The sequence below is a fragment of the Luteibacter sp. HA06 genome (genome assembly GCF_054061215.1).
Window position 1 is genome coordinate 1,193,039 of sequence record NZ_JBSSDZ010000001.1, and the last position, 56,540, is coordinate 1,249,578.

The 56,540-nt window shown below is 65.3% G+C and carries 48 protein-coding genes and 1 riboswitch (2 of these 49 running past the window's edge); of the genes, 18 read left to right on the forward strand and 30 right to left on the reverse strand.

Annotated elements, in window-relative coordinates; genetic code table 11:
- Positions 1-286 carry the beginning of a YeiH family protein gene (locus ACVWWJ_RS05270; protein ID WP_159889215.1) on the reverse strand. The gene continues 728 nt to the left of window position 1, outside the view, so the window shows 286 of its 1,014 coding nt (coding positions 1-286); it begins with the start codon at positions 284-286; its stop codon lies off the left edge, out of view.
- 93 nt (positions 287-379) lie between these two features.
- Between ACVWWJ_RS05270 and ACVWWJ_RS05275 the strand changes: the two genes are divergently transcribed.
- Entirely contained in the window at positions 380-1,255 is an 876-nt protein-coding gene (locus tag ACVWWJ_RS05275; protein ID WP_456967015.1) for a LysR substrate-binding domain-containing protein, read from the forward strand.
- A 1-nt stretch (position 1,256) separates the two neighbouring features.
- Here ACVWWJ_RS05275 and ACVWWJ_RS05280 read toward each other — a convergent pair whose 3' ends face one another.
- The 5 genes from ACVWWJ_RS05280 to ACVWWJ_RS05300 form a co-directional block, all read right to left on the reverse strand.
- Entirely contained in the window at positions 1,257-2,246 is a 990-nt protein-coding gene (locus ACVWWJ_RS05280; protein ID WP_456967016.1) for a diguanylate cyclase domain-containing protein, read from the reverse strand.
- Complete coding sequence (locus ACVWWJ_RS05285) at positions 2,243-2,812, reverse strand: chemotaxis protein CheB (RefSeq protein ID WP_159889209.1); 570 nt, start codon at positions 2,810-2,812, stop codon at positions 2,243-2,245. The genes ACVWWJ_RS05280 and ACVWWJ_RS05285 overlap by 4 nt, the downstream gene beginning before the upstream one ends.
- Entirely contained in the window at positions 2,809-3,648 is an 840-nt protein-coding gene (locus ACVWWJ_RS05290) for a CheR family methyltransferase (protein WP_456967017.1), read from the reverse strand. Before ACVWWJ_RS05290 ends, ACVWWJ_RS05285 begins: the two co-directional genes overlap by 4 nt.
- A 1-nt stretch (position 3,649) precedes the next feature.
- The gene (locus ACVWWJ_RS05295) at positions 3,650-7,303 is read right to left on the reverse strand and encodes a response regulator (RefSeq protein ID WP_456967018.1); all 3,654 of its coding nucleotides are present in this window, start codon (positions 7,301-7,303) and stop codon (positions 3,650-3,652) included.
- A gap of 74 nt (positions 7,304-7,377) precedes the next feature.
- A complete protein-coding gene (locus tag ACVWWJ_RS05300) occupies positions 7,378-8,283 on the reverse strand; it encodes a CPBP family intramembrane glutamic endopeptidase (protein ID WP_456967019.1) in 906 nt (301 codons plus the stop codon).
- 133 nt (positions 8,284-8,416) lie between these two features.
- Between ACVWWJ_RS05300 and ACVWWJ_RS05305 the strand changes: the two genes are divergently transcribed.
- On the forward strand, positions 8,417-10,075 hold the full coding sequence (locus ACVWWJ_RS05305; RefSeq protein ID WP_159889203.1) for an FAD-dependent oxidoreductase: 1,659 nt from the start codon (positions 8,417-8,419) through the stop codon (positions 10,073-10,075).
- Positions 10,076-10,204: 129 nt separating this feature from the next.
- Here the strand turns inward: ACVWWJ_RS05305 and ACVWWJ_RS05310 are convergent, their stop codons facing one another.
- Together ACVWWJ_RS05310 and ACVWWJ_RS05315 are read right to left on the reverse strand one after the other, a co-directional pair.
- Positions 10,205-11,806, reverse strand: a complete 1,602-nt coding sequence (locus tag ACVWWJ_RS05310; RefSeq protein ID WP_159889201.1) for a peptide chain release factor 3 — start codon at positions 11,804-11,806, stop codon at positions 10,205-10,207.
- 208 nt (positions 11,807-12,014) lie between these two features.
- On the reverse strand, positions 12,015-13,031 hold the full coding sequence (locus ACVWWJ_RS05315) for a cysteine synthase A (protein WP_456967020.1): 1,017 nt from the start codon (positions 13,029-13,031) through the stop codon (positions 12,015-12,017).
- A 184-nt stretch (positions 13,032-13,215) separates the two neighbouring features.
- Positions 13,216-13,329: riboswitch (SAM riboswitch) on the forward strand.
- A 93-nt stretch (positions 13,330-13,422) separates the two neighbouring features.
- Here ACVWWJ_RS05315 and metX point away from each other — a divergent pair.
- From metX to ACVWWJ_RS05330, 3 genes are read left to right on the forward strand one after another with little or no spacing between them, the layout of a single operon-like run.
- Positions 13,423-14,460, forward strand: a complete 1,038-nt coding sequence (gene metX / locus ACVWWJ_RS05320; RefSeq protein WP_456967021.1) for a homoserine O-succinyltransferase MetX — start codon at positions 13,423-13,425, stop codon at positions 14,458-14,460.
- Positions 14,461-14,463: 3 nt separating this feature from the next.
- Complete coding sequence (metB, locus tag ACVWWJ_RS05325) at positions 14,464-15,657, forward strand: cystathionine gamma-synthase (protein ID WP_456967022.1); 1,194 nt, start codon at positions 14,464-14,466, stop codon at positions 15,655-15,657.
- Positions 15,654-16,721 carry a homoserine dehydrogenase family protein gene (locus ACVWWJ_RS05330; protein WP_159889193.1) on the forward strand — a complete coding sequence of 356 codons (1,068 nt, stop codon included), beginning with the start codon at positions 15,654-15,656 and terminating at the stop codon, positions 16,719-16,721. Before metB ends, ACVWWJ_RS05330 begins: the two co-directional genes overlap by 4 nt.
- Positions 16,722-16,908: 187 nt before the next feature.
- On the opposite strand, the gene ACVWWJ_RS05335 is transcribed toward ACVWWJ_RS05330, so the two are convergent.
- Both ACVWWJ_RS05335 and ACVWWJ_RS05340 read right to left on the reverse strand, forming a co-directional pair.
- Entirely contained in the window at positions 16,909-17,670 is a 762-nt protein-coding gene (locus ACVWWJ_RS05335) for a DUF3800 domain-containing protein (RefSeq protein ID WP_456967023.1), read from the reverse strand.
- 199 nt (positions 17,671-17,869) lie between these two features.
- Positions 17,870-19,540 (reverse strand): APC family permease, encoded by a 1,671-nt coding sequence (locus ACVWWJ_RS05340; protein ID WP_456967024.1) that lies wholly within the window; start codon positions 19,538-19,540, stop codon positions 17,870-17,872.
- A 159-nt stretch (positions 19,541-19,699) separates the two neighbouring features.
- On the opposite strand from ACVWWJ_RS05340, the gene ACVWWJ_RS05345 reads away from it, so the two are divergent.
- A complete protein-coding gene (locus ACVWWJ_RS05345) occupies positions 19,700-20,080 on the forward strand; it encodes a hypothetical protein (protein WP_159889187.1) in 381 nt (126 codons plus the stop codon).
- Between the two features lie 113 nt (positions 20,081-20,193).
- On the opposite strand, the gene ACVWWJ_RS05350 is transcribed toward ACVWWJ_RS05345, so the two are convergent.
- Positions 20,194-21,576 (reverse strand): L-serine ammonia-lyase, encoded by a 1,383-nt coding sequence (locus ACVWWJ_RS05350; protein ID WP_456967025.1) that lies wholly within the window; start codon positions 21,574-21,576, stop codon positions 20,194-20,196.
- Positions 21,577-21,649: 73 nt separating this feature from the next.
- Here ACVWWJ_RS05350 and ACVWWJ_RS05355 point away from each other — a divergent pair, with 73 nt between their 5' ends.
- Positions 21,650-21,877, forward strand: a complete 228-nt coding sequence (locus ACVWWJ_RS05355; protein ID WP_159889183.1) for a glutaredoxin family protein — start codon at positions 21,650-21,652, stop codon at positions 21,875-21,877.
- Between the two features lie 80 nt (positions 21,878-21,957).
- On the opposite strand, the gene ACVWWJ_RS05360 is transcribed toward ACVWWJ_RS05355, so the two are convergent.
- From ACVWWJ_RS05360 to ACVWWJ_RS05380, 5 genes are all read right to left on the reverse strand, one after another.
- Positions 21,958-23,346 carry a DUF697 domain-containing protein gene (locus tag ACVWWJ_RS05360; protein ID WP_456967026.1) on the reverse strand — a complete coding sequence of 463 codons (1,389 nt, stop codon included), beginning with the start codon at positions 23,344-23,346 and terminating at the stop codon, positions 21,958-21,960.
- An 8-nt stretch (positions 23,347-23,354) separates the two neighbouring features.
- A complete protein-coding gene (locus ACVWWJ_RS05365; protein WP_456967027.1) occupies positions 23,355-23,915 on the reverse strand; it encodes a YceI family protein in 561 nt (186 codons plus the stop codon).
- Complete coding sequence (locus ACVWWJ_RS05370) at positions 23,912-24,496, reverse strand: cytochrome b (RefSeq protein ID WP_159889179.1); 585 nt, start codon at positions 24,494-24,496, stop codon at positions 23,912-23,914. Before ACVWWJ_RS05370 ends, ACVWWJ_RS05365 begins: the two co-directional genes overlap by 4 nt.
- The gene (locus ACVWWJ_RS05375) at positions 24,480-25,106 is read right to left on the reverse strand and encodes a YceI family protein (protein ID WP_456967028.1); all 627 of its coding nucleotides are present in this window, start codon (positions 25,104-25,106) and stop codon (positions 24,480-24,482) included. Before ACVWWJ_RS05375 ends, ACVWWJ_RS05370 begins: the two co-directional genes overlap by 17 nt.
- 103 nt (positions 25,107-25,209) lie before the next feature.
- On the reverse strand, positions 25,210-26,664 hold the full coding sequence (locus ACVWWJ_RS05380; RefSeq protein ID WP_456967029.1) for a GTPase: 1,455 nt from the start codon (positions 26,662-26,664) through the stop codon (positions 25,210-25,212).
- 115 nt (positions 26,665-26,779) lie between these two features.
- On the opposite strand from ACVWWJ_RS05380, the gene ACVWWJ_RS05385 reads away from it, so the two are divergent.
- Positions 26,780-30,301: an ATP-binding protein gene (locus ACVWWJ_RS05385; RefSeq protein ID WP_456967030.1), complete on the forward strand. Its 3,522-nt coding sequence runs from the start codon at positions 26,780-26,782 to the stop codon at positions 30,299-30,301.
- Here ACVWWJ_RS05385 and lptG read toward each other — a convergent pair.
- Together lptG and lptF are read right to left on the reverse strand one after the other, a co-directional pair.
- Positions 30,285-31,382 carry an LPS export ABC transporter permease LptG gene (lptG, locus tag ACVWWJ_RS05390; protein WP_456967031.1) on the reverse strand — a complete coding sequence of 366 codons (1,098 nt, stop codon included), beginning with the start codon at positions 31,380-31,382 and terminating at the stop codon, positions 30,285-30,287. The two genes, ACVWWJ_RS05385 and lptG, sit on opposite strands and share 17 nt — an antisense overlap.
- Complete coding sequence (gene lptF / locus ACVWWJ_RS05395) at positions 31,382-32,485, reverse strand: LPS export ABC transporter permease LptF (protein ID WP_159889169.1); 1,104 nt, start codon at positions 32,483-32,485, stop codon at positions 31,382-31,384. The genes lptG and lptF overlap by 1 nt, the downstream gene beginning before the upstream one ends.
- Before the next feature lie 97 nt (positions 32,486-32,582).
- On the opposite strand from lptF, the gene ACVWWJ_RS05400 reads away from it, so the two are divergent.
- On the forward strand, positions 32,583-34,073 hold the full coding sequence (locus tag ACVWWJ_RS05400) for a leucyl aminopeptidase (protein ID WP_456967032.1): 1,491 nt from the start codon (positions 32,583-32,585) through the stop codon (positions 34,071-34,073).
- A 10-nt stretch (positions 34,074-34,083) separates the two neighbouring features.
- On the forward strand, positions 34,084-34,506 hold the full coding sequence (locus ACVWWJ_RS05405) for a DNA polymerase III subunit chi (RefSeq protein WP_159889165.1): 423 nt from the start codon (positions 34,084-34,086) through the stop codon (positions 34,504-34,506).
- 128 nt (positions 34,507-34,634) lie between these two features.
- Here ACVWWJ_RS05405 and ACVWWJ_RS05410 read toward each other — a convergent pair whose 3' ends face one another.
- Entirely contained in the window at positions 34,635-37,394 is a 2,760-nt protein-coding gene (locus tag ACVWWJ_RS05410) for a valine--tRNA ligase (protein WP_456967033.1), read from the reverse strand.
- A gap of 55 nt (positions 37,395-37,449) precedes the next feature.
- Here ACVWWJ_RS05410 and ACVWWJ_RS05415 point away from each other — a divergent pair, with 55 nt between their 5' ends.
- The 3 genes from ACVWWJ_RS05415 to tsaB all read left to right on the forward strand — a co-directional run bounded on the left by ACVWWJ_RS05415 (position 37,450) and on the right by tsaB (position 40,528).
- On the forward strand, positions 37,450-39,375 hold the full coding sequence (locus ACVWWJ_RS05415; RefSeq protein WP_456967034.1) for an ATP-dependent DNA helicase: 1,926 nt from the start codon (positions 37,450-37,452) through the stop codon (positions 39,373-39,375).
- A 107-nt stretch (positions 39,376-39,482) separates the two neighbouring features.
- A complete protein-coding gene (locus ACVWWJ_RS05420; protein ID WP_159889159.1) occupies positions 39,483-39,842 on the forward strand; it encodes an inner membrane CreD family protein in 360 nt (119 codons plus the stop codon).
- On the forward strand, positions 39,839-40,528 hold the full coding sequence (gene tsaB / locus ACVWWJ_RS05425) for a tRNA (adenosine(37)-N6)-threonylcarbamoyltransferase complex dimerization subunit type 1 TsaB (RefSeq protein WP_159889157.1): 690 nt from the start codon (positions 39,839-39,841) through the stop codon (positions 40,526-40,528). Before ACVWWJ_RS05420 ends, tsaB begins: the two co-directional genes overlap by 4 nt.
- A 113-nt stretch (positions 40,529-40,641) precedes the next feature.
- Here the strand turns inward: tsaB and ACVWWJ_RS05430 are convergent, their stop codons facing one another.
- Genes ACVWWJ_RS05430 through ACVWWJ_RS05450 form a run of 5 tightly spaced genes read right to left on the reverse strand, consistent with a single transcriptional unit; the run spans position 40,642 to position 44,376 of the window.
- Positions 40,642-41,043: a DMT family transporter gene (locus ACVWWJ_RS05430; RefSeq protein WP_456967035.1), complete on the reverse strand. Its 402-nt coding sequence runs from the start codon at positions 41,041-41,043 to the stop codon at positions 40,642-40,644.
- A complete protein-coding gene (locus ACVWWJ_RS05435; RefSeq protein WP_456967036.1) occupies positions 41,040-41,399 on the reverse strand; it encodes a hypothetical protein in 360 nt (119 codons plus the stop codon). Before ACVWWJ_RS05435 ends, ACVWWJ_RS05430 begins: the two co-directional genes overlap by 4 nt.
- A 4-nt stretch (positions 41,400-41,403) precedes the next feature.
- Entirely contained in the window at positions 41,404-42,240 is an 837-nt protein-coding gene (locus ACVWWJ_RS05440; protein ID WP_456967037.1) for an alpha/beta hydrolase, read from the reverse strand.
- Positions 42,241-42,281: 41 nt separating this feature from the next.
- The gene (locus ACVWWJ_RS05445) at positions 42,282-43,709 is read right to left on the reverse strand and encodes a sensor histidine kinase (protein WP_159889149.1); all 1,428 of its coding nucleotides are present in this window, start codon (positions 43,707-43,709) and stop codon (positions 42,282-42,284) included.
- Complete coding sequence (locus ACVWWJ_RS05450; RefSeq protein ID WP_159889147.1) at positions 43,702-44,376, reverse strand: response regulator; 675 nt, start codon at positions 44,374-44,376, stop codon at positions 43,702-43,704. The genes ACVWWJ_RS05445 and ACVWWJ_RS05450 overlap by 8 nt, the downstream gene beginning before the upstream one ends.
- A gap of 151 nt (positions 44,377-44,527) precedes the next feature.
- Here ACVWWJ_RS05450 and ACVWWJ_RS05455 point away from each other — a divergent pair, with 151 nt between their 5' ends.
- From ACVWWJ_RS05455 to ACVWWJ_RS05475, 5 genes are all read left to right on the forward strand, one after another.
- A complete protein-coding gene (locus ACVWWJ_RS05455; RefSeq protein WP_159889145.1) occupies positions 44,528-45,151 on the forward strand; it encodes a PepSY-associated TM helix domain-containing protein in 624 nt (207 codons plus the stop codon).
- A gap of 11 nt (positions 45,152-45,162) precedes the next feature.
- Positions 45,163-45,675, forward strand: a complete 513-nt coding sequence (locus tag ACVWWJ_RS05460; protein WP_456967038.1) for a DUF2271 domain-containing protein — start codon at positions 45,163-45,165, stop codon at positions 45,673-45,675.
- Positions 45,676-45,687: 12 nt separating this feature from the next.
- Positions 45,688-46,497 carry a DUF4198 domain-containing protein gene (locus ACVWWJ_RS05465; protein ID WP_456967039.1) on the forward strand — a complete coding sequence of 270 codons (810 nt, stop codon included), beginning with the start codon at positions 45,688-45,690 and terminating at the stop codon, positions 46,495-46,497.
- Between the two features lie 71 nt (positions 46,498-46,568).
- Complete coding sequence (locus tag ACVWWJ_RS05470; RefSeq protein WP_456969662.1) at positions 46,569-47,561, forward strand: FAD:protein FMN transferase; 993 nt, start codon at positions 46,569-46,571, stop codon at positions 47,559-47,561.
- Positions 47,558-49,030, forward strand: a complete 1,473-nt coding sequence (locus ACVWWJ_RS05475; RefSeq protein WP_456967040.1) for a sulfite reductase subunit alpha — start codon at positions 47,558-47,560, stop codon at positions 49,028-49,030. Before ACVWWJ_RS05470 ends, ACVWWJ_RS05475 begins: the two co-directional genes overlap by 4 nt.
- A gap of 100 nt (positions 49,031-49,130) precedes the next feature.
- On the opposite strand, the gene ACVWWJ_RS05480 is transcribed toward ACVWWJ_RS05475, so the two are convergent.
- From ACVWWJ_RS05480 to ACVWWJ_RS05505, 6 genes are all read right to left on the reverse strand, one after another.
- Positions 49,131-49,796 carry an HAD-IA family hydrolase gene (locus ACVWWJ_RS05480; RefSeq protein ID WP_159889139.1) on the reverse strand — a complete coding sequence of 222 codons (666 nt, stop codon included), beginning with the start codon at positions 49,794-49,796 and terminating at the stop codon, positions 49,131-49,133.
- A gap of 78 nt (positions 49,797-49,874) precedes the next feature.
- The gene (locus ACVWWJ_RS05485; RefSeq protein WP_456967041.1) at positions 49,875-51,614 is read right to left on the reverse strand and encodes a M56 family metallopeptidase; all 1,740 of its coding nucleotides are present in this window, start codon (positions 51,612-51,614) and stop codon (positions 49,875-49,877) included.
- Position 51,615: 1 nt separating this feature from the next.
- A complete protein-coding gene (locus ACVWWJ_RS05490; protein WP_456967042.1) occupies positions 51,616-52,002 on the reverse strand; it encodes a BlaI/MecI/CopY family transcriptional regulator in 387 nt (128 codons plus the stop codon).
- A gap of 859 nt (positions 52,003-52,861) precedes the next feature.
- Positions 52,862-53,266 carry an HU family DNA-binding protein gene (locus ACVWWJ_RS05495; protein ID WP_046968653.1) on the reverse strand — a complete coding sequence of 135 codons (405 nt, stop codon included), beginning with the start codon at positions 53,264-53,266 and terminating at the stop codon, positions 52,862-52,864.
- Positions 53,267-53,435: 169 nt separating this feature from the next.
- Positions 53,436-55,646 carry a molybdopterin cofactor-binding domain-containing protein gene (locus ACVWWJ_RS05500; RefSeq protein ID WP_456969663.1) on the reverse strand — a complete coding sequence of 737 codons (2,211 nt, stop codon included), beginning with the start codon at positions 55,644-55,646 and terminating at the stop codon, positions 53,436-53,438.
- A gap of 2 nt (positions 55,647-55,648) precedes the next feature.
- Positions 55,649-56,540 carry the 3' portion of an FAD binding domain-containing protein gene (locus tag ACVWWJ_RS05505; protein ID WP_456967043.1) on the reverse strand. It continues 101 nt past the right edge of the window, so the window shows 892 of its 993 coding nt (coding positions 102-993); its start codon lies off the right edge, out of view; it ends in the stop codon at positions 55,649-55,651.

Here is a 56,540-nt window from a genome sequence, read left to right on the forward strand (position 1 = left end):
GGGATTCCATGCCGGTGTGGGCCACCTGCGTGAGGCTAAGCCCGAAGCCGAGCGCGATGATCGACCACTGCAGGACCTGCTTGGAGGCAAAACGTATGCCGGGCTGGAAGCGCGCTTCCGGCGGGGCGAAGTGGCGTACCAGGATGCCAAGCACGATGCCGCATACGGCACCGCCGATAAGTGGCACCAATCGACCAAGGCCGAAGGCCACGCACGCAACGGACAGGGCCAGCAGCACGCCGGGAAGGCGCGAGGCGGATGGAGGGGGCAGGGTGACTGCGGACACGGCGGGGTCTTCCACGGGACGATGGAATCATTGTCCGGCGAGGCCACGGATAAGAATATTGAAAATGCCTGATCGGGTGTATAAATATAACTTATGCATGCCGTCAGCCCGCGCCAGCTCGAAGTCTTCGTCGCCGTCGCCACGGCGGGCAGCGTTCGCGCTGCGAGCGAACGTCTTTTCCTCAGCCAGCCGGCAGCGAGCATGGCCCTTGCCGAGTTGGAGCGGCAGATCGGCTCCCAGCTATTCGCGCGCGAGCGCGGTCGTCTCCGGCTGAACGACCGCGGGCGCGAACTTCTGCCACTGGCCCGGGAATTGATTGAACGGCACACCGAGTTCGGTCGCCGCGCGGAAGGATCGGTGGCCGAGCTCAGTGGTGACATCGGTATTGGCGCGAGCAACACCGTTGGCAACTATCTTGTCGGCGACCTGCTGGGACCGTTCGCTGCCGGGTATCCCGGCGTGGCGCTACGGCTGGGCGTTGCCAACACCGCCCGCATCGCCCAGGGCATCCTCGACCACGCTTTCGATATCGGCTGTGTCGAAGGGCCGGTCAATCATCCGGCCATCGAATCCCGCCCGTGGCGCGAGGACCGCCTCGTCGTGTGTGCACCTCCCGATCACCCGTTGTCCGGAAAGGCGCGGTTGAAGCGCGAGCATTTTGCCGGCGAGCGGTGGGTATTGCGCGAACGTGGGTCAGCCACGCGCGCGCTCAGCGAGCAAGCGCTTGCCGCGCTGCCAGAGGGCAGGGTGGTGCTCGAGCTCGATCAGTCCGAAGCGATCAAGCAGGCCGTCATCGCCGGGCTGGGAATTGCTTGCCTGCCGGAGGTGGCGATCGTGGATGCGGTGAAGACGGAGCGGCTGGTGGTCCTGCCAACACCGTTCCTGGACCTGAAACGGACGTTGTCGATCCTCTTGCATCGACAACGTTATCGCGGGGCTGTGCTGGAAGCCTTCCTGGCGACCCTCTGACTCAGCCGAGCACGCAGCGGTTCTTGCCCGAGCGTTTGGCCTCATACATGGCGGCGTCGGCGGCAACGACGAGTCGGTCGTACGCGTCGCCGGGGACGAAGAGTGTCACGCCGATGCTTGCTCCGATCTTGACGGCAAGGCCGCTGCCATTGACCTCGAGGGTATACGGCTCGGCGATCGCGTCGCACAACGTCTGGCATCGGGCGAGAGCGGCCTGCGCGTCGGTGGCGTCGTTCAGTAGTACGGCAAACTCGTCACCGCCGAGCCGGGCGACGGTGTCGGAGCCACGGGTGCGGCCGCCAAGACGACCCGCAATGGCCTTCAGCAGTGCGTCGCCAGCGGCATGCCCGTGACCGTCGTTGACGCCCTTGAAGCCGTCGATATCGATATAGGCCAGTGCGAACGAGCCACCGGCGGTATCTCCTTCGGCGATGGCGGTCTCGAGGCGCTCGCGGAACAGCACGCGATTGGGCAGTCCGGTCAAGGCATCGTGCGTGGCCTGGTGACGTACGAGCTGCTCCATGCGCGTGCGTTCGGCGACTTCGCTCGTGAGCTGCTCGTTACGCGACGATAGTTCGTCCAGCGCCTGCTGCAGCAGCGCGCGCGCCCTGTACAGCTCCAGGAAGATCTTCACCTTAGACTGCAGGATCACGTCGTTGATCGGCTTGGCGATGTAATCGACCGCACCCGCCGTGTAGCCCTTGATGCGGTTGATGTCATCGGCGTAAGCCGCGGTGACGAAGATGATCGGTGTCTCGCTGAGGTGATCCGACTCGGAAATGAATTCGGCCACTTCGAAGCCGTCCATCTCGGGCATGTTCACGTCCAGCAGCACGAGCGCGAACTGGTGATCCAGGCATAGCGCGAGCCCTTCGTTTCCGCTCGCGGCCTCGTAGATGTCGGCATCCGTGCGTGCGAGCAGGCGCCGCATGGCGACAAGGTTGGCGGGCGTGTCGTCGACGACGAGGATCTTGGGGCGATTCGAATTCATGGAAGACACAGTTCGTTGAGCTTGGCCGCGATGGCCTCGAGGGAGAGGCAGGCATCGGCGCCAGCGGCCTCCAGGCCGGCAAGTGGCATGGTGTCCGCTTCAGCGGTGAGGGGATCCTGCACGATGGCGTAGCCACCGGCACGACGTACGGCGACGAGCCCCTGGGCGCCGTCGGAGTTCGCGCCGGTCAGCAGTACGGCGATCAATCCGTCGTGCCAGGCATCCGCCGCAGTCTCGAAGAGGACATCGATCGATGGTCGCGCGTAGGCGACCTTCGCGTCGACGCTCAGCGAGAAGTGAAAGTTGGGTTCGACCAACAGGTGGTAGCCGCTGGGCGCCACGTGAACCACGCCCGGATCGACTGGCGCGCGTTCACTGGCTTCGACCACGGGAAGCGTGGCGTAGCGACCCAGCAGATCGACGAGGATGGATACGTCGGCCGAGCCGGTGTGGCAGCAGATGACCACGGGCACGCCAAGGCGCGGATCGATTCCCGGCAGCAGGCGCTGCAGGGCGGTGAGGCCTCCCGCGCTGCAACCGATCACGATGGCTCGTGACGTCGTCATCGTACGAGGGCCCTCGCACCGGCACCACCTACCTGATAGATGCGCAGGCCGTGATCCACATCGGCGAAACCGGTGGCGGCGGGGGAGAAGTCGATGTTCTCCCGCGTGCCCAGGCAGAGGAAGCCGCCGCGCACGAGGCTGTCGCGGAACAGGCCAAGCGTGCGGTCCTGCAGGGGGTTGCTGAAATAGATCAGCACGTTCCGGCACAGGATGAGGTGCGCTTCGCAGAACACTTCGTCTGTAACCAGGTTGTGGTTGAAGAACGTAACGTTGCGACGCAGTCGCTGGTCGAGCTTGATGAAGTCGTAGCGGGCGCTGTAGTAGTCGCTCAACGAGTGGCTGCCACCGGCTTCCATGTAGTTTCGCGACCAGTCGCGAGCGTCACGCGTGGCATAGATGCCCTCGGCGGCGATGGCCAGCGCGGCATCGTTGAAATCCGTCGCGTAGATACGCGACCGCTCGTAGAGCCCGGCCTCTTCGAGCAGGATCGCCAGCGAATAGACCTCTTGTCCGTGAGCGCAGCCTGCCTGCCAGATGTTGATCTCCGGGTACGAGGCGAGGATGGGAAATACCTTGTCGCGAAGAGCGCGGAATACCGGCGGGTCGCGGAACATTTCCGAAACCGGCACGGAAAGGCCCTCGATCACGCGGGTCACGAAGCCCGCCTCATGCAGGAGCCGGCTGTTCAGTTCGCTGATCGACGCGACGCCGTGCGTGCGCACCAGCTGCTGCACGCGACGCTTCAGCGAGGCCGGGGCGTATTCGCTGAAGTCGTAGCCGTGGCGCAGCTGCATGGCGCGCACGAAAAGCTGGACCTCGATGTCTTCGACGTCCACGTCAGCTCCTTGTGGGCAACCAGACGCGGATCATCGACAGCAGGCGATCGACGTCGATCGGCTTGGACAGGTAGTCATTGGCGCCGGCCTCGAGGCATTTCTCGCGATCGCCGCGCATGGCCTTGGCGGTAAGCGCGATGATCGGCACTTTCGCAACCTCCGGACGGGCGCGGATGGCGCGCATGGTGTCGTAGCCATCCATCACCGGCATCATGATGTCCATCAGGACCAGTTCGATACCCTTGTCGGTATCCATGGTGTCGAGCGCCTTCTGGCCGTCCTGGGCCATCACGACATCAATGCCCTTGGCTCGCAGCACCTTGGACAACGCGAACAGGTTGCGCATGTCATCGTCGACCAGCAGCAGGCGACGGCCGCGCAGGCTGGCTTCGTCGACACCGCCGGCCGCGGTCGCGGCTTCATCGCGCGCGCCTCCGCCATGGCGGATCGAATGCAGGAACAGGCTCACTTCGTCGAGCAGGCGGTCCGGCGAGCGCGCACCCTTGACCACGATGCTGTCGGTGTACTGGCGGATCTTCATGCTCTCTTCGCGGCTCAGGTCACGTCCGGAATAGACGACCACCGGCGGGGTATGGCCACCGCGCGAAAGATGTTCGAGGAACTCGATGCCGGACATGCCCGGCAGGCCGAGGTCGAGCACGATGCAATCGAAGACGGTGTGCGAGGTCATGGCCAGCGCCTCCTCGCCGGATGCGGCTTCCTCGATCACGACCGAGTCGTCCTTGAGCAAGGTGCGTACCGCGGTGCGCGCGTTCGCGTCGTCGTCGACGACGAGCAGGTGACGCGTGCGACCTTCGGCGAAGTGGAGCAGGCGGTCGAAGGCACTGGCGATGGATTCGCGGCTGACCGGCTTGGTAAGGAAGCCCACGGCGCCCAGTTCCAGGCCACGCGAGGCGTCGTCGGTGGCCGAGATGAAGTGCACGGGGATGTGCCGCGTGGCAACGTCGCCCTTGAGGCGCTCGATCACGGTCCAGCCATCCATGCCGGGAAGCATGACGTCGAGAAGAATGCCGGTAGGGCGATAGCGCCTTGCCAGTGCGAGGCCGGATTCACCATCGCCGGCGGCCAGGACGCGGTGACCTTTCCGATGAACCATGTCGGCGAGGATGCGCGCGAAGGCAGGGTCATCCTCGACGATCAGGATGACCGTGTCTCCCGGGCCGATGGACGCACGATCGTCGTCGATGGTGTCGGCGAGGAGGCCGGGTGAGAGCGGCAGGGTGGCTTCAGCGGCGGCCTGCTGAAGGGGAGTGGCGTCTATCGCGTTGCCCGTGTCGGGTGCTTCCTCTGGCAGGTAGACGGTGAAGCTGCTGCCACGGCCCGGTTCGCTGGCAAGCACGATGTCGCCGCCGAGCAGCATGGCGATGCGCCGCGATATGGCCAGTCCCAGCCCGGTGCCGCCGTACTGGCGGCTGGTGCTGGCGTCCACCTGCTCGAAGGCATGGAACACGCGCTGCATCTTGTCGGCCGGAATGCCGATGCCGGTGTCGCTCACGACGATGGCGATGGTCGATGAGGGGGCGAGGCCGGCCGGCAGCACTGCGCCGGGAGCCGGCCGCGAAATGTGCACACCGACCGTGCCGCTGGCGGTGAACTTGAAGGCGTTGCTCAGCAGGTTGTTGGCCACCTGTTCGAGCTTTGCGCCGTCCGTGCGGATGGTGGCGGGGAGTGTGGGGTCGACATTGACGGTGAACGCCAGCTTCTTTTCCTGGGCCACGTGGTTGAACGTGCGAGCCAGCGTGCGTGCCAGGTCGGCGAGCGGGAAGGTGTCGACAACCAGTTCCATCTTGCCGGCTTCGACCTTCGAAAGGTCGAGGATGTCATTGATGAGGCGGAGAAGATTGGAGCCGGCGTCGTGGATGATGCGGGCCGATTCCACCTGTTCGCCCGAAAGGTTCTCCTCGTCGTTGTCGGCCAGGCTGCGTGAGAGGATCAACAGGCTGTTCAGCGGCGTGCGGAGCTCGTGCGACATGTTGGCCAGGAACTCGGACTTGTACTGGCTGGCACGTGCCAGCTCCTCCGCCTTTTCCTGCGTCTCCACCTGCAGCGCCTGGAGGGCGTCCTTCTGTTCGTTGAGCGTGACACTCTTCTCGCGGAGCTCCTCATTCGAGGCATGCAGCTCTTCGGTCTGCACCCGCAGCTCTTCCTCAGAGGCGACCAGACGCTGGGACTGCTCCTGCAGTTCGGTCGTCTTCGTTTTCAGTTCTTCGTTGGTCGAGCGCAGGTCTTCCTGCTGGCTGCGCAGGGCCTCCTCGGAGGCGCGCAGCTCATCGGCCTGGCTCTGCGTCCGCTCGAGCAGCGCGCGCGTGCTGATGGCCCGGCCGAGGTTCTCCAGCGAGAGCGCGACGATCGGCATCAGCTCTTCGAGGAGGCGGTCTTCGATCGGCGTGAGATGGGCGAAACTGCCGATCTCGAGGACGCCGAGCAGATGATCACGCGAGGCGACCGGCATGACGACGATGCTGCGAGGCGTACCTTCGCCCGTACCCGAATGAATGCGGGTGTAGTCCTCGGGAACGTCCTGCAGGACGATCGTCCTTCGCTCGATCGCGGCCTGGCCGACCAGGCCTTCGCCCAACTGGTACTCGGGAGTGATGTGGCGGCGCTCCTTGAAACCATACGCGCCGAGCCGCTCGAGGCGGGCGTGTTCCTCGTGGAAGAGATAGAAGATGCCGACGCCGGCCTTCATGACCGGAACGAGTTCGGAAACCAGCACATCGGCGAACTCGCGGTAGGTCGTCGCGCCCTGCAGCTTGTTGGAGATGTTGGTGACCGTGGACTTCAGCCAGGTCTGGCCGGCCGTCTCGATGGACATCTCCTTGAATACCTGGAGGGCCCGCGCAATCTCGCCGATCTCGTCGCGGCGGGTGAGCTGGCGCACCTCGATGGTGTGGTCGTGCGCGGCCAGGCGCGTCATCAGCTCGGTCATGCGCACGATCGGGCGCGTGATCAGTCGGAAGGTCATGCCGATGACGAACAGGCCGAACGCCAGGCAGGCGAGCAGCGAGATGACGTCGATGTACTTCGTGGCCGCGAGCACGTCGTCCAGCGCGCTGTTGCGCTTGTCGAGTAGCACGGTCTCGGTGGCCGACATATCTTCGATCAGCTTGCGCACGTCGGTCATGACGACCGTGCGGTGGGCGAGGTATTCGTGACGGATGGCCTCGCGCGCCTGTGCGCCCTCGGGCGTGGCGGCATTGCCAATGGCCCGCGTGGGCTCGAGGGCATATTTGGTGACCTCGGCCTTCCAGCGGTCGAGCATGTCCTGCAGGCGGTCGATGCGCGACTGCTGCAACGGATTGTCGATCGTCAGCTGGCGCAGGGTGGCCATGCCCTTGACCAGGCCGCGGTCGGCGTTCTGGAAGTCGTCGTATTCAGCATCGGACTGGTTGAGCAGGTAACCGCGGGTTGCAACCTGCCGCTCCTGCGCATCGTCATTCACCTCGGCCAGGGTCAGCAGTACCACGTAGGTATGGCTCGACCAGGCCCGGGTGTCGTTTTCACGCCACAGCGAGCCGAGATTCGCGATGGAGGCCACGACGAACAGGGCCAGCAGGGCACCAATAGCGATGACAATCTTGCGCTGCAAGGGTTGGTCGGCGAGCCAGCTGCGCTTCTTTTCGTTCGGGGACATGCGATGACCGGTCAAGGGTTCAGGAAGTAACCATGCCACTGTTTCGTGGCGCTTTGCACTTTAACGGCCGTTGCTCAGCCGGGTTGAGCGCCGGGTCGCAACCAGGGTGGCGGGACCAGGCTGCCGCGGCGGACCGCCACGGCAAGACATACGGATGTCACGAGCGAACAGATGCAGAGCGCCACCACCGAGGCTTCGGCGCCGAACGCGCCCCCCGTAAGCCAGTCCGGCCCCTGCGTCTGCGAGGCGAGCAACCCTCGCTGCTGGAAGCCCGACACAGGGATGCCGTAGAACGGTCCCTGTGCGACGTTCCAGGCGGCATGGGCGCCCATGCAGACCCAGAGGGAGCGGGTCAGGTGGTAGAGCAGGCCGAACAACAGGCCTGCCTCCAGCGCGATGGCCAGGGCGCTCCACATCGTGGCATGGGGGTTCCACATATGCAGGCCGCCGAACACCGCGGCCGAGATCAGCAGGGCAGCCCAGGTGCCCAGGCCTTCCTCGATGATGCGGAAGAGTACGCCGCGGCTGATGATTTCCTCGCCGACGCCCGCGCCGACACCCATGACCAGGACGGGGCCGATCCAGTCGACGTCGCGATTCACGCCATCGACAAGGAAGGCGCCCAAAGCCCATAGGGTCGCCACGATCAGCGAGAAGCAGAGCGCGCCGCCTGCGAGGCCAAGCAGGACGTGGGGTGCGGCCTTCACGGGTGCAAGCTCGGTCGCCCTGCGTCGCTCCACCACCCGCGCCAGCAGCCAATAGGCCAGTACGATCGGCCACAGCCGCAGCACCTCCATCAGCAGCGTCGTGTCGCGGAAGGGAACGAACCCTTCGGGCAATCCGAGCGCGGCCCACATGAGGCCTTCGATCCAGTGAAACGCCTTCAGCAACGTGAAGAAGACGACCAGCCTGGCCAGTGGCGACTGAAGCAGGCGCGCGGCGCGACCCGGCGGTGTGACGACGTTCTCGGCAGCGAACATGGATCTCTCGGCGTGGGACTTGCGGCCGCAGTCTACGCAGGCATGATGGTGCTCCGATACAAGAAGGCCGGCGGCGCGTCCGCTAACGTGGCAGCCGAGGGCTGTCGCGCCCGTCACTACCTGGAATTGCACGATGGCTATACCGTCCGAGAACGATCCGTCGAGCCCGATGAATCGCCGTGAGCAAACGTTTCCCCACCTCAGTGAGGAGATGTCCACGAGGCTCGTGAAGTACGGCGTCGAGGAGATCGTGCCCGCTGGCACCATGCTGTTCAGGCGTGGGGAGCGGCGCGTCGACTATTTCTTCGTGATCGAAGGGGCGATCGAGGTCTACGACACCGCCGAGGACGGCGCCCCGAGGACGGTAGTTGTGCACGGGCCCAACCAGTTCACGGGTGAGGTCGACCTTTTCAGCGAACGCAAGATCATGGTCAACGGCCGCACGGGCATGGAGACCCGTCTGGTTCGCATGAATCCAACCAGCTTCCGCAAGCTGGTTTCGGGCGAGCCGGATATCGGCGAAATCATCATGCGGGCCTTTATCCTGCGCCGCGTGGGGCTGATCCAGAGCGGGCAGGGGGGTGTGATCCTCGCCGGTTCCTCGCACGCCTCGGACACCGCGCGCCTGCGCAGCTTCCTGATCCGTAACGGGTATCCCTACCGGTTGCTCGATACGGACGTCGACGAGGACGCGAAACACCTGCTCGACGGTTTCGGACTCGATCCCAACGAATGCCCGGTGGTGATCATGCCGGACCGTCGCGTGCTGCGTTGTCCGACCAACGGCGAGCTCGCCGACGACCTTGGCATCAGCATCGAACTGGACAAGGACCACGTGCACGACGTGGTCGTGGTCGGTGCCGGCCCCGCAGGCCTGGCCGCCGCCGTGTATGCGGCCTCCGAGGGCCTGGATACGCTCGTCATCGAGTCGCTGGCGCCGGGCGGGCAAGCGGGTACCAGTTCGAAAATCGAGAACTACCTGGGATTCCCTACGGGCATCTCGGGGCAGGCGCTCTCCGGCCGTGCCCAGGTGCAGGCGATGAAGTTCGGCGCACACATGGCGATCGCGCGGACCGTGGAAAACGTGGACTGTGGCGGCCATCCCTATCGGCTGACGCTTGACGACGGCAGCGTCGCTACGGCGCGCTCCATCGTGATCGCCACGGGGGCTCGCTATCGCAAGCTTGAGCATGTCGACTACGAGCGCTTCGAGGGCCAGGGCATCCACTATGCGGCGACCGCCATGGAAGCCCAGCTCTGCGCGGGTGAGGAGGTCGCCGTGGTGGGCGGTGGAAATAGCGCAGGCCAGGCGGCGATGTTCCTCGCGCGTACCGTCGCTCACGTACACATCCTCGTGCGCGGCAATGGCCTTGCAGCGACCATGTCCGACTATCTCGTGCAGCGCATCCAGCAGTCGCCGCGGATCACGCTGCACACGCACTGCCGGGTCGATCACCTGGACGGCGATGCCTATCTTCGCGAGGTGGGCTGGGCGTGCCAGGTCGATGGCAGGCAGGAACGCAAGAAGATCGGTGCCCTGTTCGTGATGATCGGCGCGGAGCCGAATACCGCCTGGTTGCAGGGTTGCCTGGATCTGGACAAGAAGGGCTTCGTGCTCACCGGTCGCGATGCGGACGGTTACGCCACGCCTTCACCGTATGCAACCACGCTGCGCGGTGTATTCGCGGTTGGCGATGTTCGTTCCGGCTCGGTGAAGCGCGTGGCCTCCGGCGTGGGCGAGGGCTCGGTGGTGGTGCAGGCCATCCACCGCTTCCTCAATCCGCCGATCTGATTCTGTGCGAGCCAACTGAATCCTGTGGGAGCCACCTGAATCCTGTGGGAGCCGATTCATCGGCGATGGGCCTTGCCGCTACACCGCTTCGTTGGCTTTTCGCCGATGAATCGGCTCCCACAGGTTTTTTTATTCGACCACCGAGGCGGCGTGTTCGCGTGTGGCGGCGAAACGCACCATTGGCCAGCGTTCCTGGGCGAGCTGCAGGTTCACGCGCGTCGGTGCGAGGTAGACGAGCTCGCCTGCGCCGTCGATCGCCAGGTTACCCGCGTTCTTCTCGCGGAATTCCTCGAGCTTCTTCGGGTCGTCGCAGTGGATCCAGCGGGCAGTGGAGACACCCACCTGCTCGAACGCGGAGTCCACGTTGTACTCGTCCTTGAGGCGGTAGGCGACGACGTCGAACTGCAGCACGCCGACCGCGCCCAGGATCAGGTCGTTCGACATCAGCGGGCGGAAGAACTGCGTTGCGCCTTCTTCGGACAACTGTGCAAGACCCTTCTGCAGCGCCTTCATCTTCATCGGATCGCGCAGGCGTGCACGACGGAACAGCTCCGGCGCGAAATTGGGGATGCCGGTGAACGATAGCGGCTCGCCTTCGGTGAAGGTGTCGCCAATGGTGATGCTGCCGTGGTTGTGCAGGCCAATCACGTCACCCGGATAGGCACGCTCGACGATCTCGCGGTCGGAGGCCATGAAGGTGAGCGCGTTTGCGATGCGCACTTCCTTTCCGGTGCGCGTCTGCTGCATTTTCATGCCCGCGGTGTACGTGCCCGAACAAACGCGCATGAAAGCCACGCGGTCGCGGTGGGCCGGATCCATGTTCGCCTGGATCTTGAAGACGAAACCGGTGAGTTTTTCTTCCTCCGGCTTCACTTCGCGGGTCAGCGTGTCGCGCGAACGCGGCGACGGCGCGTGTTCGACGAAGAAGTCGAGCAACAGCTGCACGCCGAAGTTGTTCACGGCCGAGCCGAAGAATACCGGCGTCTGCTTGCCTGCGAGGTAGGCTTCGATATCGAACGGGTTCGATGCACCGATCACCAGCTCGAGTTCTTCGCGCAGCTCGTCCAGCGCCGCCTGGCCGATGCGCGCGGCGAGGTCCGGATGGTCGAGGCCCTTGAAGATGGTCGAGTCCTGGCGGGTGGCATTCTTGCCCGGTTCGAAGACGTGCACTTCGTCGAGCAGCACGTGGTAGACGCCCTTCAGGCGGGAGCCCATGCCGATCGGCCAGGTGAGGGGTGCGCAAGCGATGCCGAGCACGGATTCGACTTCGTCGAGCAGCTCGATCGGCGACCGGCCCTCGCGATCGAGCTTGTTGATGAAGGTCATGATCGGCGTGTCGCGCAGCCGGCAGACTTCCATCAGCTTGATGGTGCGCTCCTCGACGCCCTTGGCGCAGTCGATCACCATCAGGGCCGAGTCGACGGCCGTGAGCACGCGGTACGTATCTTCCGAGAAGTCTGCGTGGCCCGGGGTGTCGAGCAGGTTCACGATGGCGTCGTCGTACGGGAACTGCATGACCGACGAGGTCACCGAGATGCCGCGTTCCTTTTCCAGCGCCATCCAGTCCGAGGTGGCATGGCGCGCGGCCTTGCGGCTCTTCACCGAACCGGCCATCTGGATGGCGCCGCCGAAAAGCAGCAGCTTTTCGGTCAGCGTGGTCTTGCCGGCGTCGGGATGGCTGACGATGGCGAAGCTGCGCCGACGGCGGGTTTCGGTAAGGTGTGAGGACATGGTCTTCGGGCCGGGATCGATAGGCTAACCGCTTATTCTATCAGCGAATTGGTTTGGGGGAGCCCCACGGTTGCCGATGTTGTTGTGGGAGCCGCTTCAGCGTCGATGCCTTGGCCCCTGTGGGGGCTGCTTCAGCGGCGATGAAGCGCCCGGCGTCTCCGCTGCGTTGGCTTTTCGCCGCTGAAGCGGCTCCCACATTCCTTTGCGCTCAGCCGGGGAACGCCTCTTCCAGCCATTCGGGCACGGGAATGCCCTTGCCACGCAGGAATGCCGGGTTGAACAGCTTGGCCTGGTAGCGCATGCCGCCGTCGCAGAGCACCGTGACGATGGTGTGCCCCGGCCCCAACTCGCGGGCCAGGCGGATCGCACCGGCCACGTTCACGCCGCTGGAGCCGCCCACGCAGTAGCCCTCGCGGTGAAGCAGGTCATGCAGCAGGGGGACGGATTCGTCGTCCGGGATCGACCAGGCTACGTCGATGGGCGCGCCCTCGAAATTGGCCGTGATCCGGCTGTTGCCGATGCCCTCGCTGATCGAGCTGCCTTCGCCGACGAGTTCGCCCGTCTGGACATAACGGGCGAAGACCGAGCCGGCGGGGTCCGCCAAGGCGATCCGGACGCCGGGGTGCCGGGCCTTCAGCGCCCGGCCGACGCCTGCCAGGGTACCTCCGGTGCCAGCGGCGCAGACAAAGCCATCGATCCGGCCGCCCGTCTGTTCCCAGATTTCCCGACCTGTGTGGGCTTCGTGCCAGTCGCGATTGGCCGTGTTATCGAACTGATTGGCGAACCAGGCGCTACCCGGGTCGGCGGCATTCATCTCCTCGGCCAGCCTGCGGGCGGTCCGCGCGTAGTGGCCGGCATCCGTGAAGGGCACAACAGGCACCAGCCGCACGCGGGCGCCGGCAACGTGAAGCGCGTCGATCTTTTCCCGGCTCTGGGTATCCGGCATGACCACGAGGGTGCGGTACCCCCGGCTCGCGCCCAGCAGGGCCAGCCCGATGCCAGTGTTTCCTGCCGTGCCTTCGACCAGGGTGGCGCCTGGACGGAGCAGGCCCTGACGCTCGGCGTCGTCCAGAAGGCCAAGCGCCGTCCGGTCCTTGACCGAGCCGCCCGGGTTGAGGAACTCGGCCTTGGCGAGGATCTCGCAGCCGGTGGCCTCCGAGGCATGCCGTAGGCGGAGGAGAGGCGTATTGCCGACGGCGGCGGCGAAGCTGTCGTGTGTAGTCATGGCTCCATGCTAGCGCGGCAGGGAGCCCGTGCGGAAATTCGTCGGTAATCCCATCAAAGCCCCTGTGGGGCGGCCTTTGCCCGATCGTTGATGTGAATAATCGCTATCTATCGCAGGGCCTTCTAGACATCTGGACGTCTAAACGGCTGTTGACACTGTCTGTATCCGGGCGTATCGTCGGTTTCACTCATCGAGACCGGCTGAGGGACAGGCCCTTTGAAGCCGGGGCAACCTGCGGATTTCCGCGACGGTGCCAACTCCTGCGGGGCGTGTCTTCACGTCAGCCGATAGATGGGATGTCCTTAGCGGGCATGCGTTCGCGCATCCGCTTCCGGACACCTCCGACTGCCGGTTCCCCGCGGGGCTCGATCCCGAATGCAGGAACCCGGACATGTCAGCAGAGCCCCTCACCGTGATCTCCCTCCCCGAAGCGGTTGTCTCCCCCGCGCCGCGTAGTGCGGCCGATCTCACCGAGCAGCGCGGCAGCCGCCGGGTGGCGTTCACGCCCAAGTACGGCAGCGACGCCGTCGAGGTGGACGTCCATTACCTCTGGTGCGGCGCGCCCCATGCGCCGACGATCATCGTGCAGGGCGGCATCTCGGCGGACCGCGACGTGTGCACGGGCCGCGAGCGGTCCGCCGGCTGGTGGCAGGAACTGGTCGGCCGTGGTGCAGCCATCGACCTCGACCACTACCGCGTCCTTTCCATCGACTGGCTGGTCCCGGCTGACCTGGCAGGAACCGATTCCGTGTCGAGCGAAGACCAGGCCGCCGCACTGGCGGCCCTCGTCGACGAACTGGGCATCGGCCGGGTTCACGCCTTCGTGGGTTCGTCATACGGTGCGATGACCGCTCTTGCCTTCGCCGCGAATCATTCGGAGAAGCTGCGGTCGCTCATCCTGTTGGCCGGTGCCCACCGTCCGCACCCCCTCTCGACGGCTCAGCGTTCCATCCAGCGGAGCATCGTCCGCCTGGGCGTGGAGTCCGGTCGTACCGACGAAGCGTTGGCTCTGGCACGTCAGCTCGCCATGACGACGTACCGCGGCAGCGAGGAGTTCTCCCGGCGCTTCGCTGCCGGCCCGGAGCTGCGCGACGGTCGCTTCCATTTCCCCGTGGAGGATTATCTCGAACACGCCGGGCGTCGTTTCGTGGAGCGCTTCGAGGCAGAGCGGTTCCTGGCGCTGTCCGAGTCGATCGACCTGCACGACGTATCGCCGGAGCGTGTTACCGCGCCAACCACCCTGGTCGGATTTCCTTCTGATCGCCTCGTACCGCTTGCCGACCTCTGCGAACTGCAGCGTCGCCTTGCTGGCACTGCAACCCTCGAAGTCGTGGAATCGCCCTATGGCCACGATGCCTTCCTCAAAGAAACCGTGCAGCTCGCTCCCGTGCTGCGTCACGCACTCAACGACTGTCGCGGAGACCACTAAGTCATGACCGATTCCCGTCTTTGTACCCGCGCCGTGCGCGCCGGCATTGAATCCGATATGCAGCACGGCGCCGTCGTGCCACCGTTGCACCTTTCCACCAACTACGCGTTCGAGGGTTTCGGCCGCAAGCGCGCCTATGACTATTCGCGCAGCGGTAACCCCACGCGCGACCTGCTTGGCGAGGCGCTTACCGAACTCGAAGAAGGTGCCGGGGCCGTCGTCACGGGAAGCGGCATGTCAGCCGTTGCACTCGCCCTCGAGCTCGTTCCCGCTGGCGCGCTGGTGCTCGCCGCTCACGATTGCTACGGTGGCACGTGGCGCCTTCTCGACGCCTGGGCGAAGAAGCAGCGCTTCACCGTTCGCTTCGTCGACTTCACCGACCCCACGGCGCTCGCCGAGGGCCTTGCCGCCAAGCCGGCGCTGGTCTGGATCGAAACACCGTCCAATCCACTGCTGCGAATCACGGATGTACGTCACGTGTCGCAGGCCGCGCATGCCGTCGGCGCGCTTGTCGTCGTCGACAACACCTTCCTGTCGCCAGCGTTGCAGCAGCCGCTGAAGCTGGGCGCCGACATCGTCGTGCACTCGACGACGAAGTACATCAATGGCCATAGCGATGTCGTCGGCGGCGCGGTCATCGCTGCGGACCAGGCCGTCGCCGAACAGCTGAAGTGGTGGGGTAACTGCAACGGGCTCACGGGATCGCCATTCGACAGCTTCCTGACACTCCGTGGCGTGCGCACGCTTGCTGTTCGCCTGCGTGCCCACGAAGAGAATGCGCACCGTATTGCCGAGCGCCTGGACAATCACGATGCAGTATCCCGTGTTTACTACCCGGGCCTCGCCTCGCACGCCGGCCACGCACTCGCGCAGCGTCAGCAGAAGGGTTTCGGCGCCATGCTGAGCTTCGAGATCAACGGCGGCAACGATGCGATCGAAGCCTTCGTCGATGGCCTGCGCTACTTCTCGCTGGCCGAATCGCTCGGTGGTGTGGAGAGCCTCGTCGCTCACCCGGCCACCATGACACATGCATCCATGGCTCCCGAGGCTCGTGTCGTTGCAGGCATTTCGGACAGCCTCCTGCGCTTGTCGGTCGGCATTGAAGATGGCGACGACCTGCTGGCGGATCTCGATGCCGCTCTCGCCCGTGCGTCAGCCGTCGCCTCGGTCACCTCGAAACGCAAGGTCGGTGCATGAGCGCGGTGGTGGTCGCGCCGCTAGCCGCCGCTTCGCCGCGCACTGCGGTTGTGCTGCTTGGCACAGGTGTCGTGGGTCGTGCGTTGCTTACGCTGCTGGCGACGCCTGCGGCTCGCTCGTTGCGCCTCGTCGGCGCCGCCAATTCGCGACGCCAGCATGCCTTCTCCGCGGGCGTCGTTCCCGCGGAAGTCGCCGATCGTCTCGGCAAGGGCAGGGACGGGCGCGAGAACGGAGCGCTCCTCGCCGCGCTCGATGAAACCGGCGCCGAGCGCAAAGTCGTCATCGACGCCACGGCGTGCGCGATCGAGGCAAGCCGTCATGCCGAATGGCTTGCCGCGGGGTACCACGTCGTGACCGCCAACAAGGCGCTCGCTGGAGGGCAGCTTTCCGGGTGGCGCTCGCTTCAGGCCGCCACGGCGAATGGCAGCGTGTATGGCGATGCCGCGACCGTTGGCGCGGGGCTGCCGGTGTTGTCCACCCTGCGCCGTCTGCGCCAGTGCGGTGACAGCCTGCTGACGTTGGAGGGCGTTTTCTCAGGCTCTCTGTCGTGGTTGTTCAACCAGTACGACGGAAGCCGTCCCTTCTCGGCGTTGCTACGTGACGCCCGTCGCCTGGGTTTCACCGAGCCCGATCCGCGTTCAGATCTGTCGGGCGAAGACGTGGCACGCAAGCTGTTGATCATCGCGCGCACCGCGGGTTTTTCGCTGGGTAGCGATGAAGTGGAAATCGAGAGCCTCGTGCCTGAAGCCCTTCGCACGTTGGATACGAAGGCGTTCCTTGAGCGCCTCGAAGAACTCGACGAGCCGCTGCGTCAGCGGCAAGCGGCGGCGAAGGCGAACGGCAAGGTGCTGCGCTACCTCGCCCGCCTGAACCAGCGCGGTCGTGCACGCGTCGGTCTGTTTGAAGTCGGCCCCGAGCATCCCGCATCACGCCTGTCCGGGACGGATAACCAGTTCGCGCTGACCACCACGCGCTATCACGCCACGCCCCTGGTGATTCAAGGCCCGGGTGCTGGGCCGGAGATTACGGCGCAGGCGCTGTTAGGAGATGTGCTCGCTTTGTAATGGTGCGCGCATGTCTCTGACTTCGTGCGTGTGTAGGCCGAGGCCGCGTATTTGCGTCAGATCTCCGGCCGAGTGCGGCTGCGCCCTTGCACGAGGATCCTTCCAGGAGTAAATTCGATCTCAACATCTGACCGGTGGCTGGTCCACCTACTAGGATGTCTCCGGGGCGCTTTCGAGCGCCCCTTTTTTATAACCGTACGATGCCCTGCGCATCCTGCGGGCTGGCGCGCCGGAACAGGATGGGCGCGAGGCGTGAGAAATATTTTCCGCCGCCCGATTTTTGCATGTACCGGTTTGGCTGCTCCTGCTGGTACAGCAGAAAGGCAACGAGGTCTGCCGCTTGAATTAGCAGTGAGTGAGCGGAGTCCCTGAAGCAGGGATCTTCAATGATCCTTCTCATCCCCTCTGTCCCATGGCTACGCTCAGTTAGTCCGGTGCCATTCGTGTAGGCGCGCATATCTGCGTACATAGATATCAGCTTTGTCGAGGGGTGGCCGTCGGCAAAAATCATTCCACACTCGCCCATAGCCGTGGCGCTGGGAAAGGTGTTTTGGATGAGAGTGTTTTCGAATCCCTGCACGAGCGCTCGCCACGCGTGTTCGAACACATCGTACGTTTCCGGCTTGTCTTGTTTGTCCACGATCACATTGATGACTAATAACCCGGGCATTTTCGCCAGTTCGTCAGTGAAGTGACCGAGGATAGCGACGCGGTCATGTTTGGGAATCCTGACTAATACACCGGGGTTGGTCAGGAATCTGGCGGAATGTATCTCCTCGCGCAACTGGAGACCGAACGTGGAGCGCATGCGTTGCCTGAAGGCTATAACGCGCTCCATCGTGGATTGCCAATGAACTTCGTTGAGAATCACGCCCGAAAGCGTGAAGTAGCGCGTTGGCGAGTTGGTCATGCCGGGGTCGCCGCTCTCGTCGACGTACATGAGGTACATGCAATGTCCTTTCTTACTGAAGAGGAGTCGCCGTTGTGGGACTCGTAGACTCCAGAGTGAGCAAGGGGCATCGCTGTCGAAAGAAGGCATCTGCCCGTTCGGGCTGATGTTCCCGCGGCACTAAATGTGAGGTATGTCTTGTGGTCTCGGACTTGCCGAGCGGACATAAAAAAATCGCCCCGAAGGGCGATTTTTCGTATCAGCGCTGGCCACTCGCTCTGGCCGCTTCATCCGCACTTGGCGGAACGACCGGTTCATCGCCGTGCATCTCATCGTGGTTGAAGCGGGCGGCTTCGACCATCGGCGTACGCCAGCCGGCGGAGATACCCCAGAAGTAAAAGACGATGCCGATCACCGCGACGACCGCGAGGTCGTAGCCGTACGGAATGTAGTTGTGGCCGCCGAACGTCGTGCTGCCCGAATAGGAAACCAGGGCGATCGTCGGCAGGTAGGCGATCAGCCACCACGCACCGGAGAGGTGGCGACGGAAGTCTTCCCATCCACTCTTTGCCGTGTAGTAGAAGTACAGCGGCAGCGCGACGACCATCAGCAGGATGATTTCGCCGGTCAGCGGCCATTTCGCCCAGTACAGCAACTCGGTGGCGAAAATGAAGGCGAGGGCAGCGAACACCGGCAGGGCGGGGATACGTAGCGGGCGCTTCATTTCCGGTGCGGTGCGGCGCAGGGTCATGACGCTGACCGGGCCGGTGAGGTAGGAAATGATCGTCGATACCGAGATCACCGCCGCCAGCGTGCCCCAGCCGCGGAAGAAGAACAGGAAGAGAAAGCTCACCACCAGGTTCAGCCACATTGCCGGCCGCGGGATGCCGAAGCGCGGATTGATGTGACCAAAGATCTTCGGCAACTGACCGTTGCGCTCCATGGCGTAGATCATGCGCGCGGTGGTCGCCGTGTAGGTGGCACCGGTGCCGCTGGGGCTGATGAAGGCGTCGGCATACAGCAGGATCGCCATCCAGTTGATCATCAGCGCCGTGGCTAGCTGGGCGAACGGCGAAGCGTATTCGAGGCCGGCCCAGCCCTTGCTGAGCTGGTCGGGCGGCACGGCGCCGATGAAGGCGATCTGCAGCAGCACGTAGACCACGGTTGCCAGCAGGATCGAGCCGATTACGGCAAACGGCACGTTGCGCCCGGGATTACGCGCTTCGCCGGCGAGGTTCACCGGACTCTGGAAGCCGTTGAAGCTGAAGACGATGCCCGAGATGGCCACGGCGGTGAGGATCGACGAAATATCGATGGCGTGCGTGCCGCCGTTCGCGCCAATGTGGAAGTTGCCCGGGTTGTAGCTGGTGTAGATGAGCGCGATACCCGTGGCCGCCGGAACGACGAGCTTGAACACCGTGATCGCCGTGTTGCTCTTGGCGAACAGCTTGACGCTCCAGAAGTTCAGGAAGAAATAGACCATGACCAGTACCGCGGCGATGGCCAGGCCGGGCGGAGTGAGCTCGCCGTGGCCGTTGGTCACCACGTAGAGGCCCTTGGTCCACGGCGCCCATTCCCAGGGCCAGGAGGCCATGTACTGGACGGAGGCTTCGGCCTCGACGGGGATGACCGAGACGATGGCGATCCAGTTGGCCCAGCCGGCGATGAAGCCGACCAGCGACCCATGCGAGTAGTGGCCATAGCGGACCATGCCGCCGGATTCGGGGAACATCGCGCCCAGTTCCGCGTAGGTGAGGGCGATGAACAGGATGATGACGGCGCCGATGATCCAGGCGTAGACGGCACCAGGGCCGGCTAGCTGGGCGGCGTGCCAGGCGCCGAATAGCCAGCCTGAGCCGATGATCGAGCCCAGGCCGGTCAGCAGCAGGGCGAAAGCGCCGACGTCGCGGCGAATTGCGTGGTGGGACATGGTGACTCCGGTCGGACGGGACGGGGGAACCCGGCCCATGGCGGCACAAGGGCGGGATGATGACAGCCCTAGCCGCGCATGTCAGCCAGCGGACGCCGTCGCGCAACCGGGCCCGCGTCGATATACACTGGCCGACGCGGTAGGGCTAAAGGGGTTCGGATGCGTTCGAAGGTGGTCGCCAGCGGCGTGTTGTTCATTGCCATGACGGTATGCGGCGTTGCCGCAGCCGATGAGCAATGGAACGACAAAGGCCGGCTGATCGATTCAGAGTCCTACGACCGTACCGCCAAGGGTTTTTACTTCACTCTCTACCCTGGCGAGGACCCGGTCGAATCCGTGCGGCGGTGCGCCATCACGATGCGCGAAATGGGTCATCTGGCGTCGGTCTCGTGCTTTGCCTATACCAGCAAGCAGCGCTTCGACACCCGCCGCGGCAAGCTGCGCGTCTGTTACACAGCCGTCGCGAACTGGTGGGGCGAGGACGAACCGGTCCGCGTCGAGACCGTCGATCGCCTGCCGCGGATGTGCCCGACCCGGTAAAAGCCAGTCATGTGGGAGCCTGCTATGCCGGCGATGACCTCCCAGCTAAACCGCTCCGTTGGCTTTTCGCCGCTGAAGCGGCTCCCACAGACAGCCGGTTTCGCCGCTACCTGTCAGCACTCGATGACATTGACGGCTAATCCCCCGCGAGAGGTTTCCTTGTACTTGTCCTTCATGTCGCGGCCGGTGTCGCGCATGGTGGCGATGACCTTGTCGAGCGACACATGGTGCTTGCCGTCGCTCTTGAGTGACATGCGGCTGGCGTTGATCGCCTTGACCGCGCCCATGGCGTTGCGCTCGATGCAGGGAATCTGCACGAGCCCGCCGATCGGGTCGCAGGTGAGGCCGAGGTTGTGTTCCATGCCGATCTCGGCGGCGTTCTCGACCTGGCGCACGCTACCGCCCAGGGCGGCAGTGAGTCCGCCCGCGGCCATCGAGCAGGCCACGCCTACTTCGCCCTGGCAACCGACCTCGGCACCGGAGATCGAAGCGTTCTCCTTGTAGAGGATGCCGATGGCGCCCGCCGTGAGGAGAAACTCAACCACGCCGTCTTCCGAGGCGTTCGGGCAGAAGTGCCGGTAGTAGTGCAGGACGGCGGGGACGATGCCCGCCGCGCCGTTGGTTGGTGCGGTGACCACACTGCCGCCGGCGGCATTTTCTTCGTTCACCGCCAGCGCGTACAGGTTCACCCAATCGAGGATGGTGAGCGGGTCGCGTAGTGCTGCTTCGGGTTGCGCCCGCAGTTCGGCGACCATCGACGGGGCGCGCCGCTGAACCTTCAGCCCGCCGGGAAGCATGCCTGGGGAGCGCAAACCGCGGGAAACGCAGTCCTGCATGGCTTTCCAGATCACCAGCAGCCCGGCGCGGGTTTCCGCCTCTGGCCGCCAGATGCTTTCGTTTCGCATCATCAGCTGGGCGATGGTCAACCCGTGCTCTTCGCACAGGGCGAGCATCTGGTCGCCGCTGCTGAAAGGGAAGGGCTGCTCGCTGGTGTCTGCGACGATGCGGTCTTCGGCCGCCTCGTCCGGATTGACCACGAAGCCGCCGCCCACCGAGTAATAGTCGCGCGTGGCCAGCTCGTTGCCGTCTGCGTCGTAAGCGGAGAAGCGCATGCCGTTCGTGTGGAACGGGAGCTTCTGGCGCTTGTTGAAGACAAGGTCGGCCTTTTCGTCGAAGGCGATCTCATGCCGGCCAAGGATGCGGATGCGCTTGCTCGAACGTATGCGTTCCAGCGTCGCGGGGATCTCATCGGGGTTGACCTTGTCGGGCCATTCGCCTTCGAAGCCGATCAGCACGGCTTTGTCGGTACCGTGGCCGCGACCCGTCATGGCCAGGGAACCGAACAGCTCGCAACGCACGCGCGCCACCCGTTCAAGCACGCCTTTCTCCGCCAGCCAGTGTTCGGCGAAGCGTGCGCCGGCACGCATCGGCCCCACGGTATGGGAAGAAGACGGACCGATACCGATCTTGAAGAGGTCGAAAACGCTGACTGCCATGGCTTGGGGAGTTGGCTACGGGGAGTAGCCGGCTATTCTACGCCTGCCTGCCACTCACCCCATACACCTGCGCATGTCCGAGCTCACCCTCTTCCAGCGAGACGATTGCCACCTGTGTGACCTGGCCCTTGATGTGCTGGCGCAGGCACGTGCACCTGATTTTACCTCGGCGTGGATCGATGACGACGACGGGCTCGAGGCGCGCTACGGGGCGCGGGTGCCAGTGCTGCGGCGGGGTGATGGGGCGGAACTGGACTGGCCTTTCGATGTCGAGAGCCTGAGGGCCTTCATCGCTGGGTAGGAGCCGATTGATCGGCGATGCTCTTCTTTCGTTGGGAACCGAGGCCAGCAACCTTAGGGAGGGGTTGCTGCGCAGCGGAATTATTCATTATTCGCCGATGAATCGGCTCCTACATTTACCTTACGGAGGCGCTTGAGAATTTCCTCGCGCGCTTCGCGCAGGATGGAGTCCCGGTCGAGGCCAGCGACGATGTCGGCGACGGCGCGTTTGGCGCCGAGCTCGCCCCAGGACTTTCCAGTGATGAGGTAATGCTCAGCCGCGCGGCCGATCAGGACCGTGGCGTACCAGCCCAGTGCGCCCTGCGCCGCCGCCGTGACGATGACGGAGAGGCCGCCGCTGAGTCCCTTCAGGGCGGAGGCCACCAGTTGTACGCCCCACACCGCGCCCATCAAGGCAGCGAGCTGGGTGGTGATCACAGCGACCAGGCGCCCCGATTCGCTGCGGGTGAGCGGCAGTCCGTAGACACGACCCAGTTGCACGACCATTGCCGCATCCAGGCCGCCTGCCAGCAGGAGGTCGGCCACGGGCAGGGGATTCAGCGCCACGCCCACGGACTTCGCGATGCAGTACTGGCGGATGACACCCGATGCCACGTCGCGACGCGTCGCAGCGACACGTTCGGTGACCTGATCGGTGAGCCGCCCGGCAAACAGGCCGGCGTTGATCGCCGAAAGGGTCTTGCCTTCGCGTTCGGCGATGGCGAGCAGTCTCGACTTCAGCGCGGCAACCTCGGCCGGCGCGACTTCGGACGTCCGTCGTTCATGTCCGTGCGCGTCCGTCTGGACGACCTCGCGTGCGCTGGGACGAGCTGCGACGGCGATCACATCTTCGCGCCGCACCAGGCCGGTGGAATGATGGCGTAGCTGTTCGAGCAGGCCTTCGCGTTCCTCGTCGGCGTAGCGATCAGCCTTGTTCAGTACGAGCAGCAAGGGGCGTCGTGTCGATGCAAGTACGCGCAGGGCGTCACGTTCCTCTCTCGTGAGGTCGCCATCGGCGACGAACACGATCAGGTCGCTGACTTCGGATACCTCGAACGCGAGTTTCTCACGGGCTTCACCGCCGAGTTCGTTGATCCCCGGCGTGTCGATGAGGACCAGGCCAGCGCGACTTGCCTCGTCCAGACGCGCCGCATCCGCCTCCGTCGTCGTACCGTGCAGCACGCCTACCGCGAACACATCGCGGCCGAGCAAGGCGTTGCCCAACGCCGACTTCCCTACTGAAACACGGCCAAATACGGCCACGTGAAGTTCTTCGCGCTCGAGGCGATCGAGCATGGTTTCGACACGGCGAAAATCCGCCGCCATGGCCTCGCGCACGTTGCCGGGAATCGCGGGATCGGCGAGCAATCCGCGCAAACTTTCAGCCACCGGCCCGCCGCGCGTGTCCATCGCGGACGCACCGGCAACACTCGCCGCGCCGCGACGGAAGCGGTCGGCGAGACCGCGAATGCGTTCGCGGAAGCCCGCCATGTCCCGGCTTACTTCGGCAACAGGTTCAGCGAACCATTCACCAGCACTTCGTCGGCGATGGTGGAGGTGTCCTTGTATTCACCGCTGCCGACACCGAAGTCCAGACGCTTCAGCGTGCCCGTGACGGACAGACGTGCGCCGCCGGCGTTCGGCGAGAAGGCGACCTTCAGCGCCACCGGCTTGGTCACGCCGTGCAACGTCAGGTTGCCGTTGGCGATGATGTCGCCCTTGGCGTTCTTGCTGAAGCCCGTGGTGACGTAGTGCGCGGTGGCGAATTTCTTCACATCGAAGAAATCGGATCCCGGCAGCGCGCCGTCGCGATCACCGTCGCCGGTCTTCGCGGTTGACGTATCTACCGTGACATCGAACTTCGACGCCGCGAGGTTTGCAGCGTCATAGCTGATCGCGGCGTCGAACTTGCCGAAAGTGCCATCGAACTGCTGGCCCTGGAACTTGCCACTGAAGCCGAGCGTGCTGCCGGGGCCTACCTTGTAATCCGCCGCCGAAGCAGCAAACGGAAGCGCGAGCGCGAGGGCAAGAACGGATAGGCGGCGGGTGGTCGGGATCATGGCGTGTCTCCGGGAGGTGTGTGGGATGTCCGTTTCGCACGGCCAAAAGGCAGCATGCGGCGGAGCGTATCGTCGCGATCGATGAGGTGATGCTTGAGCGCGCCACCGATATGGGCGACGAGCACCAGCAGCAGGAACCAGAACAGATAGACGTGGACCGTACCAAGGATATCGGACAGCTCCGGGTTCTTTTCCACCAGTGCCGGAAGATTGAACTGCTTGAAATACTGCAGCGGAAAACCATGCGCGGAGTTGAACGCCCAGCCCGACAGCGGGATGGCCGCGATGAGCAGGTAGAGGAGGCCGTGCACCGCTTTCGCGGCAAGGTGCTGCCAGCGCGGCGCCGGCACGTCCGGTGGCCGCCGGTCGATAGCGCGCCAGAGCACGCGAAGCAGGAACAGGGCGAGCACGGTGAGGCCGACCGACTTGTGCAGGGCGAACATGTTGATCTTCTGCAGTGACGGCTTCAGGCCGTCCATCCAGAAAGCGAAAGCGCCGTTGCCGAGGATCAGCAGGGCCATCAGCCAGTGGAAGGTCTTGGCAGCCGTGCTCCAGCGGGTGTGGTCACTGCGCAGGGGCATCGGTTTTTTCCTTGTCGTTGGAGGGGGTGCCTTCGCCGCCCCGGATCGCTTCGATTTCGAGCCACACGGCTACGTTAGTGCCGATCGAGTTGCGATTGGATGTCATGCCGTAGGCGGTCCGATCGACGGATACCTGCGCGGAGAAGCCGGCAACCGTGTGCAGGCCGTAGATGGTCTTGCCGACGCGGTTGACCCGGAACGGAATGTCGAGGGGCAGAGTGATGCCGCGCAGGCTCAGCTTGCCGTGGACGACACCCTCGTCATCGTTCTTCTTTTCCACCGAATCACTGACGTAGCGCGCCGTGTGCCCGCGGTCGGCGTCGAGCAGGTCGCGGCCACGGACGACCTTGTCCCAGTCGGTATCCCCCATGTCGACCGAGGTAAGGTCGATAGTGGCGTCGACGGAGGATTTCGACCAGTCGTCCCGGTCGAAGCGGATCGTGCCCTGGGTGACCCGCAGTCGGCCGAATGAACGCGAAAAGCCGTTGTGCTCGACGTTGAATATGACCTGGCTGTGGACCGGATCGAGCTGGTAGCTGAGCGCCTCGGCGCTTGCTGCGATCGGCGCGAACATCAGGCCAAAGAGGAGGAGGGAACCGGCAAGACGCATGGGTAGAGGCCTTTTCCGACGGCGCCCTGGGGCGACCAATGACGAGCAGTGTGGACGACGGCCGACCCCTTGTCAGCCCATTCGCGGGGAACGCATTGTTCACTCAACGATCCCGAAGCGCCTCGCCGGTCAGTTCGGCAAGTCGGCGCAGGCGGGAGGGGCCGGCGTCGCCAAGCAGGTCGCGCATCCGCGCGCCCGCATCGGCCTGGTCCAGGGCCTGTCGTTCCGCCAGGCTGGCGGCAAGCGCACGGCCAAGGCTGTCGAAGATCAACGCATAAGCGAAGGCGTGCAACACCCCTCCACCGAGCGTGCCAAGACCCGGAAACGCCTTGAGCGCATTGCCGGCGACGGCAAGGACCACCGAGGTGCCCGTGCGCAGCGTCAGCCGTGCCTGGCGCAGGAGATTCTCGATCTCGAGTTCGGTCACGCGCACGTTGTAGAGCCCAGCCAGCGCGCGGACCATGCCGGTCGCCAGCGCGCCCTGGATCACCAGATCGGTCCCTGGCGCGACGGCCGCCATCGCACCCACGATGGCGCGCCGCGCGTAGCGGCGTACGATGCGCTCCGCTTCGGCGGCACGCCAGGTGGCCTCCATCTCGGCGGTACGTTCGTGCAAACCTGCGAGTACCGCATTTTCGCGCGGCCCTTCCAGGGCGTCGACACCCGGCGCGAGCATCCGGCGAAGTTCATCCGGCAGCGTGCCAAGATCGGGCCGGCGCGTTCGTCGCACGTCCTCACTTGACCCATCGGCGAGGCGGCGGGTGAAACGCTCCTCGCCGCCAGCGCTGACCGCGATGATCGCATCGGGTAGGCCTTCACCTTGTTCGCGCAGGCGCGCCATCAACTGGGAGCGCTCATCAGCGGTCCATTGGTCGGCCTTGTTCACGACCAGGAGCAGGGGCTTGCCGAAATCACCCAGCCAGCGGAGCTCTTCAGCCTGGGTGCGGGTGAGGTCGCCCGCACAGACGTAGAGCACGGCGTGTGCCCGCAGCGCTTCGCTGCGCGCCATGCGCTCGCGATGTTCGCCATCGGCCTCGGCCGAGCCCGGCACGTCGGCCAGGGTCCAGTGCTCGCCCGTGGGGCTGTCGCCCTGGTAATGGGTGACCTCCCGCGTGGTTCCGCCACGCGCATCGCTGAGCGGTGCCGTTCCGGGAACGAGTGCCGAAATCAGCGTGGACTTGCCCGTCGATATCTCACCGAAGACAGCGAGATAGATCGACGCGGATGCGCGGCGGCGGTCGAGTTCGCCGAGCTCACTACGAAGTTCCTCAACTCCGGGATCCGATTCACGAAGCGCGGCGATGCGCGATTCCAGCGAAGCGCGATCGGGAGCGACGACTGGTGGACGCGGTTTGCGCGGGCGAAGGATCCACACGGCGGCGGCAAGACCGAGAGCGACCAGCACGACGAGCACGCCACCTATCAGCCAGCGTAGCCCCTCGGGGAGCGTCATGAAGCGTTGCGCCAGCGACAGCGCGCGCTCCAGCGCCGCGAAGAGGAGCCAGGCCAGGGCGGCAATGCCCATAGCCGCGATCAGGAGACGAAGTCGGCGTGACATGGCCTGCATTCTAGAGGCAAGTGCACCGGCGAATGACTACGGTGGCCAGCGGCGTCATGCCTGTTCCGTTCTGGCGGCGCTATGGCATCATCGGGATTGAACAAGGAACAAGCGTATGCGCCACACGCTCTTCGCGAGATGGATTCTCGTGACCGCGGTCTTCCTGGCCGCTGTCGCTCCGGTCAGGGCGGTCACGCCCATGCCTCCGGTACCAACCCCGCAGTTCAGGGGCTTCGGCTTGCACGAAGGCCTTCCCAGCAGCAAGGTGAAGGCGGTGGCGCAGGACGCCCGTGGCTTCATCTGGGTAGCGACTGCGACGGGCCTGGCCCGTTTCGATGGCGTGGAGTTCGTCGTGCCCGGCATCGGGGCCGAGCGAAATCACACGATGCCCGCTGGCGCGCTATCGGCGCTGTATGTCGACCGCGACGATCGCATCTGGATCGGTGGTCCGGACATTGGCCTGGCGCGCTACGACCCCGTCACGGGCGGTTTCGTGCAGTGGCGCGACGGTCTTTCGGATGACGACGTTCGCGCAGTAACCCAGGCGCGGGACGGTTCGATCTGGGTGGGTACGTCGATGGGCCTCGATCGCATGCGGCCGGACGGCAGCGGATTCGAGCATATGTCGAGTCGTGCGGGAGAGCTGTCGTCGTCCACCATTCGCGCGTTGTACGCCTCGGACGACGGTCGCGTGTGGGTGGCCGGGGAAAACGGCGTGGACGTGATCGACGGACATGGTCTGGCGGCGCCCATCCCCTTCGCCGATGGCGTGTCGCCGCGGGTGAATCGCATCGACGGCAGCGGCGGCGAGCTGCACTTCGCGACCGATGCCGGTCTTTACCGGCTGGAGGACGACGGTCGCATTCATCATGACTCACGCGTCGCGTCGCAACACATACGGGGTTCGCTCGTCGACAGCCACGGCACGGTCTGGATCGCCACGCTCGACGGCCTGTCGATGATCGATCGACATGGCCGGCCCCACGCCGTCGCCGACTCGTGGACGGCCCCGGGAGGCCTGCCGGGTCGCACCGTAAGCGACATGATCGAAGACCGCGAGCACGGCTTGTGGTTCGCGCTCAGCGATGGAGGCCTGGCATACCTCGGCCCCGGCTGGGAAGATTTCACGCGATTCGCGCATGTGGCTACCGACCGCTGGAGCTTCCCCGGCCGGGCGGTCACAGCGGTCGCCGCGCGCGGCGACAGCGAGCTGTGGGTGGGCGGTTTCCGCGGTTGGATCCGGCGCTTCGATCCCGCGACCGGACGCGCAACAGGGGGCTTCGATCTTGGCCCCGCTCGTGTGCAGAGCCTGTTGGAAATCTCCGGTGGCGGGCTCCTCGCGGGTAGCGTGGAAGGCCTCACACTTGCCGACAACCAAGGCGCGCGTCCCTTGTTTCGTGGGGTTATCGACCGTGCGGTCACCTCGATGGCGGCGGCATCCGACGGCACGGTCTACATCGCGGCAATCGGCCAGGGCCTCTTCGCCGTGGACCGTGATCTCGCGACCGCTACTGCGATTCCGTTCGCCGACGCGCGCCGCGGCGCAGCCGACACGCGACAGATCGAGATGGTCGAAGGCGTGCTCTGGCAAGCCAGCGTTGCGGGCCTGGCCCGGTTCGACCGGGACGCAAGGCAGATGCTCTACATCGAGGGCGTCGCGCCCGGGCGTGTCAGTGCGTTCGAACCCGATGGCGCGGGCTTCTGGCTGGTCCGCCCGACAGCCCTGGAACATTACGTATGGGACGGCAGGCGGGCGCGGCTCGAACGCAGCCTGGGTGGTGCGCAGGGTTACCCCTCGGCTGACATCCTCAATGTGCGGAAAGACGTCCTGGGCCGACTCTGGCTCTACGGGCAGACCGGCGTCTGGCGCTTCGATCCCCGGGCGCACGGCTTCCGCCCCTTCGGCCTGGCCGACGGCCTGGCCAACGGTGAATTCACCAACGCGACGACTGTGCTTCTTGCCGACGGCACCATGTACGGCGCCACGCTGGGCGGGCTGGTCGGGTTCCGGCCCGACCACCAGCGCGACCACCCGCGTCGTCCGGTCATCGTTGTTCTTGGCGCGAGCGCCTCACACGGAGGAAGCCGCCGGTCGCTACCCATCGTCGACAACACGTTGCACATGGACTGGGACGACCGCGACCTCACGGTGCGCACGCGCGCGTTGTCGTACGTGAATCCGGAGCGGAACCATATTGAGTTCGCCCTCGATCACGAGGGGGCGACCGCCCTCCTGCGCACTGGAATGCAGGGAGAACGGACGTTTGGAGCGCTCGCTCCCGGCAACCACCACCTGACGATCTCGGGTGTGGCGCACGATGCGGAAGAGGCTTTGCCGGTCCCGTTGACCATCGTCGTGGATGCGCCACCCTGGCTGCGCTGGTGGGCCTGGCTTATCTACGCCCTGGTGCTGCTCGCGGTCGTGTGCGGCAGCGTCGTCGCGGGGCGGCGTCGCGTGCGACAGGCATTGCGGCTCAGGCTTGCCGAGCAGCAGCAACGGTTGGCTGAAGAAGCCAACGCCGCGAAAACCGAGTTCATGGCCACGTTGGGCCACGAAATCCGCACACCGATGACCGGCGTGCTCGGCATGGCCGAACTCATGGCGCAGACGCCGCTGGATGCCGCGCAACGCGGGTACATCGACGCCGTGCGTCGATCCGGCACAACCCTGCTGCGGCTGGTCAACGACGCGCTCGACATTACCCGCATCGAGTCGCGCCGCTTACTGCTCGAGAGCGAGTGCGTCGCGTTACCTGCACTTGTCGATGAGGTGATTGCCCTGGCGGCGGGCAGCGCGCAGGAAAAGGGCCTGGCACTCTCGGCGTCCATCGACGCCGGGGTGCCCGGTGCGATCCGTGGCGACGCCATCCGTCTGCGCCAGATCCTGCAGAACCTCGTCAACAACGCGGTGAAGTTCACCACGGAAGGTTCGGTCCGCGTCCACGTGCGTCGTGACGACGTAACGCTGGTGATCGAGGTTGTCGACACAGGGCCAGGTATTTCCAGCGAGTTGCGGGGACGACTGTTCTCGCGTTTCGAACAGGGCGGCTCGCCACAGCGTGCCCAGGGATCCGGACTCGGTCTGGCCATCTGTCACGAATTGAGCGCGCTCATGGGCGGAAGTATCGGTGTCGCCAACCGCGTCGGTGCAGGCGCTGTCTTTACGGTGAGTCTTCCCCTCCACGCATGCGCATGCAAGGGACGCTTGTGCAGGGTAGCGCGCTCGCTGGAGCGGGCCGATACGGCGCGCCGGTTGCTGCTTGTCGAGGATGATCCGGTGGTCGCCGAGGTCATGGTGGGTCTGCTGGGACAGCGTGGCCATCGTGTCACGGCCGTCGGCGACGGTCTCGCCGCGATGGCCGAACTGTCACTGGGCGCTTACGACGTGCTTCTGCTGGATCTGGACCTGCCTCTGGTCGATGGCTTCCAGGTGGCACGCATGGTGCGTCGCCTGGATGGCTGCGCGAGCCTTCCCATCGTGGCGGTGACGGCGCGTTCGGCAGGTGACGAATTAAGGGCGACCCGCGATGCCGGCATGAATGCGCTACTGCGTAAGCCCATGACCGGCGAAGAGCTGGATGCGGTTCTCGACGCGGTGTCGGCGCCCGCAGCGGAACGCGCTAGCCGAATCGCCTGAAGTAGGTGAGCGCGCCAACGACGAGCAGGCTGGTCGGGAGGAGATTCGCCAGCAAGGGCGGCATGCCGTACACGGTGCCGAAGTTCACCATGGCGCCCTGCAGGAAATACCAGCCGATGGCCATGATCACGCCAAGGAACAGGCGCTTCCCGAAGCCACCCGAGCGTAGCGAGCCGAAGGCGAACGGCATGGCGCAAAGCACCAGGATCAGCGTGTTCACCGCGAACAGTGCGCGTCCCCAGAACGCTACCGCGTAGGCGCCGGGGTTCTGTCCGTTGGCTTGCAGGTAGCGCATGTTCCGGCGCAGGTCGGCCATCGACAGGTATTCGGGATGGATGACCGACTGTTCGAGGACGTGGGGATTCAGATGCGACTCCCAGGTCTGGGTGGCCTGCTGGGTAGCATGCGTGCCCTTTTCGTCCAGCGTCGTTGTCCTGACGTTGGTCATGATCCAGCGATTGCCGTCATGGATGGCGCTGTCGCCATGAGAAAATTCCAGCACCTGGCCGTCCGGGGTGAAGGTGTAGACACGCACATCCACCAGCTTCACGGTGGTGCGGTCCGATTCCTGCAGCGCGATGGCCGACTTGGCGTTGATGATCTTGCCGTTGTCGCGCGCCCAGAGGCCGCTGGCGGTCGAGCCGAGATTGCTCGAACGCATGCGTACCTGGATCGCCTGCGCGTGCTGGTCGCCGTAGGGTCCGGCGGTCTCGCCCATCACGACCACGCCCAGCGTGAGAACGGCGATAACGCCGGCGGCCGATGCGGCAATGCGCAGCTTCGACATGCCTGCCGCGCGAAGGGCTGTCAGTTCACCCGTGGCCGCCAGGCTGCCCAGCCCGAGGAGGCCGCCGATAAGGGCGGCGTTGCTGAACATCTGGTAGAGGCGCCGCGGCACCGTGAGCATGATGTAGGCGATGGCGTCGTACAGCGTGAAGCCGTTCTTGCCGATATTGCCGAGCTGCTTGACGAACTGGGTCAGCGCATCGAAGCCGGTGAGCACCAGCCAGACCAGGAGCAGGGTGCCGAGCACGGTCATGCCGATGAGACGGTCGGCCCGCTTGATCGTCAGCGAGGCCATCAGGTGGCTGCCTTCACTTGGCGCGGCGAGTTCTGTCGCCAGAAGAGCCAGGCGGCCACGCCGAACACGATCACATGGAGAATCCAGACTGGAACCGACGTGTGCAGGTGCCCCTTGATGATCTGGGCACGGGCGATGAGCTGCCAGATCACGTAGAGGAAGTAGGTGAGTACGGCGATGAGCAGCCGGCCATAGCGGGCGTCGCGAGGCGCCTGCCGGGACATCGGCAGCACGATCATCATCAGCACCAGGGTGCTGATCGGCGCGGCGAAGCGCGAAACCAGTTCGCCAAGGCCGTCGGCTGTCGGCTTCTTGAACAGGTCCGTCGTGGTCGACTCGTGGGCCGGATCGGTGTCGTCGTCATCGTCGGAGATGTTCGACAGCGAGAGGTCGTTGCGTTCGTACTTCATGCGACGCCAGTTGTCGGTACCGAGCGGGATTTCAAACTGCCAGCCGTCGAACAGGGCGAGGAAGCGGTTCACGCCGTCGCTCTCCTGGTACATATGGCCACTCTTGGCGTTGACCACGCGCACCTGCGGCTGATTGTCGCTGTCTACGCGGTCGGTGGCGATGAAGGTCTTGCCCAGGACCGTGCCATCGCGGCTGAGCGTGTCGACGAAGATGATGCCGCCCTTGCCCGGCAGTTCGGTGAAGCGGCCGGCATCGAGGCCGGCGGCGATCACGGACTTGTTCGCCGCGGCGATGACCGTGTCGGCGGTGCGCGCCGAGAGTGGTCCGAGCCATAGGGAGACGAAGCCAACCAGGATCGTGGCGATCACGGCGAGCAGGGTGACGGGGCGCAGCAGGCCGCGCGGGCCCATGCCGGAGGAGGCGAGGACGTGCATCTCGCTCTCGCGGTACATCCGGCCCAGGGCGGTGAGCGCGCCCAGGAAGACCGACATCGGCAGCAGGGTAGAGAGCAGGTCGACCATCTGCAGGCCGAGCACCTCGAACATGACACTGGGCTGGATACTGCCGTTCGCGACCTTCTGGAGCACGGTGGCGAAGGCGCCACCCGCGAAGATGACAAGCAGGACCACGGCCGTCGCAATGACACCGTAGGCAAGTTCGCGCAGGAAGTATCGGTCGAGGATGCTGAGCATTTGGTAGAATTGGCGGTTCGTGCCGCGTCAGTCCTGGCCGGCAAACCACAAGTCTAGCCTGTCCGGGCCCCGGCGGGCTTTTGCAGGACAGTTAGCTATGACGGTTCAGTTCAGCCTCGGTTCCAACGCTCCCGAATCCACCGCGACCCCGGTCGCCGTGGTCGGCGTCTACGAGAACGGTGTCCTGACCAGCGCCGCCGCGCGGATCGATACCGCCGCCAGCGGGGCGATCAAGCGTCTGGTCGAGGCGGGTGACATCACCGGCAAGGTCGGCAATATCGTCACCCTGCTGCACCCGGCCGGCGTCGCCGCCGCCCGCGTGCTGGTCGTGGGCCTCGGTGCCCAGAAGACCTTCGACTCGGCCCGCTACCAGCGGGTGACGCTCGAGGCCGCCCGCGCCGTGGGCCGTCTGCCTGTCACCGAGGCCGTCAACTGGCTGCCCGAAGTCGAGGTTCCCGGCCGCGATGCCGCCTGGCGCCTGCGCGTGGCCGCGCTCGCCACGGACCACGCTGCCTACCGTTACACCGCCACGGTGAAGCCGCGCGACAAGGCGCTGCCGGAGCTCGCCACCATGACCCTGGTCGGCCCCGCCGACGGAGAGTCGGGCCTGGCCGAAGCCCGCGCGATCGCCGAAGGCGTCCGCTACGCCAAGGAACTGGGCAACCTGCCGCCGAACATCTGCAATCCCGACTACATTGCCGACCAGGCCAGGGCCTTTGCCGATGCCAACGAGGGGGTGACCTTCGAGTCCCTCGACCGTGCCGACATGGAGCGCGAGGGCTTCGGTTCGTTGCTGGCCGTGGCCCGTGGTTCGGCCAATGCGCCGCGCCTGGTCATCCTGCAGTGGAACGGCGGCAAGGACGGCGAGCGCCCCTACGCCTTCGTCGGCAAGGGCATCACCTTCGATACCGGCGGCGTCAGCCTCAAGCCGGGCCCGGGCATGGAGGAGATGAAGTTCGACATGTGCGGCGCTGCCGGCGTGCTCGGTGCCTTCGTGGCCGCGGTCAAGCTCAAGCTCGCGGTGAACCTGGTCTGCGTGGTCCCGGCCGTGGAAAACATGCCGGACGGTGACAGCTATCGCCCAGGCGACGTCCTGACCAGCCTGTCGGGTATCACCATCGAAGTGCTCAACACCGACGCCGAAGGCCGCCTGATCCTTTGCGATGCGCTGACCTACACCGGCAAGCGCTTCGACCCGCACACCATGATCGATGCCGCCACCCTGACCGGTGCCTGCGTGGTCGCCCTCGGCAAGCATGCCAGCGGCCTGATGACCAAGGACGAGTCGCTCTCGGCAGAACTTCTCGCTGCGGGCGAGTCGACGCTGGATCGCGCGTGGCGCCTGCCGCTCTGGGACGATTACCAGAGCCAGCTCGACTCGGGTTTCGCCGACGTGGCCAACATCGGCGGCAAGTACGCCGGTGCCATCACCGCCGGTTGCTTCCTGGCCCGTTTCACCGAAGGCCGCCGCTGGGCGCACCTCGACATCGCTGGCACGGCGTGGGACGAGGGTCGCAAGGGCATGGCCACGGGTCGTCCGGTACCGCTGCTGACACAGTGGCTGCTCGACCGCGTCGCCGCCGGCTGATCCCGCCCGTATGCCGCGCGCCGACTTCTACCTGATCGACAAACCGCGGTTTCGCGAGGATCCCCTGCTGCTGGTCTGCGAGCTGGCCAAGCGCGCGTTCGGGGCCCAGCAGCCGACCCTGATCCTCACCCGCGATTTCGAGCAGGCCGAGGCCATCGACGAATACCTGTGGTCATTCGACGAGGACAGCTTCATCCCGCACCAGCTCGCCGGTGACGACGACGACGCGAACACGGCGGTGCTCATCGTGCCGCCTGGCGTCGAAGTGGCAGACCGGCCCATGGTGATCAACCTGCGCGATGTCTGCGCGCCCGGGCGTTTCGATCGGGTGCTCGAGGTGGTCGCGGCGGATCCGGCGGAGCGCGAGGGCTCGCGGGTTCGGTGGACGGAGTACAAGAAGGGCGGGTTCGAAGTGAACAAGCACGATATGTAAGAAAGAATCCCGCCAGTTGGCGGGATTCTTTTATGGCTCGCCTTCGGCCATGTGGGATGGTAGGTGTGGCGAGCACCCAATCGCCGATGAATCGGCTCCCACACAAGCTGAGACCGGCAGGTCCGACGTCAGCCGCCCAGCTTCACCACCTGCTCGCGCATGGCTTGCGCCTGGTGGGTCCAGTCGGCGATGCGCTGGCGTTCCTGTTCGACCACCTCGGCAGGTGCGTTGGCGACGAAGTTGGCATTGCCGAGCTTCGCTTCGCACTTGCGCACTTCACCTTCGATGCGGGTGATCTCCTTGGCCAGGCGCGCTTTCTCCGCACCCACGTCGATCAGGCCCTCGAGCGGAATCAGCACGCGCATGCCGCCGACCACGCCGACGGCGGAAGCGGGTTCCGCGCCATCGACCCAGACCGGCGTTTCCACGCGGCCAAGGAAGGCGATCTGCGCGGCAAACTTCCCGGCGCGTCCACGATCGGCGGTATCGCCGTCGGCGAACAGCAGCGGAATGATCTTGCCCGGGGCAATATTCATCTCGGCGCGAATACGGCGCACGCCGGTGAGCACGTCCTTGACCCATTCGATCTCGGCGGTCGCCGTGGCGTCGCCTTCGATGTCGCTGGCCTCGGGGTAGGGGCGCAGCATGACCGTGTCCCCTTCGATGCCGAGGATCGGGCGGACGTTCTGCCAGATTTCTTCGGTGACGAAGGGAATGATCGGATGCAGTGCACGCAACAGCGTTTCCAGCACGTGGACCAGCGTGTAACGCGTGGAGGCCACTGCCGCGGCATCGTCGCCGGCAAGTGCCGGCTTCGAAAGCTCGAGGAACCAGTCGCAGAACTCGTTCCAGGTGAACTCGTAGAGCGCTTGCGCGGCAAGGTCGAAACGGTAGCCCGCGAGCTGCTCCTTTACCGTGGCCAACGTGTCGCGCAGGCGCGTGAGGATCCAGCGCTCGGCTTCGGTGGTCGGCTTCGTCGGAGTGACTTTCGCGTCTTCGCCGAGGTTCATCAGCACGAAACGCGACGCGTTCCAGAGCTTGTTCACGAAGGCCTTGTAACCCGCCGCGCGTTCGAGGTCGAATTTGATGTCGCGACCATGCGTGGCGAGCGAGGCAAAGGTGAAGCGCAGCGCGTCGGCGCCGAAGGCGGGGATGCCCTCGGCAAATTCCTTGCGCGTGGCCCTCTCGATCTTCTCGGCCATCTTCGGCTGCATCAGGCCACGCGTGCGCTTGGCCAGCAGGTCGTCCAGCGTGATGCCGTCGATGAGGTCGAGGGGATCGAGCACGTTGCCCTTGGACTTGGACATCTTCTGGCCGTCCTTGTCGCGGATCAGGCCCGTGACATAGACGTCCTTGAATGGCACTTCGCCGGTGAAGTGGTCGGTCATCATGATCATCCGGGCGACCCAGAAGAAGATGATGTCGAAACCGGTAACGAGAACGTTGGTCGGCAGGTAGCGATCGAAGCCGCGCTCGGCCTGCGCCTGCGGGTCGGGCCAGCCCAGCGTCGAGTGGCTCCACAGCGAGGAAGAGAACCAGGTCTCGAGCACGTCGAGGTCGCGGCGCAGTGCACCGGTATAGCCGAGTTCCGCCGCCTTCGCCTTTGCCTCGATCTCGTCATGCGCGACGACGATGTTGCCGTCGGCCGTGTACCAGGCGGGAATCTGATGGCCCCAGGTGAGCTGACGGCTGATGCACCAGTCCTGGATATTGCCCAGCCAGTGACGATAGGTGTTGATCCAGTTCTCGGGCACGAACTTCACGTGACCCTGTTCGACCAGCTCCATGCCGCGCGCCGCCAGCGTGTCCATCTTCACGAACCACTGCCAGGTGAGGTACGGCTCGATGACCTGGCCGGTACGGTCGCCACGCGGAACCTGCAACTTGTGCTTCTTCGTCTCGACGAGCAGCTCGGCGGCCTCGAGATCGGACAGCACGGCCTTGCGCGCGACGTAGCGGTCCATGCCACGGTATTTCTCCGGCGCCGCGTCGTTGATCTTCGCGTCGTCGGTGAGGATGTTGATCATCGGCAGGTTGTGGCGCTGGCCGATGGCGTAGTCGTTGAAGTCGTGGGCAGGCGTGATCTTCACGCAGCCGGTGCCGAAATCTTTCTCGACGTACTCGTCGCCGATGATCGGGATCTCCCGATCGGACAGCGGCAGTTTCAGCATGCGGCCGATCAGGTGCGCGTAGCGCTGGTCTTCCGGATGCACGGCGACGGCGACGTCACCCAACATGGTTTCCGGGCGCGTGGTGGCGACAACCAGTTCACCCGAGCCGTCGGCCAGCGGATAACGGATCGACCACATGGAACCGTCTTCCTCCTCGCTGACCACTTCGAGGTCGGAGATGGCGGTCTTCAGCACCGGGTCCCAGTTGACCAGCTTCTGGCCGCGATAGATCAGGCCTTCCTCATGCAGGCGCACGAAGGTCTCCACGACGGCCTTCGACGGACCCGGGTCCATGGTGAAGACTTCGCGGCTCCAGTCGCCCGAGACACCCATGCGGCGCATCTGACGACCGATGGTGTCGCCGGATTCGGCCTTCCACTCCCAGACGCGGCCGATGAAGGCGTCGCGGTCCAGATCCGAGCGCTGCTTGCCTTCCGCATTGAGCTGACGCGTGACCACCATTTCGGTGGCGATACCGGCGTGATCCGTGCCCAGCTGCCACAGGGTGTCGTAACCACGCATGCGATGGTAGCGGACCAGGGTGTCCATGATGGTGTGCTGGAACGCGTGGCCCATGTGCAGCGTGCCGGTCACGTTGGGCGGCGGCAGCATGATCGTGTAGGGCGTGCCCTTGCCCGACGGCTTGAAGTAGCCGTTGGACTCCCACTGGGCATACCACTTCGACTCGATCTGGCTGGGCTCGAAACTCTTGTCCATGCGTGGGCTCTCGGCTCGCGACGAAAAGACTGCCATTGTAGGCGATACTTGCGGGATGACTGCATCCGATGTGGCCGCGATCCTCGGCGCGGAGGGCCCGTTTGCCCGTGAAGTACCCGGTTTCGCGCCCCGCGAGGCGCAGGAGCGCATGGCGGGGGCGGTGGCCACGGCCATCGAAGACCGCGACGTCCTGATCGCCGAGGCCGGTACGGGCACCGGAAAAACCTTTGCCTACCTGGTCCCTGCCTTGATGTCGGGGCGGAAGGTCATTGTTTCCACGGGCACCAAGGCCCTGCAGGACCAGCTGTTCTTCCGCGACCTGCCACGCGTCCACGCCGTGCTCGGCAGCCGCGCGAAAACCAGCCTGCTCAAAGGGCGGGCCAATTACCTGTGCCTCTATCGTCTGGATCAGGCGGTGCGCGAGGGCAACCCCGATCGCCAGCTGGCCAGCCAGCTCTCTGCGATCCGCGCCTGGTCGGCGCGTACCCGTCGTGGCGATCGTATGGAGATGATCGACATCCCCGAGGATTCCCCCGTATGGCCGCGCGTCACATCCACTCCTGAGAATTGCCTTGGAACGGAGTGCCCGTTTTTCGACGACTGCCATGTGGTCAAGGCCCGTCGCGAAGCAATGGAGGCTGATATCGTCGTGGTCAATCACCACTTGTTGATGGCCGATCTGGCGCTGAAGCAGGAGGGTTTCGGCGAAATTCTCCCTGGGGCAGACGCCTTCATCCTCGACGAGGCCCACCAGATACCCGAGCTGGCTGGTCAGTTTTTTTCGCAGAGCGTCAGCGCCCGCCAGATGACCGACCTTGCACAGGACGCACTGGCCGAAGCGCAAGGCGTGACCGGCGCGACGAGCCAGCTGCTCGAGCCGGTCGAAGTAGTTCAGGACCTGATCAAGCGTCTGCGCCTGGCCATGGATCCGCTTCCGTCACGCGGCCCGTTTGGCGCGCTCGACCGCGACGAGGTGGTCCACGAGCTCCTGGGCGAATTGCGTGACGTCATGGCCGCGCTGTCCGACCTGCTTTCTTCGCTCGGCGAACGTTCGCGCGGACTGGCCAACGCGTTCGAGCGTGCGCAGATGCTCAGCCTGCGCCTGGACCGTATAGCCGAGGAGCATTCGGCTTCCGATGTGCGCTGGTACGAAACCTGGCCGCGTGGTTTCGCACTGCACGCCACGCCTCTGGACCTCGCCACGCCGCTTCGCGCGATGCGCATGGCAACCGACGCCGCATGGATCCACACCTCGGCCACGCTGTCGATCGCGGGCGACTTCGCTCACTTCGCCAGACAGCTCGGCATCGAGGATCCGCAGACCCTGCATGTCGAGAGTCCGTTCGACTACCAGCGTCAGGCGCTCGCCTATCTGCCGAAGGACCTGCCGGATCCCTCGGCGCGGGATTACACCGATCGCGTGATTGCGGCGATACGTCCCGTGCTGGACGCATCCGACGGCCGGGCGTTCCTGCTCTTCACCTCGCACCGTGCGTTACGGCGTGCGGCGGAACTGCTGGAAGGTCGCGTGCCATGGCCGCTCTTCGTCCAGGGCACGGCACCGCGTCATCGCCTGCTAGAGGAATTCCGGGCCAGCGGCCGAGGCGTCCTGCTCGGCGCCGCGAGCTTTTGGGAAGGTGTCGACGTGGCCGGCGAAGCCCTGAGCGTCGTCGTCATCGACAAGCTGCCCTTCGCCATGCCGGACGATCCCGTGCTGCAGGCGCGGCTCGAGGCGCTCGAAGAAGCGGGCATCAATCCGTTCATGGGCTGGCAGGTGCCCACCGCGGTTATCGCGCTGAAGCAGGGTGCGGGCCGCCTGATCCGCGACGTGCACGATCGTGGTGTCCTGGTGCTGTGTGATCCGCGACTCAGCACCAAGGGTTATGGGCGCCTGTTCCTCGCCAGCCTGCCGCCGATGCCCCGCACGCGTGAGCTCGCCGACGTCACCACTTTCTTCGCGCCGGTCTCGCCCGAGGCCTGAACCGGCACGGTTTCGCCCTGCCTTGCCCGCCCCCTGCCATCGCGGGCACAGGTTGCGCACCTATTTCCCGCCCACCATCGCTCCCACCGACACGAAGGGAGAGACCGATGTTTCGCTGGATGCAATCGATAACCGCCAAGGTGCTTGGCATCGGGCTGCTGGCGCTGCTCATGCTGATTCCGTTGACGCAGGCCGAACGTCTGGAGGCCTCGGCCTTCGGCGTGAAGTTCTACCAGCCCGGCGGCGTCTATCAGCAGAACGATCGCGCAGGCAAATACCTGGCCCTCGGCGGCGTGCTCACCCTGGTTTACGCCATACTGTATGGCCTGATCGGCGCGGAACAGTACGCGCTGCTGATCGGCTCGGTCGTGCTCGTGGCAGTCATCGCGCTGCTGATGTACCTGACCCGCCGGATCGACTGGTACGCCCAGGGCGTGCTGCCCCATGCCACGACGGAAACGCCATGAACTTCCTCGCCATCGAAACCTCCACGGAAGCCTGCTCGGTCGCCCTCGTCCACGGTGACGAAGTGATCGAGCGTAGCGAGATCGCGCCCCGCCGCCACGCCGAACTGGTACTGCCGATGGCCGATTCCCTGCTCGCGGAGGCGGGGCTGAGTCGGGCCTCGCTCCACGGCATCGCCGTCGGTCGCGGGCCGGGCGCATTTACCGGCGTGCGGCTGGGCGTGTCGCTCGCGCAGGGGATGGCCATGGCACTGGATGTGCCCGTCGTCACCGTTTCGTCGTTGCAGGCGCTGGCGCTGGAAGCGCCTGAAGACGACGCCCCGATACTTTCGGTGATCGATGCGCGAATGGGCGAGATCTACGTTGCAGCCTGGCGCCGCGAGAACGATGGCAGCGTCACGCTGATCGATCGCGAACGCGTGGACACCGCTGCGGCGTTAGTCCTCCCGGAAGCCGTGGCATGGCACGTTGTCGGCACGGGCTGGGCGACTTACGAGGCCATTCTCCGGGAACGCATCACCGCGCCGATTCGTTCGGCGGATGGCGCACGCTTTCCGCAGGCACGCCATATTGCCGAAGTGGCGGCGCGCGCGTTCCGCGACGGGGAAGCGGTGGCGCCCGAGCTGGCGTTGCCGGTGTACCTGCGTGACAAGGTGGCGTTGACGCTGGTGGAGCAGGGGCGGGCTTGAGGCCAGCACCCTATCGCCGATGAATCGGCTCCCACAAAAAGCCGTATGTGGGAGCCGCTTCAGCGGCGATTGTGGGAGCCGCTTCAGCGGCGATGGCGCGGCAGCGCCCCAACTCAGGCAGGCGCAACCGGGATCTTCGTCGCTTCCCCACCGCCCTCGGCAAACGCGAGGCATACGATGCCGGCAACGATCACTGCCGCACCGATGATCTGCGTGACCGTTACCGGCTCGGCGAAGACCCACCACGAAAGCGCCATGGCAGTCACGACCTCAAGATGCGAAGCCGCAAACGCCGGGCCGATCGGCGCGTGCTTGAGCAGGCTCATCCAGGTGACGAAGGCGCCGATGTATCCGGCGATAGCGCCGTAGACCCAGGGGTGCGCGAACACCCGCGCCAACCACGCCGTGCTCATTTCAAGCGGTAGCGCATGCGCACCCGCAGCCTTGAAGCAGAGCAGGTTGAGCGTGTCGAAGGCCAGTAGCAGCGTGAAGCCGATCAGGTAAAAACGCTTCACGAACCTACTCCGACGATGGCGACGCCAGCGGCCACCAGCAGGATGCCGGTGACGCGCAGGGGCGTTAACCGCTCCCCAAAAAGAACGCGCCCCGCGATCATGATCGCAACGATATTGATCGCACCCAGCAGCACGCCTTCGGAAAGCGGCACCAGCGAAAGAAAGGCGATCCACACCAGGAACACGGCCACGTAGCAGCCAACGCCCACCCAGATCCACGGGCGCGCAAGCATGTAGCGCCAACGCGTGAGCCCGTCGCCGGCGCGATCGTCACTGGCGACCGCCTTGAAGATCAGCTGTCCTGCGGTGTCCAGTAGTACGTAGGCGATAAGTAGCCCGAGGGCCAAGCCGCGCATCGGCTCAGGCGGCCATACGGGAAGGTCGCACATCGCGGGCGACGCGGCTGAAGAAGTCGGCCGTGCGCTCGATCAGCATGCGGCGTTCACGGTCGATCGTGATCATGTGATAGCTGTCGGCCAGTAGGAGCATTTCGATCGGCCCGCGCACGCGACGCGCGACAAGGTCCGCGTTGGCGACGCTCGCGACGTCATCGTCGGCCGCATGGGCGACGAAACATGGTGCCACCACGTCGGGCAGCCGGCGGCGTACATCGCGGGAGAGCTTCACCATTTCCGCGAGTGCGTCCCAGGGGTTACCGGGCAGGCCGGCAGCCGAGCTGTCCCCGGAGAACATCGAAGCGCTTACCTGTGCGCGCAGGCGCTCGTCGCGAATGCCATAAGGCGGCTGCTCGATGAAAACGCGGTTCCGGCCGATGCCGAGGCGCTTGAACATGGGGAGCATGAAAGAGAACCGGCCGGTCCAGGGAATCGACCAACCGTCGTAGCGGAACGTGGCGCCGAAAACGCCGACGCCGTCGACCCATTCCGGACGAACCGCAGCAAGGCGAAGGGCGAGCAGGGCTCCCATCGACAGGCCAGCGACGAACACGCGGTCGACCCGGCCACGAAGTTCTTCAGCGGCGGCCTCGACGCTGGCGTACCAGTCTTCCCACGTGGTCGCGAGGAGATCTTCCTCCGTGCCGCAATGGCCGGCCAGACGCACGCCCACGACGGTGAAACCCGCACGATTGAGGCCCTTGCCAAGGATGCGCATCTCGGTGGGCGTGCCCGTCAGCCCGTGGATCAGCAAGACACCGTCGCGCCCGCCTTCGAACTGGAATTCTGCCGGGTTGCTCACGCGGACGCCTCATAGCCTGGATTGCTCATGAGGGCATCGTCTCAGCGCGTGGTTTCAGCTGGCTTTCCTGTCGCCGCGGGGAACCGCACCTCGACCCGGAGGCCCCCGGAGGGGGCATGCAGGAAGGCCACTTCGGCGGCGTGCCGCTCGGCAATGCTTTCGACGATGGCCAGACCGAGGCCCGTGCCATCTTCGTCCCCGCCGGGTACGCGGAAGAAGCGCTCGCCCAGCTGGGTGAGGAAGGCATCGGCGACGCCGGGACCGTCGTCGTCCACGCCAAGCACGAACTCGTCCACGTCGCGGGAAAGCGACACCGTGACGGTGCAGCCGCGACCTGCGTAATGGAAGGCGTTGTCGACCAGGTTGTCGATGATCTCCTGAACCTGCAGCGCATCGCCGCGTACGAAGCAGGCCCCGTCGATGCCCTCGTAGCCGAGGTCGACGCCCAGCCCGAGCGCCTGATGTACGCGCATGGACACAGCCTCGGGGACCACCGCGGAGAGGTCGATCACCTCCATGCCGTCGTGGTCGGGCAGGTCCGGCGCCTGGGTGCGGGTGAGTGCCAGCAGCTGCGCTGACGTTCGCGCGGCGCGCGCGGCGAGCCGATGGACATGACTCAGCGCGTCGGCGCGCTGGGTGGCATCGGCAGCGGTGTCGAAGCATTCCACGTGCAACTGGATGCCTGCCAGCGGGGTACGCAACTGGTGCGCCGCATCGGCAATGAACCGTTCCTGCAAGCCGAGCATGTTGCGCATGCGCGCAAAAAGGTCGTCGATGGTCCGGGTAAGGGGGAGGATTTCGACCGGGACATCTTCCTCGCCGATCGGGCCCAGGTCGTGCCCGCGCCGGCCAAGGCGTGCGGTGAGCGGCTCGAGCACGCGCAAACCGTGGCTCACGCCGAACCACACCAGGCAGAGCACGGCCATGATCAGCAGGGCTTGCATCGGCAGGGTGAGGAAGAGGATTTCACGTGCACGCATGTGCCGGTCGCGCAGGCTCTCGGCGACCGTGATGGTCAGGAAGTCCCCGGTCTCGTGGCGGTTGCTCACCCGCATGACCGCCGCGCGGAGCGGTTTGCGACCCAGCGACGTGTCATACAGCCGCGGCGGCCCGTCGGCGGCCACGGCGGCATCCGGGCCCGGTAGCTCCGCGTTACCGATGAGCCTGCCGTGGTGATCGCTGAAAACGGTGTAGTAATTGCGCCCGTCGGGGTCGTACTCGAGGAGGAAGCGCGCCTGCGCAGTGAGCTCGCCGCGTAGTGCGTCGTTGCCGATCATTTCGGACAGGGTCAGGGCGGAATCGGACAGATCCGAGTCGTGGACGCGGTTGGAATACGCCAGCGCGACGAAATAGCCGATGACCGCATCGAGCAGGAGTACGCCAAGAACCGGTACCAGCAGGAAGGTGAGCAGTCGACGGCGCAGGCTGGGCTGGGACGGACGATGCCCCGCGTGACGTCGCTCAGGCATCCGTGGATTCTTCGAGCAGGTAACCCAGGCCACGGATCGTACGCACGCTCGTTCCGGATCCACCAAGCTTGCGCCTAAGGCGATGCAGGGCGATATCCAGGCCGTTGTCGGTGAGGTCTTCGTCCCAGTTGCAGAGCGCCTCGACGAGCTGCGCACGACTGGTGACCTTGTCGGCGCGGATGGCGAGGGCTTCGATCAGGCCGAACTCGCGTGCGGTCAGATCCAGTGGTGCATCGCCGATCCAGGCGCGGTGACCGGGAATATCCAGGCGAAGTCGGCCGATACGAAACTCCGGCGTGCCGTTACTGCTACGGCGGCGAAGCAGCGCCCGCACACGCGCATCGAACTCGGCCAGCGCGAACGGCTTCACCAGGTAGTCGTCGGCACCCAGGTCAAGGACGCGCACGCGTTCCTTTAGGCCCTCGCGGGCTGTGACGACAAGCACCGGCAGGCTGGCTCCGCGCTTTCGTGCACGGGCCAGTACGTCGCTGCCGTCGAGCAGGGGCAGGCCGAGGTCGAGCACCAGCAGGTCGTAATCGTGATCGCGCAGGGCGTTGTCGGCGCTGGCGCCATCGGGAACATGGTCGACAGCGTGTCCGCCCTGTTCGAGGGAGGAACGCACGGCCGCGGCAATGGCGGCGTCGTCTTCGGCTAGGAGGATGCGCATGGTGGGCAAGGATACGCTTCGTGGGGAGGCCGACGCATGCTGTCGCGGCAGCATTTAGGGCTCCGTTCACGTTGCTTCAATTGCGAACGATTCGCATTGCTGTTAACCTCGGCGGGCTTCCCGACCACCGGCTACAGGGGCCCTCACTCGCATGCGCGACACCGTCGACCGGCAACGCCGTGCGTTCTGGCTCAAACACCTGCACCGCTGGCACTGGATCAGTTCGGCCATTTCGCTCATGGTGCTGCTGTTGTTTTCGGTTACCGGGTTCACGCTGAACCACGCCGCGCGGATCGAAGCTTCGCCGCATGTGGAGCGGCATGAGGCCACCTTGCCGCCGGATCTGCTGCGGCAGCTAGCCGACCCGCACGAGGAATCCGCTCCCGTGCCCTCGCCGATCGCGACATTCGTGGCCGAGCAGACAGGCGCGCGCATCGAAGGGCGGGCGGGTGACTGGAGCGATGGAGAAGTGGCTGTGTCGTTACCTCGCCCCGGCGGTGATGGCTGGGTCAGCATCGATCGCGAAACAGGCGACATCCAGTACGAAGTCACCGACCGCGGCTGGCTTGCCTACATCAACGACCTGCACAAGGGCCGCAATACCGGGCCCGTGTGGAGCTGGTTCATCGACGTGTTCGCGCTGGCCTGCGTCGTCTTCGCGCTCACCGGATTGCTCCTGCTGCAGTTGCATGCCGGACAGCGCCGCATGACCTGGCCGATGGTGGCCCTCGGTCTCGTGCTTCCGGTCATCGTCGCTCTTCTTTTCATTCACTGACGGATCTGCCCATGCGTCGTCTGATTCCGCTCCTGCTTTGCCTTGCCGCTGTCGCACCGGTTGCCGCCGCCGACCTGGACCTCACCGTGGAAATCCCCACGCTGAAGGTGGCCGAATACCATCGCCCGTATGTCGCCGTATGGGTCGAGCGGGAGGATCACTCCGTCGCCGCCAACCTCGCCGTCTGGTACGACATGAAGAAGGCCGACGGCGAAGGCACGAAGTGGCTGAAGGACATGCGCCAGTGGTGGCGTCGCAGCGGTCGCGACCAGACAATGCCGATCGACGGCGTCTCGGGCGCCACGCGCCCCGCCGGCCAGCATCAGTTGCACTTCGCCGACGGCAAACCGCCGCTGGCCGTCCTCGCGCCGGGTCACTACGAACTGGTGGTCGAGGCCGCGCGGGAAGTCGGTGGCCGCGAAGCCCAGCGTATCGCCTTCGACTGGCCCGTGAAGACACCTACGCACCTGTCCGCCAAGGGCACGGAAGAACTCGGTCAGATCAGCCTCGACCTCAATCCGTAATCGGAGTCACCCATGAAGCATGCATTCGTTTGCGCCGCACTCTGCGCTGCCCTGGTTCTGCCGGTCGCCGCACAGGCACACAAGATGTGGATGGTGCCCTCGGCCACCGTGATCTCCGGCGACGACGCCTGGGTGACGGTCGACGCCGCGGTCTCCAATGACCTCTACTACCCCGATCACTTTCCGGCCCAGCTCGACCAGCTCGTCATCACCGCGCCGGACGGCACGACGGTGAAGCCCGAGAACGCGTCGACCGGCAAGTATCGCAGCACGTTCGATCTCGCCGTTCCACAGAAGGGCACGTATCGCCTGGCGCTGGTCAACCAGGGCCTGTTCGCCAACTACGAAGTGGACGGCCAGAAGAAGCGCTGGCGCGGCAAGGCGGACGAGCTGAAGACGGCCATCCCGGCCAATGCGAAGAATGTTCAGGTCAGCGAGATGTCGTCGCGCGTGGAGACCTTCGTCACCCAGGGCACGCCGAGTGACGGCGCGCTGAAGCCGACGAACAAGGGTCTCGAACTGGTGCCGGTGACGAAACCGAACGACCTCATGGTCGGCGAGAAGGCGACCTTCCAGCTGCTGCTGGACGGTAAGCCTGCCGCCAACCTCAAGGTCGTCGCGATCGATGGCGCGACGCGTTATCGCAACGCCCAGGATGAAATGGATACGACCACCGATAAGGACGGCAAGTTTTCCTTCACCTGGCCGAGCGCCGGCATGTATTGGGTCAACGCGTCCAGCGAAGACGACAAGACGTCGGTGAAGGAAGCGAAGCAGCGTCGCCTGGGTTACACGGCGACGCTTGAAGTGCTGCCGCAGTAAGCCTCATGCGTCACATGGCAACGATAATCCGGCAGCTTTTCCGTTCCCGCTGCAGCTGGGTGTTCATCCTGATGCTGGCGTCCAGCGCAGCCATCGGCAAGGACGTTCGTCGCTTCGAAGGCGAAACGATGGGCACCACCTGGTCGGTCAACGCGGTGCTGCCCGATGGCGCGAACGACCGCGTCATCGAGGCGGGCATCCAGGTCGAGGTCGATCGTGTCGTTGCGCAGATGAGCACGTATGAGCCGGACTCCGACCTGAGCCGGTTCAATCGCGCCCCGGCGGGCACGTGGCAGGTCTTGCCGCCGGAGTTTTACACCGTGTTGCGTTATGCGCTGGACCTGGCGAAGTCATCCGGTGGTGCATACGACCCGACCGTCGGTCCCCTGGTGAACCTCTGGGGCTTCGGGCCGGACAAGCGTCCGCGTGAAGCGCCGGACGCCGCGACCATCGGCGCGGCGAAGGCACGGGTAGGCTGGGCGAAGATTCGTCTTGACGATGCCGGGCACCGGGCGTTCCAGCCGGGGGGCGTGTATGTCGACCTCTCGTCCGTGGCCAAGGGCTTCGGCGTGGACCAGGTGGCGCATTACCTGGACCGCGTGGGCGTGCATGCCTATCTGGTCGAGGTGGGCGGCGAGCTCCGCGGTCACGGCCACAAGCCCGATGGCTCACCCTGGCACGTTGGCATCGAACGTCCGGGGGCAGCGGCGCGTGCCGTGGACAATCCGGATGAAGTCGAGCGCATCGTGTCGATGACCGACCGCGCCATCGCCACCTCAGGCGACTACCGGCATTTCTTCCAGAGTGGCGGCACCTTCTTCTCGCACCATATCGACCCGCGCACGGGCTATCCAGTCACGCACCGTGTCGCGTCGGTCAGCGTCATCGCGGTGGACTGCATGCTGGCCGATCCCCTTGGCACGACGCTTACGGTGCTCGGTCCGGACGAGGGCATGGCCTATGCGAAGGCGCACGGGATTGCCGCGCTGTTCATCCTCTACGGCGAGGACGGCACGTTCAGCGAACAGATGTCGCCTGCATTCGCAGAGGCGCTGAAGCGGTGAAAGCCACCCTCGGCCAGATCGCTATCGGAGCCGTGTTGCTCGCCGCCACGGCGTGGTTCGCGAGCATGCACGACTTCGCCGGTATGCATGCGGATTCCTTTCCGCGTACGGTTTGGGCGAGCATGCTCGGCGCCGGGTGGGTGGCGATGACGGTGGTGCTCGCCCGGCGTAGGCGTGAGTCAGGTACGACCGATGACCCCGGCACGACCGATGCGGCGTCGGCGAGCACCGAGCCGGAAACGATTCTTGTGATCCACGCGTCGCAGACAGGCTTCGCCAGCGAGTTGGCGAAGCGCACCGCCGATCTCCTGCGTACAGGTGGCGTCGTCGTCGACCTGCGCTCCATCGCTTCGTTGACGCCCACGATGCTCGGGCACGCCACGCGCGCGCTTTTCGTCGTCAGTACAACGGGGGAGGGCGATGCGCCCGACATGGCAACGGCTTTCCGCCGCGAATCGATGGCCTTACCGTTGCCCCTGCATGGGCTCTCCTATGGCGTGCTCGCCCTCGGCGACCGCGATTACGAGGACTTCTGCGCGTTCGGCCACGACCTGGAGCGCTGGCTGCACGCGAGCGGTGCGTCGCCCCTGTTCGACCTGGTAGAAGTGAACAACGGCGACGAGGGTGCGCTGCGGCACTGGCAGCACCATGTCGCGCAACTTGCCGACGTCGCGACACAGCCGGACTGGTCGCGCCCGGCTTACCAGGCATGGCGACTGATCGAACGCGAGCTACTCAACCCCGGCAGCGTCGGTGGCCCCTGTTTTCACATCTCACTCGTGCCGGAGGATGCCGCGTTGCTGAACTGGCACGCGGGCGACATCGTCGAAATCGGGCCACGCCTCGCAGACGGCGAGCAGGCGTCGCTACCGCACCGCGAATACTCGATCGCCTCCGTGCCGGCAGACGGTGCATTACACCTCGTCATCCGGCAGATGCGCACGGCGGAAGGAACCCTGGGTCTGGGCTCGGGCTGGCTGACCGAGCACGCGCCGATCGGTGCCACCATCGACCTGCGCGTTCGTCGCAACGAAGGCTTTCACGCGCCTGACGACGATCGTCCGGTCATCTTCGTCGGCAACGGTACGGGCATCGCGGGCTTGCGCGCACTGCTCAAGGCACGCATGGCTCGTGGCCACACGCGCAACTGGCTGATTTTCGGCGAGCGTCACGCCGGGACAGACCGCCTGCATGTCGACGAGGTCGAGCAGTGGCACGCGCTAGGCGGCATCGAACGCCTCGACCTGGTCTGGTCGCGCGAGTCGCATGGCTCGCGCTACGTGCAGGATCGCCTGCGCTCGCTTCGTGATGAAGTTCGCAGCTACGTGGACGAAGGCGCAAGCATCTACGTCTGCGGTAGCCTGGCCGGCATGGCCCCGGGTGTCGACGCTGCCTTACGACACACCCTCGGCGACACGCGCGTCGACGAACTCGCCGCCACGGGTCGCTACCGACGCGACGTCTACTGACATCGCACGGCTCGCTGTTGGCCAACCCGGCCGCGACTCGCGGAGCATCGCCGCTGAAGCGGCTCCCACAGTTGAGACATGAGCCGCGCAGCGGCTGTCCTTAGACAACCACCAGCCGCACCTTGCCATCGACGACGCCCTCAACGCGCAACGCAGTCAGGTCGGTGATCCACTCGACGTGTTCGGGGATTTCTTCCGGGTGGTCGCCCGCGATCGCGATGACGCGTGCGCCTGCGGCGAGGCCCGCGTCGATACCGGCCTTGGCATCCTCGAAGACCAGGGTGTCCTTCGGGTCGGCGTTCATGCGCTTCGCGCCGAGGAGGTAACCCTCCGGGTCCGGCTTGCCGTTGGTGACGATTTCGCCGGTGACCATCAGTGGCGGCGGAACGATGCCTGCTGCACCGAGGCGGGCTTTCGCCAGCACCGTGTCGGCTGAGGTGACGATGGTCCATGCCTCTCGCGGAAGCGCAGCGAGCAACGCGTGGGCGCCGGGAATCTGCACGATGCCGTCTACGTCCTCGACTTCCTCGCGATACAGTCGCTCGAACACCGCGTCGACATCCATGCCGGGCTTCGCGAACATCTTCACCGAGTCCATCATGCGAACGCCGTGCAGGCGGGGCAGCACGACGTGCCAGTCGATGCCGTTTTCATCGCACCAGCGCTTCCAGATTTTCTCCACGACGACGCGCGAATCGATCAGCGTGCCGTCCATGTCGAAAAGCAATGCACTGGCCTCGATGACCGTGCCCGATTCAAGTCGCATGACGCCTCCGGAAGGGGGAAAGACTCAACACGTGGGGACGTGTGCCGCCTCTCACCATACCGGAGGGCGTCGATTCCGTCAGCGTGCAGCCTGTGCCGCATGGTTACGAACGGCCTCGGCGAGGATGTCGTTCACTTCCTTCGTGGCCTGCCGCGCGGCTTCGGCCTGGCGACGGCCCCATTCGGCCTGAGTCTTGCCGTGCATCGCGCGCTGCTCGCCGATCCGGGCCATCTGCTGCGCGATCGCGGACTGCTCGTGACTGAGTGCGGCGTGGCCTGCTGCGTACGCGCCGGCATCGCGCGGACGGCCGGGATCACTCTCCCGCATGGCGAGTTCGGCCTGGCGTTCGCCGAGCTTGGCCATCTGCTCGTTCAGGACGGCCTGCTGGCGATCGAGTTCTTCCATCTTGTCGGCACTCATGGCGCCCATGTCGGCGGGTCGCTCGCTGCGCGCGAAGGCTGCGGTGATCCGCTTGACGTAGGCTGGGTCGCGTAGCACCCAGGCCTGGTCGCCGTTGCGGAACCATACGTAGTCGTTCGAATGGTCCCACTGTGCTTTTGCACGGCGAATGTCGCTGTTGCTTCCGTTCATCACGGTGACGTCGTCGCCGAAGAACACCAGTGCGTGCGAGGGTTCATCGCCGTGGATATCCACGGTCTGCGTGGCCGACGCGGACAGCGTCGGCGGCATGGCAGGCATCGGTGGCATCGAGGGCATGGGTGGTATCGCTGTTTCGGCCATGGGCGCGGGAGCTGCAGGAGCGGCGGGTGCGGCCGGCGCTGCGGGTGCCGCTGGCGGGGCAGGTGGTACCGACGTGTAACCGTCACCGCGCTGTCCGTCGCTGCCTGCGGCGACCACGCGCCAGGGCATCACGCCGATCGCAGCGATGGCGATGATGAGCGAGATGGTGAGCACGCGCGGCGGCGCGTCGGTGGCGTTACCTAGCATGTCGAGTCTCCTTTTCAGGTTCTGGAAGGTGGGCGAGGCGCCGGGCAGTGCGTGGTGCGGGTGCGGCGCGACGCCAAGGCGGAGCAACAGGCGCCCATACGTCTTCGGGGCCTGCCGGCCACGCGACACGACCAGCGCGTCGCAGGCGGCTTCGCGGCACAGGGCGTACTCGCGCACCGCGAAGTGAACGAGCGGATGGAAGAAGAACAAGGTGCGCGCGACCGCGGGAATCCAGCCCAGGACCAGGTCGCCGCGACGAACGTGCGCCAGCTCGTGCATGAGAGCCATGTCGAGGTCGTCATCGCCCAGACGATCGTCCTGCGGCAGCATGATCGTCGGATGCCACAGGCCGATCACCTGCGGTGAGTCGACCTCGGCGGAGACCGCCAGGCGTGGTGATCGGCGCAGGCCGAGTTCGCGTGCACGGCGGGCGCAGAGCGTTTCGACCCGGACGTCGTCGTGCGGCATCGCGCGGCGAATCACGCCGCTCAGCTGGCCCCAGCGCACGGCGGCCACGGCGCACTGCGCCAGGACGGCGGCGAGCCAGAGTCCGAGCAGCGCGTAGGTCCAGGAGAACGTCCAGCCTTCGGTCGTCTCATTCGTCGTCAACACGGTGCCGATGTCACTGAACGCGGTCGTAGTCATCACGGCGCTGGGTGTCGGCGGGGTAAGAAGCGGCAGGGCAAGGAGGGTGGGGCAGGCGATGCCGGCGATAAGCTGGGCACCGAGAAGCCACCACAGCGTGCTGCGCGCCGCAGCGGATAGCGAAGGCACGAGCCTGCAGACGGCGTAGACAATGGCGGCAAGCAGAAACGCCTGCACGGAGGCGTGCGCGAGACGGGAGAGCAGGGTGTCGAGGAAGGCGTCCATGTCAGCGTCCCCTGCGGCGCGACTGCAGCGTGTCGACCAGCGCCTCGAGTTCGGCCAGTTCGGTGTCGCTGACCTGACCGCGTTCGGACATCCAGGCGACGAAGGGCGATACCGAACCCTGCAGGGTCTTTTCGACGAAGCGCGCCACCGCGCCGGTCATGACCTCGCCCGATTCATTCGTCGCGCTATAACGGAACGTGCCTTCGATCTTGCGACGGGCGAGGTAGCCCTTGGCACGCAGCCGTTCCATCATCGTCAGCACGGTTGAGCGCGCGAGACCACGGCCTTCGCCGTAGCCGACACACACCTCCGCCACGGTGCTCTTCGGCGTTTCGCCGATGTACTGGAGAAGCGCGAGCTCCTGGTCGCCGATGGTCTTCTTGCTCATGCCCCGCACTCCTGACTACAGATGTAGGCAGGGTGCACCTGACGACATGTGTAGTCAAGCGTGACCTTTGGCAGGGGCCATGAAAAAAGCTTCTTCGCGCTCTACCGAGGCCCCGGCACCTGGGCTTTCAGACCTGGCTTTCTCTCGCACCTCGCACCTCGCACCTCGCACCTCGCTCGGCTTCGCCATCGCTTTCTACACTTGGGCGTCTCGCGAGGAGACCTTGGTGTCCACCCTCGCTGCTCAGACAGGTCCTCCGCGTTCGAAAAGGAAAGCCGCTCCGCGGCCATGTTCTTATTGGCCTACGGCCGCTCCACTTGTGCGGAACTCGCCTCGAGGGTGGACACCAAGGTCTCTCACGACGATACGGTCAGTGGGAAGGCGAGCCGTTGAGCTGTGTTGCTGCCGAAACCGGTCCTCACGGCCGTCGTGCTGATACGTACATTCCGGCGCGCTGAGCGACTTCCTCGCCGCTACGCCGCCTCGCGCGAACGATCGCGACTGGCGAGACGGTTGACCGCTTGGCGATGGCGATGACCCGACCGCCGAAGCGGCTTTGCTTCGTCGGCTCGACCCCACGAACCTCAGGGATGGGGAGAGTCTTCGGTGCCCACCCTCGAGGCGAGTTCCCGACAAGTGGAGCGGCCGTAGGCCAGATAGATACATGGGCCGCGCAGCGGCCTTTCCGGTACGAAACGCGAAGGGGTGTCTGAGCAGCGAGGGTGGGCGCCGAAGGCTCTGCGCCGCGACGTCGATGGGCACTGAAGGCTCTGAACCCCAAACCAAAAAAAGCCCCCGCCGTGAGGCAGGGGCTTTCGGGTACCTCGTCAACCGCAGCGGCTCAAGCCACTGAGAGAGATCAGGCTGCCGCGTCCTTGAGCTTCTTGAGCGGACGGACCTTGACCTTGACCGAGGCGGGCTTGGCTGCGAACCAGCGCTCTTCACCCGTGAACGGATCCTTGCCCTTGCGCTTCGGCTTCGCAGCGACGGCAACGGAGGTGATCTTCAGCAGGCCGGGCAGCGTGAACGTGCCAGCGCCCTTCTTGTGAACCGACGCGGAGATCGCGCCTTCGAGCGAAGCCAGCACGGCCTTCACGCTCTTGCTGTCAATGCCGCTCTGCTCGACGATGTGCGAGACGAGCGTGGACTTCGAAAGCGGATCCTTGATCGGCTTGAGCGCGGCCGGGGCCTTTGCAGCCTTCACGGCAGCCTTGGCGGGAGCCTTGGCAGCCTTCTTCGCCGCCGTTTTTTTGGTCGTGGCCATGGTTATCCTTGTCACTGAATCGAATGAGGCGGCCTTTCCGGCCGGTGCCCAGCGGGCGACTCACTCTAGCGTTGCTTTGGTCCGCTGAAAATAGGGTTCGCAAAGATTTTTTGCATTTGGGAGCCTTTTTTTCAGGCACCCCGTGACGCAATGCGGAAAAACGGTGGTTTCAGACGCCTTCAGGCCACCCTGCGAGAATCTTGTCGAGCGTCAACGGGTAGTCGCGGATCCTTACGCCGCAGGCGTTATACACGGCGTTGGCGATACATGCCCCCGCGCCGGAGATGCCTACCTCGCCCAGTCCCTTGATCTTCAGCGGATTCGCCTTGTCATCGAGCTCGGACAGGAAGATGGCCTCCATGGGGCCGATATCCGCGTTCACGGGGACGTGGTATTCGGCGAGGTCGTGGTTGACGAACGCACCGTAGCGCGCGTCGAGGACCATCTCTTCGGAGAGCGCGGAGCCCACGCCGAAAATCATGCCGCCGAGCGCCTGGGATCGTGCTGTCTTCGGATTGAGGATGCGACCCGCGGCGAAGACGCCCAGCATGCGGCGCAGGCGGATCTCGCCGGTGTCCCTGTCCACCCCGACCTCGGCGAAGAAGGCACCGTAGGAGTTCTGGTTGTAGTTCTTGTTATTGCTGCCTGGCTCGACACCGCCGTCAGCACAGACATCCCCTCCGCTTGCGAGGGCAGCGAAGCTCACGCGTTTTTCCCCGTCGGTCACATGGCCGTCCTCGTAGCGCGCGCATTCCGGGTCGATGCCGGCCGAATGGGACAGCTTCGTACGCAATTGCATGCATGCGTCATAAAGGCCGGAACCCGCGCTGGCCGCGCCGAAAGATCCCCCGGAGCCTGGCGTATCAGGGAAGTCCGAATCGCCGAGCAGCACGGTCACGCGCTCCATCGGCAGGCCGAGCAGGTCCGCCGCAATCTGCGTGAAGACGGTATAGGAGCCTGTCCCGATGTCGGTCATGGCCATGCGCGCGGTGAGTTGTCCGGAGGCATCCAGGCGGACATTCGCCTTCGATGCCTGCAACATGTTGCCGCGCACCGCCGACGACATACCGATGCCGACAAGCCAGCGCCCGTCGCGCACCTGTCCTGGGCGAGCGACGCGCTTGTCCCAGCCGAAGCGACGCGCGCCTTCGCGCATGCATTCGACCACCTGGCGCGACGAGAAGGGAACGCCGAGTTCGGGGTCGACGGCAGGCTCGTTGAGGACACGAAGTTCGATCGGGTCGATATCGAGCTGCACGGCGAGTTCGTCCATGGCTCCTTCGAGCGCAAGCAGGCCGACGGCCTCACCCGGGGCACGCATCGAGATGGCGGGTGGCAGGTCCAGGTCGACCAGACGGTGCGTGTTCAGCCGGTCGTCGCCCGCGTAACGCGAGCGCGTGCCGAGCACGGTCGGCTCGAACTCGTCGTTACCCGGCTCATTGCCGGACCAGGCTTCATGGGCCTCGGCGAGGATGCGGCCATCGGTATCCGTGCCAAGGCGCACCCGCTGGATCGTATTGGTGCGATGGCCGACGACATGAAAGAGCTGCTGGCGGGTAAGCACCAGCTTGACCGCCTGGCCGGTAGCCTTTGCGGCGAGGGCCGCCAGCACCGCATCCGGCTGCACGTCGAGCTTGCTGCCGAAGCCACCGCCGATATATGCCGAAAGCACCCGGACCTTCTCGGGTGCGAGACCGAACGTGGCGGCGAGCGCCTTCCGGCCGGGCGTTGGCATCTGGTTGGACGTCTGAACGGTGAGCCTGTCGCCTTCCCAGCTCGCTATCGTCGCGTGCGGCTCCATGGCGGCGTGGAACTGGAATGGCGTCGTATAGACGACGTCCAGCTTCCGCGGCGCCGCGGCGTAGGCGACATCGAAGTCACCCTTGTCCGTGTCGGTCTTCGCGTAAGGAAGATCCTTTGGGATACGTGCGTCCTTTTTGCCGACGGCGAGATCGAAACGACCGGGCCGCGCATCGTATTCCGGACGAATCAGCGATGCCGCATGGCGCGCCTGCTCGTAGGATCGCGCGACGACCAGCGCGATCGGTTGGCCGTAGTGCTTCACGACATCGCCGGTGAGTTGCGGAATGGCGTCATCGGAGCTCGTGTCCTGATGCGGCGCGTTCTTCGCGGTGAGCACCTCGATGACGCCGGGCGCGTGCTGCGCTGCCGAGGCGTCGAGACGCCGGATGCGTCCGCAGGCGATCGTGGCAAGGACAGGAAAGGCATAAGCTACCGCACCCATGCCGCCATGCTCGGCCGCGTATGCGACCTTGCCCTGAACCTTCAGTGGTCCATCGACGCGGTCGACGGGTTTTCCGGTGAAGCCTCCGGGGCGCTCGTCGAGCGGCGTGACGCCGACGATCGTATCCATGCGTATCGTCATGCCGATGCCCTCCCGCAAGCCTCTACCAGCACGGCACCCAGCGTGCGCCGTACGAGTGGCACCTTGAAGTCGTTATGCCCGTAGCCCCTGGCGTCGGCCAGCGCAGCGCTTGCCACGGCACGTAGCGAGGCCTCGTCTGAGGCGCTGCCGCACAGCGCTGCCTCCAGCGCGTCGTCGCGCCAGGGCATGGCCGCCACGCCACCAAACGCGACGCGCGCGGATGCCACGGCATCGCCATCGAGTTCGACGATAGCGGCGACCGAGACGAGCGCGAATGCGTACGACGATCGGTCACGCACTTTGCGGTACACCTGTCGCCCGGGAGGCGGCGGGGGCAGGGTCACATGGGTGATCAGTTCACCTGGCTGCAACGCGTTTTCGACCTCCGGCGTATCACCGGGCACCCTGTAAAACCCAGCGATCGGAATGGCCCGCGTCTCGCCACCGGGCGTGAGTGTGTGAATCACGGCATCCAGCACGCGCATGGCCACTGCCATATCGGAGGGGTGCGTGGCGATGCATGATTCGCTGGCGCCGAGGATCGCGTGGATGCGATTGAATCCACCGATCGCCGCGCAGCCACTACCGGGGTTGCGCTTGTTGCAGGGCATCGCCGTGTCATAGAAGTAGTAACAGCGCGTGCGTTGCAACAGGTTGCCGCCAGTGGTCGCCTTGTTGCGAAGCTGCCCGGATGCGCCGGCCAGCAGCGCGCGCGACAGCACCGGGTAGCGTTCGCGGATGCGGCTATCCGCAGCGAGATCGCTGTTTCGTACCAGCGCGCCGATGCGCAACCCACCCTCAGGTGTCGCTTCGATCTCATCGAGGCCGAGCCGGTTGATGTCGACCAGATGCTCCGGCGTTTCAATGCCCAGCTTCATCAGGTCGAGG

Excerpts from the sequence above, each read along its gene's own strand:
- ACVWWJ_RS05360 (WP_456967026.1), bottom strand. The coding sequence starts at position 23,346 with ATGGCGGGCTTCCGCGAACGCATTCGCGGTCTCGCCGACCGCTTCCGT.
- ACVWWJ_RS05480 (WP_159889139.1), bottom strand. The coding sequence starts at position 49,796 with ATGCGACTTGAATCGGGCACGGTCATCGAGGCCAGTGCATTGCTTTTC.
- ACVWWJ_RS05340 (WP_456967024.1), bottom strand. The coding sequence starts at position 19,540 with ATGTCCCACCACGCAATTCGCCGCGACGTCGGCGCTTTCGCCCTGCTG.
- lptG (WP_456967031.1), bottom strand. The coding sequence starts at position 31,382 with ATGGCCTCGCTGACGATCAAGCGGGCCGACCGTCTCATCGGCATGACC.
- ACVWWJ_RS05400 (WP_456967032.1), top strand. The coding sequence starts at position 32,583 with ATGACGGTTCAGTTCAGCCTCGGTTCCAACGCTCCCGAATCCACCGCG.
- ACVWWJ_RS05485 (WP_456967041.1), bottom strand. The coding sequence starts at position 51,614 with ATGGACGCCTTCCTCGACACCCTGCTCTCCCGTCTCGCGCACGCCTCC.
- ACVWWJ_RS05355 (WP_159889183.1), top strand. The coding sequence starts at position 21,650 with ATGTCCGAGCTCACCCTCTTCCAGCGAGACGATTGCCACCTGTGTGAC.
- ACVWWJ_RS05300 (WP_456967019.1), bottom strand. The coding sequence starts at position 8,283 with ATGTTCGCTGCCGAGAACGTCGTCACACCGCCGGGTCGCGCCGCGCGC.
- ACVWWJ_RS05415 (WP_456967034.1), top strand. The coding sequence starts at position 37,450 with ATGACTGCATCCGATGTGGCCGCGATCCTCGGCGCGGAGGGCCCGTTT.
- ACVWWJ_RS05420 (WP_159889159.1), top strand. The coding sequence starts at position 39,483 with ATGTTTCGCTGGATGCAATCGATAACCGCCAAGGTGCTTGGCATCGGG.
- ACVWWJ_RS05280 (WP_456967016.1), bottom strand. The coding sequence starts at position 2,246 with ATGAATTCGAATCGCCCCAAGATCCTCGTCGTCGACGACACGCCCGCC.
- ACVWWJ_RS05410 (WP_456967033.1), bottom strand. The coding sequence starts at position 37,394 with ATGGACAAGAGTTTCGAGCCCAGCCAGATCGAGTCGAAGTGGTATGCC.
- ACVWWJ_RS05405 (WP_159889165.1), top strand. The coding sequence starts at position 34,084 with ATGCCGCGCGCCGACTTCTACCTGATCGACAAACCGCGGTTTCGCGAG.
- metX (WP_456967021.1), top strand. The coding sequence starts at position 13,423 with ATGTCAGCAGAGCCCCTCACCGTGATCTCCCTCCCCGAAGCGGTTGTC.
- ACVWWJ_RS05315 (WP_456967020.1), bottom strand. The coding sequence starts at position 13,031 with ATGACTACACACGACAGCTTCGCCGCCGCCGTCGGCAATACGCCTCTC.
- ACVWWJ_RS05335 (WP_456967023.1), bottom strand. The coding sequence starts at position 17,670 with ATGTACCTCATGTACGTCGACGAGAGCGGCGACCCCGGCATGACCAAC.
- ACVWWJ_RS05365 (WP_456967027.1), bottom strand. The coding sequence starts at position 23,915 with ATGATCCCGACCACCCGCCGCCTATCCGTTCTTGCCCTCGCGCTCGCG.
- ACVWWJ_RS05490 (WP_456967042.1), bottom strand. The coding sequence starts at position 52,002 with ATGAGCAAGAAGACCATCGGCGACCAGGAGCTCGCGCTTCTCCAGTAC.
- ACVWWJ_RS05310 (WP_159889201.1), bottom strand. The coding sequence starts at position 11,806 with ATGTCCTCACACCTTACCGAAACCCGCCGTCGGCGCAGCTTCGCCATC.
- metB (WP_456967022.1), top strand. The coding sequence starts at position 14,464 with ATGACCGATTCCCGTCTTTGTACCCGCGCCGTGCGCGCCGGCATTGAA.
- ACVWWJ_RS05445 (WP_159889149.1), bottom strand. The coding sequence starts at position 43,709 with ATGCCTGAGCGACGTCACGCGGGGCATCGTCCGTCCCAGCCCAGCCTG.
- ACVWWJ_RS05295 (WP_456967018.1), bottom strand. The coding sequence starts at position 7,303 with ATGTCCCCGAACGAAAAGAAGCGCAGCTGGCTCGCCGACCAACCCTTG.
- ACVWWJ_RS05435 (WP_456967036.1), bottom strand. The coding sequence starts at position 41,399 with ATGCGCGGCTTGGCCCTCGGGCTACTTATCGCCTACGTACTACTGGAC.
- ACVWWJ_RS05495 (WP_046968653.1), bottom strand. The coding sequence starts at position 53,266 with ATGGCCACGACCAAAAAAACGGCGGCGAAGAAGGCTGCCAAGGCTCCC.
- ACVWWJ_RS05275 (WP_456967015.1), top strand. The coding sequence starts at position 380 with ATGCATGCCGTCAGCCCGCGCCAGCTCGAAGTCTTCGTCGCCGTCGCC.
- ACVWWJ_RS05350 (WP_456967025.1), bottom strand. The coding sequence starts at position 21,576 with ATGGCAGTCAGCGTTTTCGACCTCTTCAAGATCGGTATCGGTCCGTCT.
- ACVWWJ_RS05455 (WP_159889145.1), top strand. The coding sequence starts at position 44,528 with ATGCGCGACACCGTCGACCGGCAACGCCGTGCGTTCTGGCTCAAACAC.
- ACVWWJ_RS05380 (WP_456967029.1), bottom strand. The coding sequence starts at position 26,664 with ATGTCACGCCGACTTCGTCTCCTGATCGCGGCTATGGGCATTGCCGCC.
- ACVWWJ_RS05345 (WP_159889187.1), top strand. The coding sequence starts at position 19,700 with ATGCGTTCGAAGGTGGTCGCCAGCGGCGTGTTGTTCATTGCCATGACG.
- ACVWWJ_RS05470 (WP_456969662.1), top strand. The coding sequence starts at position 46,569 with ATGCTGGCGTCCAGCGCAGCCATCGGCAAGGACGTTCGTCGCTTCGAA.
- ACVWWJ_RS05450 (WP_159889147.1), bottom strand. The coding sequence starts at position 44,376 with ATGCGCATCCTCCTAGCCGAAGACGACGCCGCCATTGCCGCGGCCGTG.
- ACVWWJ_RS05375 (WP_456967028.1), bottom strand. The coding sequence starts at position 25,106 with ATGCGTCTTGCCGGTTCCCTCCTCCTCTTTGGCCTGATGTTCGCGCCG.
- ACVWWJ_RS05465 (WP_456967039.1), top strand. The coding sequence starts at position 45,688 with ATGAAGCATGCATTCGTTTGCGCCGCACTCTGCGCTGCCCTGGTTCTG.
- ACVWWJ_RS05460 (WP_456967038.1), top strand. The coding sequence starts at position 45,163 with ATGCGTCGTCTGATTCCGCTCCTGCTTTGCCTTGCCGCTGTCGCACCG.
- ACVWWJ_RS05385 (WP_456967030.1), top strand. The coding sequence starts at position 26,780 with ATGCGCCACACGCTCTTCGCGAGATGGATTCTCGTGACCGCGGTCTTC.
- ACVWWJ_RS05285 (WP_159889209.1), bottom strand. The coding sequence starts at position 2,812 with ATGACGACGTCACGAGCCATCGTGATCGGTTGCAGCGCGGGAGGCCTC.
- ACVWWJ_RS05305 (WP_159889203.1), top strand. The coding sequence starts at position 8,417 with ATGGCTATACCGTCCGAGAACGATCCGTCGAGCCCGATGAATCGCCGT.
- ACVWWJ_RS05330 (WP_159889193.1), top strand. The coding sequence starts at position 15,654 with ATGAGCGCGGTGGTGGTCGCGCCGCTAGCCGCCGCTTCGCCGCGCACT.
- tsaB (WP_159889157.1), top strand. The coding sequence starts at position 39,839 with ATGAACTTCCTCGCCATCGAAACCTCCACGGAAGCCTGCTCGGTCGCC.
- lptF (WP_159889169.1), bottom strand. The coding sequence starts at position 32,485 with ATGCTCAGCATCCTCGACCGATACTTCCTGCGCGAACTTGCCTACGGT.
- ACVWWJ_RS05370 (WP_159889179.1), bottom strand. The coding sequence starts at position 24,496 with ATGCCCCTGCGCAGTGACCACACCCGCTGGAGCACGGCTGCCAAGACC.